At 67.1% G+C, this 54,971-nt stretch carries 57 protein-coding genes and 3 tRNA genes (2 of these 60 running past the window's edge); 32 read left to right on the forward strand and 28 right to left on the reverse strand.

Going from position 1 to position 54,971, the window contains the following annotated elements; all coding sequences use genetic code 11:
* The 3 genes from VLI63_RS07710 to VLI63_RS07720 form a co-directional block, all read left to right on the forward strand.
* A protein-coding gene (locus VLI63_RS07710) for a DUF3566 domain-containing protein (protein ID WP_409156261.1) crosses the window boundary here: on the forward strand, positions 1-338 show its 3' portion. Its footprint begins 70 nt before the window's first position; the window shows 338 of its 408 coding nt (coding positions 71-408); its start codon lies beyond the left edge, outside the window; its stop codon occupies positions 336-338.
* 77 nt (positions 339-415) lie between these two features.
* Positions 416-489 (forward strand) — tRNA-Ile (locus tag VLI63_RS07715).
* Between the two features lie 25 nt (positions 490-514).
* Positions 515-587, forward strand: a tRNA-Ala gene (locus VLI63_RS07720).
* A gap of 214 nt (positions 588-801) precedes the next feature.
* Here the strand turns inward: VLI63_RS07720 and VLI63_RS07725 are convergent.
* Positions 802-1,371, reverse strand: coding sequence for a hypothetical protein (locus VLI63_RS07725; protein WP_409156262.1), 570 nt, complete (start codon positions 1,369-1,371; stop codon positions 802-804).
* A 118-nt stretch (positions 1,372-1,489) separates the two neighbouring features.
* On the opposite strand from VLI63_RS07725, the gene VLI63_RS07730 reads away from it, so the two are divergent.
* Positions 1,490-2,029: a peptidylprolyl isomerase gene (locus tag VLI63_RS07730; RefSeq protein WP_409156263.1), complete on the forward strand. Its 540-nt coding sequence runs from the start codon at positions 1,490-1,492 to the stop codon at positions 2,027-2,029.
* 34 nt (positions 2,030-2,063) lie between these two features.
* Positions 2,064-2,918: a rhomboid family intramembrane serine protease gene (locus VLI63_RS07735; RefSeq protein WP_409156264.1), complete on the forward strand. Its 855-nt coding sequence runs from the start codon at positions 2,064-2,066 to the stop codon at positions 2,916-2,918.
* A 77-nt stretch (positions 2,919-2,995) separates the two neighbouring features.
* Here the strand turns inward: VLI63_RS07735 and VLI63_RS07740 are convergent, their stop codons facing one another.
* Positions 2,996-3,241: a cell division protein CrgA gene (locus VLI63_RS07740; RefSeq protein ID WP_409156265.1), complete on the reverse strand. Its 246-nt coding sequence runs from the start codon at positions 3,239-3,241 to the stop codon at positions 2,996-2,998.
* A gap of 87 nt (positions 3,242-3,328) precedes the next feature.
* Here VLI63_RS07740 and VLI63_RS07745 point away from each other — a divergent pair, with 87 nt between their 5' ends.
* The 3 genes from VLI63_RS07745 to VLI63_RS07755 are packed head-to-tail and all read left to right on the forward strand — an operon-like array spanning position 3,329 to position 4,900.
* On the forward strand, positions 3,329-4,099 hold the full coding sequence (locus tag VLI63_RS07745) for a class E sortase (RefSeq protein WP_409156266.1): 771 nt from the start codon (positions 3,329-3,331) through the stop codon (positions 4,097-4,099).
* A gap of 7 nt (positions 4,100-4,106) precedes the next feature.
* Positions 4,107-4,265: a hypothetical protein gene (locus VLI63_RS07750; RefSeq protein WP_409156267.1), complete on the forward strand. Its 159-nt coding sequence runs from the start codon at positions 4,107-4,109 to the stop codon at positions 4,263-4,265.
* Positions 4,262-4,900, forward strand: a complete 639-nt coding sequence (locus VLI63_RS07755) for an anthranilate synthase component II (protein ID WP_409156268.1) — start codon at positions 4,262-4,264, stop codon at positions 4,898-4,900. Before VLI63_RS07750 ends, VLI63_RS07755 begins: the two co-directional genes overlap by 4 nt.
* 20 nt (positions 4,901-4,920) lie before the next feature.
* On the opposite strand, the gene pknB is transcribed toward VLI63_RS07755, so the two are convergent.
* From pknB to VLI63_RS07790, 7 genes are all read right to left on the reverse strand, one after another.
* On the reverse strand, positions 4,921-6,606 hold the full coding sequence (gene pknB, locus VLI63_RS07760; RefSeq protein WP_409156269.1) for a Stk1 family PASTA domain-containing Ser/Thr kinase: 1,686 nt from the start codon (positions 6,604-6,606) through the stop codon (positions 4,921-4,923).
* A 70-nt stretch (positions 6,607-6,676) separates the two neighbouring features.
* A complete protein-coding gene (locus VLI63_RS07765) occupies positions 6,677-8,347 on the reverse strand; it encodes a protein kinase domain-containing protein (RefSeq protein ID WP_409156270.1) in 1,671 nt (556 codons plus the stop codon).
* Entirely contained in the window at positions 8,344-9,780 is a 1,437-nt protein-coding gene (locus VLI63_RS07770) for a peptidoglycan D,D-transpeptidase FtsI family protein (RefSeq protein WP_409156271.1), read from the reverse strand. Before VLI63_RS07770 ends, VLI63_RS07765 begins: the two co-directional genes overlap by 4 nt.
* Positions 9,780-11,177 (reverse strand): FtsW/RodA/SpoVE family cell cycle protein, encoded by a 1,398-nt coding sequence (locus VLI63_RS07775; RefSeq protein ID WP_409156599.1) that lies wholly within the window; start codon positions 11,175-11,177, stop codon positions 9,780-9,782. Before VLI63_RS07775 ends, VLI63_RS07770 begins: the two co-directional genes overlap by 1 nt.
* 42 nt (positions 11,178-11,219) lie before the next feature.
* Positions 11,220-12,464, reverse strand: coding sequence for a Stp1/IreP family PP2C-type Ser/Thr phosphatase (locus VLI63_RS07780; protein WP_409156272.1), 1,245 nt, complete (start codon positions 12,462-12,464; stop codon positions 11,220-11,222).
* 4 nt (positions 12,465-12,468) lie between these two features.
* Positions 12,469-13,047 (reverse strand): FHA domain-containing protein, encoded by a 579-nt coding sequence (locus VLI63_RS07785; RefSeq protein WP_409156273.1) that lies wholly within the window; start codon positions 13,045-13,047, stop codon positions 12,469-12,471.
* The gene (locus VLI63_RS07790; protein WP_409156274.1) at positions 13,044-13,769 is read right to left on the reverse strand and encodes an FhaA domain-containing protein; all 726 of its coding nucleotides are present in this window, start codon (positions 13,767-13,769) and stop codon (positions 13,044-13,046) included. Before VLI63_RS07790 ends, VLI63_RS07785 begins: the two co-directional genes overlap by 4 nt.
* Positions 13,770-13,886: 117 nt before the next feature.
* On the opposite strand from VLI63_RS07790, the gene VLI63_RS07795 reads away from it, so the two are divergent.
* A tRNA-Leu gene (locus VLI63_RS07795) sits at positions 13,887-13,970 on the forward strand.
* 117 nt (positions 13,971-14,087) lie between these two features.
* On the opposite strand, the gene VLI63_RS07800 is transcribed toward VLI63_RS07795, so the two are convergent.
* A complete protein-coding gene (locus tag VLI63_RS07800) occupies positions 14,088-15,191 on the reverse strand; it encodes a YihY/virulence factor BrkB family protein (RefSeq protein WP_409156275.1) in 1,104 nt (367 codons plus the stop codon).
* Positions 15,192-15,334: 143 nt separating this feature from the next.
* Between VLI63_RS07800 and VLI63_RS07805 the strand changes: the two genes are divergently transcribed.
* On the forward strand, positions 15,335-16,165 hold the full coding sequence (locus VLI63_RS07805; protein ID WP_409156276.1) for a hypothetical protein: 831 nt from the start codon (positions 15,335-15,337) through the stop codon (positions 16,163-16,165).
* Between the two features lie 3 nt (positions 16,166-16,168).
* On the opposite strand, the gene VLI63_RS07810 is transcribed toward VLI63_RS07805, so the two are convergent.
* Complete coding sequence (locus VLI63_RS07810; protein WP_409156277.1) at positions 16,169-17,200, reverse strand: aldo/keto reductase; 1,032 nt, start codon at positions 17,198-17,200, stop codon at positions 16,169-16,171.
* Positions 17,201-17,337: 137 nt separating this feature from the next.
* On the opposite strand from VLI63_RS07810, the gene VLI63_RS07815 reads away from it, so the two are divergent.
* The 6 genes from VLI63_RS07815 (at position 17,338) to VLI63_RS07840 (ending at position 21,988) form a co-directional block, all read left to right on the forward strand.
* The gene (locus VLI63_RS07815) at positions 17,338-18,708 is read left to right on the forward strand and encodes an NAD-dependent succinate-semialdehyde dehydrogenase (RefSeq protein ID WP_409156278.1); all 1,371 of its coding nucleotides are present in this window, start codon (positions 17,338-17,340) and stop codon (positions 18,706-18,708) included.
* A gap of 117 nt (positions 18,709-18,825) precedes the next feature.
* Positions 18,826-19,263 carry a hypothetical protein gene (locus VLI63_RS07820; protein ID WP_409156279.1) on the forward strand — a complete coding sequence of 146 codons (438 nt, stop codon included), beginning with the start codon at positions 18,826-18,828 and terminating at the stop codon, positions 19,261-19,263.
* Between the two features lie 291 nt (positions 19,264-19,554).
* The gene (locus tag VLI63_RS07825) at positions 19,555-20,382 is read left to right on the forward strand and encodes an SDR family NAD(P)-dependent oxidoreductase (protein ID WP_409156280.1); all 828 of its coding nucleotides are present in this window, start codon (positions 19,555-19,557) and stop codon (positions 20,380-20,382) included.
* Between the two features lie 88 nt (positions 20,383-20,470).
* Positions 20,471-20,806 carry a hypothetical protein gene (locus tag VLI63_RS07830; protein WP_409156281.1) on the forward strand — a complete coding sequence of 112 codons (336 nt, stop codon included), beginning with the start codon at positions 20,471-20,473 and terminating at the stop codon, positions 20,804-20,806.
* Positions 20,807-20,907: 101 nt separating this feature from the next.
* Positions 20,908-21,342, forward strand: a complete 435-nt coding sequence (locus tag VLI63_RS07835) for a VOC family protein (protein ID WP_409156282.1) — start codon at positions 20,908-20,910, stop codon at positions 21,340-21,342.
* Between the two features lie 4 nt (positions 21,343-21,346).
* Positions 21,347-21,988 carry a winged helix-turn-helix transcriptional regulator gene (locus VLI63_RS07840; protein WP_409156283.1) on the forward strand — a complete coding sequence of 214 codons (642 nt, stop codon included), beginning with the start codon at positions 21,347-21,349 and terminating at the stop codon, positions 21,986-21,988.
* Positions 21,989-22,011: 23 nt separating this feature from the next.
* Here VLI63_RS07840 and VLI63_RS07845 read toward each other — a convergent pair whose 3' ends face one another.
* The 3 genes from VLI63_RS07845 to VLI63_RS07855 form a co-directional block, all read right to left on the reverse strand.
* Positions 22,012-22,857, reverse strand: a complete 846-nt coding sequence (locus VLI63_RS07845; RefSeq protein ID WP_409156284.1) for a sigma-70 family RNA polymerase sigma factor — start codon at positions 22,855-22,857, stop codon at positions 22,012-22,014.
* Positions 22,858-22,902: 45 nt separating this feature from the next.
* A complete protein-coding gene (locus VLI63_RS07850; RefSeq protein ID WP_409156285.1) occupies positions 22,903-23,139 on the reverse strand; it encodes a hypothetical protein in 237 nt (78 codons plus the stop codon).
* Between the two features lie 104 nt (positions 23,140-23,243).
* Complete coding sequence (locus tag VLI63_RS07855; protein WP_409156286.1) at positions 23,244-23,660, reverse strand: DUF5684 domain-containing protein; 417 nt, start codon at positions 23,658-23,660, stop codon at positions 23,244-23,246.
* Between the two features lie 178 nt (positions 23,661-23,838).
* Here VLI63_RS07855 and VLI63_RS07860 point away from each other — a divergent pair, with 178 nt between their 5' ends.
* Positions 23,839-25,317, forward strand: a complete 1,479-nt coding sequence (locus VLI63_RS07860) for an MGDG synthase family glycosyltransferase (protein WP_409156287.1) — start codon at positions 23,839-23,841, stop codon at positions 25,315-25,317.
* Positions 25,318-25,339: 22 nt separating this feature from the next.
* Here VLI63_RS07860 and VLI63_RS07865 read toward each other — a convergent pair whose 3' ends face one another.
* On the reverse strand, positions 25,340-27,517 hold the full coding sequence (locus tag VLI63_RS07865; RefSeq protein ID WP_409156288.1) for a beta-glucosidase: 2,178 nt from the start codon (positions 27,515-27,517) through the stop codon (positions 25,340-25,342).
* Between the two features lie 279 nt (positions 27,518-27,796).
* A complete protein-coding gene (locus VLI63_RS07870; RefSeq protein WP_409156289.1) occupies positions 27,797-28,237 on the reverse strand; it encodes a VOC family protein in 441 nt (146 codons plus the stop codon).
* Positions 28,238-28,356: 119 nt separating this feature from the next.
* Between VLI63_RS07870 and VLI63_RS07875 the strand changes: the two genes are divergently transcribed.
* Positions 28,357-28,704 carry an ArsR/SmtB family transcription factor gene (locus VLI63_RS07875; RefSeq protein ID WP_409156290.1) on the forward strand — a complete coding sequence of 116 codons (348 nt, stop codon included), beginning with the start codon at positions 28,357-28,359 and terminating at the stop codon, positions 28,702-28,704.
* Entirely contained in the window at positions 28,701-28,994 is a 294-nt protein-coding gene (locus VLI63_RS07880) for an SRPBCC domain-containing protein (protein ID WP_409156291.1), read from the forward strand. The genes VLI63_RS07875 and VLI63_RS07880 overlap by 4 nt, the downstream gene beginning before the upstream one ends.
* A gap of 205 nt (positions 28,995-29,199) precedes the next feature.
* Here the strand turns inward: VLI63_RS07880 and VLI63_RS07885 are convergent, their stop codons facing one another.
* The 3 genes from VLI63_RS07885 to VLI63_RS07895 are packed head-to-tail and all read right to left on the reverse strand — an operon-like array spanning position 29,200 to position 33,214.
* A complete protein-coding gene (locus tag VLI63_RS07885) occupies positions 29,200-30,384 on the reverse strand; it encodes an acyl-CoA dehydrogenase family protein (RefSeq protein WP_409156292.1) in 1,185 nt (394 codons plus the stop codon).
* Positions 30,381-31,865 (reverse strand): aldehyde dehydrogenase family protein, encoded by a 1,485-nt coding sequence (locus VLI63_RS07890; protein WP_409156293.1) that lies wholly within the window; start codon positions 31,863-31,865, stop codon positions 30,381-30,383. Before VLI63_RS07890 ends, VLI63_RS07885 begins: the two co-directional genes overlap by 4 nt.
* The gene (locus tag VLI63_RS07895; protein ID WP_409156294.1) at positions 31,862-33,214 is read right to left on the reverse strand and encodes an aminotransferase class III-fold pyridoxal phosphate-dependent enzyme; all 1,353 of its coding nucleotides are present in this window, start codon (positions 33,212-33,214) and stop codon (positions 31,862-31,864) included. The genes VLI63_RS07890 and VLI63_RS07895 overlap by 4 nt, the downstream gene beginning before the upstream one ends.
* Before the next feature lie 100 nt (positions 33,215-33,314).
* Between VLI63_RS07895 and VLI63_RS07900 the strand changes: the two genes are divergently transcribed.
* Positions 33,315-34,778, forward strand: a complete 1,464-nt coding sequence (locus VLI63_RS07900) for a PucR family transcriptional regulator (RefSeq protein ID WP_409156295.1) — start codon at positions 33,315-33,317, stop codon at positions 34,776-34,778.
* Here VLI63_RS07900 and VLI63_RS07905 read toward each other — a convergent pair.
* Entirely contained in the window at positions 34,759-35,922 is a 1,164-nt protein-coding gene (locus VLI63_RS07905; RefSeq protein ID WP_409156296.1) for a CaiB/BaiF CoA transferase family protein, read from the reverse strand. The genes VLI63_RS07900 and VLI63_RS07905 overlap by 20 nt on opposite strands.
* A 187-nt stretch (positions 35,923-36,109) precedes the next feature.
* On the opposite strand from VLI63_RS07905, the gene VLI63_RS07910 reads away from it, so the two are divergent.
* Positions 36,110-36,304, forward strand: coding sequence for a hypothetical protein (locus VLI63_RS07910; RefSeq protein WP_409156297.1), 195 nt, complete (start codon positions 36,110-36,112; stop codon positions 36,302-36,304).
* A 32-nt stretch (positions 36,305-36,336) separates the two neighbouring features.
* On the opposite strand, the gene VLI63_RS07915 is transcribed toward VLI63_RS07910, so the two are convergent.
* The 3 genes from VLI63_RS07915 to VLI63_RS07925 form a co-directional block, all read right to left on the reverse strand.
* On the reverse strand, positions 36,337-36,711 hold the full coding sequence (locus VLI63_RS07915; RefSeq protein WP_409156298.1) for a hypothetical protein: 375 nt from the start codon (positions 36,709-36,711) through the stop codon (positions 36,337-36,339).
* Positions 36,712-36,745: 34 nt separating this feature from the next.
* The gene (locus tag VLI63_RS07920; RefSeq protein WP_409156299.1) at positions 36,746-39,004 is read right to left on the reverse strand and encodes a transglycosylase domain-containing protein; all 2,259 of its coding nucleotides are present in this window, start codon (positions 39,002-39,004) and stop codon (positions 36,746-36,748) included.
* Positions 39,005-39,071: 67 nt separating this feature from the next.
* Positions 39,072-39,980, reverse strand: a complete 909-nt coding sequence (locus VLI63_RS07925; RefSeq protein WP_409156300.1) for an EamA family transporter — start codon at positions 39,978-39,980, stop codon at positions 39,072-39,074.
* 94 nt (positions 39,981-40,074) lie between these two features.
* Here VLI63_RS07925 and VLI63_RS07930 point away from each other — a divergent pair, with 94 nt between their 5' ends.
* Genes VLI63_RS07930 through VLI63_RS07940 form a run of 3 tightly spaced genes read left to right on the forward strand, consistent with a single transcriptional unit; the run spans position 40,075 to position 42,700 of the window.
* Entirely contained in the window at positions 40,075-41,142 is a 1,068-nt protein-coding gene (locus VLI63_RS07930) for a type III polyketide synthase (protein WP_409156301.1), read from the forward strand.
* A complete protein-coding gene (locus tag VLI63_RS07935) occupies positions 41,139-41,660 on the forward strand; it encodes an isoprenylcysteine carboxyl methyltransferase family protein (protein ID WP_409156302.1) in 522 nt (173 codons plus the stop codon). Before VLI63_RS07930 ends, VLI63_RS07935 begins: the two co-directional genes overlap by 4 nt.
* Positions 41,657-42,700 (forward strand): NAD(P)/FAD-dependent oxidoreductase, encoded by a 1,044-nt coding sequence (locus VLI63_RS07940; protein WP_409156303.1) that lies wholly within the window; start codon positions 41,657-41,659, stop codon positions 42,698-42,700. Before VLI63_RS07935 ends, VLI63_RS07940 begins: the two co-directional genes overlap by 4 nt.
* A 139-nt stretch (positions 42,701-42,839) precedes the next feature.
* Here VLI63_RS07940 and VLI63_RS07945 read toward each other — a convergent pair whose 3' ends face one another.
* Entirely contained in the window at positions 42,840-43,655 is an 816-nt protein-coding gene (locus VLI63_RS07945; protein WP_354573570.1) for a DeoR/GlpR family DNA-binding transcription regulator, read from the reverse strand.
* 113 nt (positions 43,656-43,768) lie between these two features.
* Between VLI63_RS07945 and VLI63_RS07950 the strand changes: the two genes are divergently transcribed.
* Together VLI63_RS07950 and VLI63_RS07955 are read left to right on the forward strand one after the other, a co-directional pair.
* Entirely contained in the window at positions 43,769-45,085 is a 1,317-nt protein-coding gene (locus tag VLI63_RS07950; protein WP_409156304.1) for an alpha-glucosidase/alpha-galactosidase, read from the forward strand.
* The gene (locus tag VLI63_RS07955; protein WP_409156305.1) at positions 45,082-45,927 is read left to right on the forward strand and encodes a class II fructose-bisphosphate aldolase; all 846 of its coding nucleotides are present in this window, start codon (positions 45,082-45,084) and stop codon (positions 45,925-45,927) included. Before VLI63_RS07950 ends, VLI63_RS07955 begins: the two co-directional genes overlap by 4 nt.
* A gap of 38 nt (positions 45,928-45,965) precedes the next feature.
* On the opposite strand, the gene VLI63_RS07960 is transcribed toward VLI63_RS07955, so the two are convergent.
* The 4 genes from VLI63_RS07960 to VLI63_RS07975 form a co-directional block, all read right to left on the reverse strand.
* Positions 45,966-46,445: a hypothetical protein gene (locus tag VLI63_RS07960; RefSeq protein ID WP_409156306.1), complete on the reverse strand. Its 480-nt coding sequence runs from the start codon at positions 46,443-46,445 to the stop codon at positions 45,966-45,968.
* 64 nt (positions 46,446-46,509) lie between these two features.
* Positions 46,510-47,721, reverse strand: a complete 1,212-nt coding sequence (locus VLI63_RS07965) for an RNA polymerase sigma factor (protein WP_409156307.1) — start codon at positions 47,719-47,721, stop codon at positions 46,510-46,512.
* Positions 47,703-48,080: a YciI family protein gene (locus VLI63_RS07970; RefSeq protein WP_409156308.1), complete on the reverse strand. Its 378-nt coding sequence runs from the start codon at positions 48,078-48,080 to the stop codon at positions 47,703-47,705. Before VLI63_RS07970 ends, VLI63_RS07965 begins: the two co-directional genes overlap by 19 nt.
* Positions 48,081-48,175: 95 nt before the next feature.
* Positions 48,176-49,243 carry an amidohydrolase family protein gene (locus VLI63_RS07975; protein ID WP_409156309.1) on the reverse strand — a complete coding sequence of 356 codons (1,068 nt, stop codon included), beginning with the start codon at positions 49,241-49,243 and terminating at the stop codon, positions 48,176-48,178.
* A gap of 154 nt (positions 49,244-49,397) precedes the next feature.
* On the opposite strand from VLI63_RS07975, the gene VLI63_RS07980 reads away from it, so the two are divergent.
* The 6 genes in view from VLI63_RS07980 to VLI63_RS08005 are tightly spaced (at most 46 nt apart) and all read left to right on the forward strand, a layout consistent with a single transcriptional unit that may run on beyond the window.
* On the forward strand, positions 49,398-50,270 hold the full coding sequence (locus VLI63_RS07980; RefSeq protein WP_409156310.1) for an SIS domain-containing protein: 873 nt from the start codon (positions 49,398-49,400) through the stop codon (positions 50,268-50,270).
* Between the two features lie 46 nt (positions 50,271-50,316).
* Complete coding sequence (locus VLI63_RS07985) at positions 50,317-51,651, forward strand: extracellular solute-binding protein (protein WP_409156311.1); 1,335 nt, start codon at positions 50,317-50,319, stop codon at positions 51,649-51,651.
* The gene (locus VLI63_RS07990) at positions 51,651-52,616 is read left to right on the forward strand and encodes a carbohydrate ABC transporter permease (RefSeq protein WP_409156312.1); all 966 of its coding nucleotides are present in this window, start codon (positions 51,651-51,653) and stop codon (positions 52,614-52,616) included. Before VLI63_RS07985 ends, VLI63_RS07990 begins: the two co-directional genes overlap by 1 nt.
* Positions 52,616-53,470: a carbohydrate ABC transporter permease gene (locus VLI63_RS07995; RefSeq protein WP_409156313.1), complete on the forward strand. Its 855-nt coding sequence runs from the start codon at positions 52,616-52,618 to the stop codon at positions 53,468-53,470. The genes VLI63_RS07990 and VLI63_RS07995 overlap by 1 nt, the downstream gene beginning before the upstream one ends.
* Positions 53,467-54,420: a carbohydrate kinase family protein gene (locus VLI63_RS08000; protein ID WP_409156315.1), complete on the forward strand. Its 954-nt coding sequence runs from the start codon at positions 53,467-53,469 to the stop codon at positions 54,418-54,420. The genes VLI63_RS07995 and VLI63_RS08000 overlap by 4 nt, the downstream gene beginning before the upstream one ends.
* Positions 54,417-54,971: the 5' portion of a 1-phosphofructokinase family hexose kinase gene (locus VLI63_RS08005; RefSeq protein WP_409156316.1), read on the forward strand. It continues 366 nt past the right edge of the window; the window shows 555 of its 921 coding nt (coding positions 1-555); its start codon is at positions 54,417-54,419; its stop codon lies off the right edge, out of view. Before VLI63_RS08000 ends, VLI63_RS08005 begins: the two co-directional genes overlap by 4 nt.

The raw sequence follows: 54,971 nt of genomic DNA on the forward strand, positions 1-54,971 counted from the left end.
AGCTCGTGTACGTCGACTTCTGGTCGGCCGTGAAGCTGTCGTTCCTGATCGCGATCACCCTCGGGATCATCCTGATCGTGGCGAGCATGCTCGTGTGGGTCGTGCTCGACGGCACGGGGATCTTCGGCAAGCTCGACAGCGTGCTGCAGGACATCCTCAACGAGCCGACCTTCAGCGTTACGGCGAGTTTCTCGCTCGCGCAGGTCGGTCTGTTCGCCGTCGTCGTCGCCCTTCTCAACACTGTTGTCGGCACTGCTCTCGGGGCGATAACGGCGATGCTGTACAACTTCAGCGTGCGCATCACCGGCGGACTGCTGGTCGGTTTCACCAACAACTAGCGGGGTTCGGCGCTCGATTCGTTGAAACTCGACAGGTGCGATACTCTCGTATCTGCCCTCGAGTGAATCGAGGCAATGGGGATATAGCTCAGGCGGTTAGAGCGCTTCGCTGATAACGAAGAGGTCCCAGGTTCAAGTCCTGGTATCCCCACTCGGAATCCGTTCATCGGATTTCCGGGGCTTTAGCTCAATTGGTAGAGCGCCGCCTTTGCAAGGCGGAGGTCAGGAGTTCGATTCTCCTAAGCTCCACAGCAGTACTCCACCCCCGGTTCTTCGTGCCCGGGGGTTTCGTGCCTCCCTGAAGAGTCGTGGTGGCGCATTCGCTGCGACGAGAAACGCAGCAACGGGTGTCACCGGAGGGGCCGATGAGCCTCTCGAGTGACACCCGTTATGAAGAGTCCTGCACGTGCGACGTTCAGCGTGTTCGTGACCGATTCACGCGGGTGCCGCGGTGGGCCTGCGCTTACGCGCGCGCCGATGCGGGCGCGATGGGGTCATCCGCCTCTTCGTCGCTGACCCAGAGCTCGTCGTCGGCGCGAAGGGTCTGCCAGGCCGCGTAAGCGACCCCGGCAGCGGCGACGACCGCGAGGGCGATGAGGATGTAGCGACCCGGGCCCGGCTGGGGCTTGGGCTGCACGACACCGACCTTGGCGCCGAGCTGGTTTCCAGCGTTGCGAATGTTGCTGAGCGCTTCACGCACGCGGGGATCCTTGGACACCTCGAGCACGGCGAGGGCCGAGGCGAGAGCGGAGGAGACTGCAGGGAGCACATCGCGCTGCACCTTGTCTCTTGCGGTGTCGGCTACGGCACGGCCAGAGGCCACTCCGAGGTCGACGACCGGGCGCACGCGGTGGTCGTAGGTATCGCGCACCCGGGGGGCGACTTCTTCGCGCCCGGCGTTGGCCGCCTGGCGACCGGCCTCACGAACGACGTGGGAGGCGTGCTCAAGGACATCCTTCTGGTCATCCCAGAGATCGGATGCAGCGGACCGGAGTCGCTTCAATTCTTTCGCGCGCTTACGTGACAGTGCCAAGGGGACCTCCAGAAGTCGGACGGAGAATTCTCCCATCTTTGCACGCACGCCTGCGCAGACAAACCCGGTTGACTGGACGAACCCTGAACGCTACGCATTGCTGTGGGAGAATATAGGCATGTCTACGCACACCCACACCGCAACTTTCCACACCACCGAAGGTGACATCACCGTCAACCTGTTCGGTAACCACGCTCCCAAGACTGTGAAGAACTTCGTCGGTCTCGCCGCGGGCGACATCGAGTGGACCCACCCGGGCACCGGAAAGGTGTCGAAGGACAAGCTCTACGACGGCGTGGTCTTCCACCGCATCATCGACGATTTCATGATCCAGGGCGGCGACCCGCTCGGCCAGGGCACCGGCGGACCGGGCTACAACTTCGATGACGAGATCCACCCGGAGCTCACCTTCACCAAGCCCTACCTCCTCGCCATGGCCAACGCCGGCAGCCGCGGCGGCAAGGGCACCAACGGCTCGCAGTTCTTCATCACGACGGTTCCCACCACCTGGCTTCAGGGAAAGCACACGATCTTCGGCGAGGTCGCTGACGAGGCATCCCGCGACGTCGTCAAGAAGATCGAGGCCGTGAAGAAGGACCGCAACGATCGTCCCCTCGAAGACATCGTGATCAAGTCGGTCACGATCGACGAGGTCTGATGCACCGATCCGGTCGACTCCTCGTGAACGCACAGTGAGCGAGGAGTCGGCCAACGCCGACGATTTCTGCTACCGGCATCCGGATCGCCAGAGTTTCATCCTCTGCCAGCGCTGTGGGCGCACGATCTGCGCCGAATGCCAGACGCCCGCTGCCGTCGGCGTGCATTGCCCCGAGTGCATGCGCGAATCCCGGCAGAGCGCCCCGCGCACCAAGCCGGCCGTCGTCACCTCTGTGCGTCGCATGGCTCAGCCGGGGGCTCCGCTCGTGACCTACGTGATCATGGCACTCTGCGTGATCGTGTTCGCGGCAGAGGCGCTCACCGGCCAGCTCGTCGGGCGGGGCAGCCCGATCGTGAGCGCACTGCTCTACTACCCCCCGTACACGTCGATCGAGCCGTGGCGGATGCTGACCTCCCTGTTCGTGCACGGATCGATCATCCACATCCTCTTCAACATGTACTCGCTGTTCGTGCTCGGACCAGAGCTCGAACGCCTGGTGGGGCGATGGCGCTTCCTCGCGCTGTTCCTGTTGAGCGGATTCGGCGGCTCGGTCGCGGTGCTGCTCAGCAGTCCGGGCTCGGCGGTCATCGGGGCATCCGGCGCCATCTTCGGCCTGTTCGGTGCCTACTTCGTGATCGCCCGCCACCTCGGTGGCAACAGCCGACAGCTCATCATCGTGATCGTGATCAACCTGGTGATCGGTTTCATCGTGCCGGGGATCGCCTGGCAGGCGCACGTGGGAGGCCTGCTCGTCGGAGCACTCGTGGCGTTCGTGCTCGTGCGCACTCGGGAGCGCAGCCGGCGAGGCATCCAATTGGTGTCTCTCGCCGGGGTCTTCGTGGTGTTGATCGGGGCGACCTTCGCCGGCGCCCAGCTCATCGGCGCGTGAGCCCGGAGTTATCCACAGGCTTTTCCACACTGGGGATAATTACACGCGTGTAATTGCCCCTGTGAGGGGGCGCGAGGTCAGCGCCAGCGAGTGGTCATCAGGAACCCTACGAAGAGGATTCCGAACCCGATGAGGATGTTCCACTGGTCGAACTGCGGAACGGGCAGAGTGCCCTGGCTCACGTAGAAGACGATGATCCAGGCGAGGCCGACCAGCATGAGGCCGAACATGATCGGCTTGAACCAGACCGGGTTCGGAGCGTCGTCCCCCGAACGATTCGTTTCGGGAGCAACGGCCTTGGTGCGCGGAGTGGATCTTGCCATGCCGGAATTCTAGCCTGAAAGCCCCCGAAGGCCCGAGGCGAGGCTCCCCCGTCCGGGCATTCGCACCGAACACTTAGAATCGAGACCATGAGCGAGCACCGGCAAAGGCAGGCGGATACTCTCGCGCCGAAGCGCCGGAACCGGGTCAGCGCGATCGGAATCCTCGGTGAGTTGTTCATCACCGCCGGGGTGCTGGTCTTCCTTTTCCTCGGCTGGCAGCTGTGGCTCAACGACCTCATCGTCGGTGCAGACCAGAACAAGGTGGGTGCCGCTCTCGCCCAGGGGTGGGATGCCGCGGCGCCCACCCACGAGCACGGCACCACGCCCGGTACCGACTTCGGCGAGCCACTGGTGGCCATCGCGCCTGGCGACGCCGTGAAGTTCGCGGTCATGTACGTGCCACGGTTCGGCGCGGACTACGCGCGATCCATCTCCGAAGGTGTCGAGACCGCGAAGGTGCTGGACAAGAACGGAATCGGCCACTACCCGGGCACGCAGATGCCCGGCCAGGTGGGCAACTTCGCCGTGGCGGCGCACCGCACCACCCACGGGGCGCCGTTCAAGCCCCTCGCGAGCCTGCAGGTGGGCGACAAGATCTACGTGCAGACGCAGGACGGCTATTACACCTACGAGTTCCGCGGGCTCGAATACGTGCGGCCCACCGGTGTCGGCGTGCTCGATCCGGTGCCGCAGTTCGCCGGTGTGGCCCCGACCGATCGCATCCTCACGATGACGAGCTGCAATCCCATGTTCTCGGCGGCCGAGCGGATCATCGCCTACGCCTCCCTCGAGTCCTGGCAGCCGACCTCCGCCGGGGTCCCTTCCGCGATCAGCGCGGCCGTCACGGCGAACAGTTAGGACGGCCATGTACGGAGCTCTCTGGCGACTGATGCCCGGCCCCCTGTGGCTGCGCGTGATTCTGATTGTGCTTTTCTTCGCGGCGGTACTCGCCGTATTGGTTCTGTTCGTGTTCCCGTGGCTCAACACCTTCGTGAACGTGAACGATGTGACGGTGGGAACATGACACGCATCCTGGTGATCGACAACTACGACAGTTTCGTCTACACGCTGAACGGCTATCTGCTGCAGTTGGGGGCGACGACGGATGTCGTGCGAAACGACTCTTTCCCGGCGGCGGACGCCGCGGCGCGCATCGCCGAGTACGACGGCGTGCTGCTCTCTCCGGGGCCGGGCACGCCCGCGGCGGCGGGGGTGTCCATCCCCATCGTGACGGCCGCCCTGTCGTCGGGCCTTCCGCTGCTCGGGGTGTGCCTCGGGCACCAGGCCATCGCGGAGGCGCTCGGCGCGACGGTGACCCACGCCGAGGAGCTCATGCACGGGAAGACCTCGCTGATCACCCATGACGACAGTGACTTCTACCGGGGCGTGCCCCAGCCCTTCCGGGCGACCCGATACCACTCGCTGGCAGTCGTGGACTCCACGGTGCCCGACGAGCTCGTCGTGACCTCGCGAACCGAGGGCGGCGTGATCATGGGCGCCCGGCATGAATCCGCGCCGATCTTCGGCGTGCAGTTCCATCCCGAGTCGGTGCTCACCGAGGGTGGCTACGCGATGATCGCCAACTGGTTGGCCGTCGCCGGTCTCGAGACGGCGCCTGAGGCGGCTCGAGGACTGACACCGCTGGTCAACCTCGGCTGATCATTCGGACCGCTGCTGGCTTAACCGCTGCAGTAGGTGAGGGTGATCGTCGAGCGTTGCGGCTGGTCGCCGGTGAGGGACTGCGCCTTCACCTTGCTCCCGGTGCAGGTGTCTTGGACCGCGATGATGGTGAGTTGAAGCACACCGAGCTGCGTGTTCGCATCGCCGATGTCCGCCCCGACCACGGAGGGGATCGTCACGAGGCCGGTGGAGATGAAGAGATTGACGACGTCGCCCTCGCGGGCGGGGCTGCTTGCCGCCGGGTCGCTGCGGATGACAGTGCCGGAGGTGATCGTCGCAGAGTTCTCGGGGGTGTTGGTACCCATCGCGAGCTTCCTGGCCTCGAGCGCGGCCTTCGCCGCCTCGACGGTGAGGTTGCTGAGGCTCGGAATGGAGGTGGGCGTCTTGCCCGATGACACCGTGACCAGCACGGTGCCGTCCTTGGAGACCTTCTGGCCCGCGTTCGGATCGGTGCTGATGATGTGGCCGCTCTCGACGGTGGGACTCGACTGGTCGAGCTTGGTCGTCTTGAGCCCCGCCTCTTTCAGCTTCGCGGCGCCCTGGTCGTAGAGCTGGCCCTTGACATCCGGCACCTTCACCGAGAGGTTGTCCCCGATGGTGGCGGGCGGAAGGTTCACGACCCAGAACACGATTGCGATGAGGATGACCGCGAGTACCGTGATGCCCACCCAGATCCAGGCGACGGGAGGCCGGTTCTGGGTGCGGGCACCACGCTCGTCGTTGGGCGCGGCCAGCTGTCGAAGTGCGGCCTCTGAGCCGGCTGTCGTCGAGGGGTTCACTCCGAAGAGGGTGGAGTTGAAGTCACCGACCGGTGGTTTGCGGGGCGGGATACCGCCGGCGCTCGCATCCTCGAGATCCTGGCGGAACTCCGCGGCGGTCTGGAAGCGCTGGAACTTGTCTTTCGCGAGGGCATGGAGCACCACGGAATCGAGAGACGGAGACACCCGCGGGTTGATGGTGCTCGGCGCGACGGCGGCCTCGCTGATGTGCTGGTAGGCGACGGCGGCGGCGCGGTCCCCGCGGAACGGTGGCCGACCGGTGAGGAGTTCGAAGAGCACCACACCGGTGGAGTAGAGATCGGTGCGGGCATCCACGGTCTCCCCGCGGGCCTGCTCCGGAGAGAAGTACTGCGCGGTACCGAGCACGGCGCTGGTGTCGGCGACGGTCGCGGAGTTGTCGGAGACGGCACGGGCGATGCCGAAGTCCATCACCTTGACCTGGCCGTTCTGGGTGACCATGACGTTGCCGGGCTTGATGTCTCGGTGCACGAGCAGTGCGCGATGGCTGTACTCGAGGGCGGTGAGGATGCCGGAGACGATGCGCACTGCCTCTTTGGGCTCGAGCGGGCCATCGGCCACGATGTCTTTGAGCAGGCGCCCGTCGACGAACTCCATGACGATGTAGGGCACCTGGGTCTCGAGGCCGTTCGGTTCGCGAACGGTCTCCTCGCCGGCATCGAAGACGCGCACGATCGTGGGATGCGCCATGCGGGCGGCCTTCTGCGCCTCTTCGCGGAAGAGCACGCGGAATCGCGGATCCGTCGCCAAGGCCGGTTTGAGCAGCTTGATGGCGACTCGTCGGCCGAGCCGGATATCCGTGCCGACGTGTACATCCGACATCCCACCCCGGCCAATGAGCGCACCGACCTCATAGCGGCCGGCGAGTAGCCGAGTGCCTTCAGTCACGAATGATCTCCTGGGGATGCGGGGGGCAGGACCTTGCCAGTGTAATGCGTCGCGGTTTAGCGCCCGGTGGTCACGGGGTGGTGGAGGGCGGAGCGACGGACGTCTTGGTCAGTGTGGGGGAGGAGGGCGAGGTTCCGCCGGAACAATTGGCCACGTAGGTCATCGTGTTGTTCGTGCCGAGGGTCGGCGCGAGGTCCCAGGTGAGGGTGGTCACTGTGGCCCCGACCGGGTTGGCGGGGGTGTAGGTGGAGGGGGCGCTTGCCGTGAACGTGAAATTGAGGAGCGTGGAGCCCTCGGGGCATCCGACGTAGGACGGGATGGTGACCGTCACCGTATTGTCGGGGTTGACCGTGCCTGCCGTGAGCGCGCCCGGCTGGGAGGGCGTGGCCGCGATGTCTCCGTAGAACCGCACGGTGATGGTGTCGTTCTTGCGCACATTTCCGGTGGGGTTCACGAAGTAGGCGGTGCCGACCTTGGAGGCGTCCGGTGCCGGGCTCGCATCCGGAACCATGTTCGCGGCAAGTCCGAGCGCGTCGAGCTGCGCTTGCACGTCCGCGAGCTTCTCCCCGATGAACATGGTCGGACCGATATTGCGGATGTCACTCGTGGGTGTCGGTGACGGGCTCGACGACACAGACGGTTTGGTGGCGGGCGGCGACTTGGACGGCGCCGGTGACGGATTGCCCAGCAGCGTGATCAGCGCCCCGATGAGCACGATGAGCAGGATCGCCACGAGCGCGACGAGAGGCCAGGTCCAGGGGCTGCGGGTCTTGGTGGGCACCGGTGTGGTCGGGGGTCCCGATTCCACGGAGTTGGCCGTGGTGAGCAGCCGTGTCGCCTGGGTCGCCGGGTTCTCGCGCAGGAGGGCGGGAAGCGTGCCAGCCCCGAGGATTCCGGGCACCGCGGATGCTGCACCAGCGACATCCCCGCGGCGAAGCGCCTGGGCGGCGCGAGCCAGATGAGCGGCGGATGCCGGACGATCGGCCGGGTTCTTGGCGATGCAGGCATAGACGAGATTGCGCACGGGCTCGGACACGGTGACCGGAAGTTCCGGCGGGGCCTCGTTGATCTGGGCCATGGCGATGGCGACCTGAGACTCGCCGGTGAAGGGACGCTTTCCGGCGAGGGCCTCGTAGGCCACGATGCCGAGCGAGTAGATGTCGGTGGTCGGCGAGGCCGGGTGGCCGCTCGCCTGCTCCGGCGACAGGTACTGCACGGTGCCCATCACCTGGCCGGTGGCGGTGAGCGGCACCTGGTCGGCGATGCGGGCGATGCCGAAGTCCGTGATCTTGACGCGGCCATCCGGGGTGATCAGCAGGTTTCCGGGCTTGATGTCGCGGTGCACGAGGCCGGCCGAGTGGGCGGCGTGCAGCGCGGATGCCGTCTGGGCAACGATGTCGAGCACGCGGTCGGTGGAGAGCACGCGCTCGCGTTCGAGGATGGTGGACAGGGCTTCGCCCGGCACCAGTTCCATCACGAGGTAGGCGCTGCCCTCCTCCTCGCCGTAGTCGAAGACATTGGCGATGCCCTCGTGGTTGACCAGGGCGGCGTGCCGGGCCTCGGCGCGGAAGCGCTCGAGGAAGCCGGGATCACCGAGGTATTCGTCCTTGAGGATCTTGATGGCGACAGTGCGCCCGATCACGAGGTCCGTCGCCTGCCAGACCTCGCCCATGCCGCCGATGGCGACCCGGCTGGAGAGTTGGTACCGTCCTCCGAAAGTGAGGCCACTCGTGGGTCTCATTTGCCAAGCACCGCCTCTATTACCTTTTTCGCGATTGGGGCCGCGACCGCATTGCCGAAGCTCGTTCCGTTCTCCACGACGACAGCCACAGCAACTTTCGGGTTGTCTGCGGGCGCGAAGCCGGTGAACCAGAGGGTGTATGGCTTGCCGTCGCCGTTTTGCGCTGTACCGGTTTTGCCTGCCACATCGACTCCACTAATTCTTGCATTACTGGCAGCCCCGTTGCTCACGTTGTTGATCATCAGCTGCGTCATGGTGGCACTGGTGGCCGGGGTGATCGGCTGGCTGAAGACCTTCTGCTGGAAGCGCTGGATCGGGGTGAGATCCGGTGCCGTGATCTCCTTGATCAGGGTCGGCTGCATGAGCGAACCGCCGTTCGCGATGGCGGCCGAGGTCATGGCCACCTGCAGCGGGGTGACCCGGTCCTCGTACTGTCCGAACGACGAGAGCTGCACCTGGGCGGTGTCGCCCACGTTGTAGATGCTCGGCGTGACGGCCATGGGAATCGAGAGCTTCTGGCCGAACCCGAATGCCGTGGCATATTTCTTCAACTCGTCGCCGCCGAGGGCCGCGCCGAGCTGGGCCATCGGGATGTTGCAGCTGAGACGAAGCGCATCGGCGATCGAGACGGTCGCGCCTCCACCGCAGCTGCCGCCCTCGGCATTGTTGATGTTCGTCGAGGTGCCGGTGAGGGTGAAGGTGCTGGGGTTCGGAAAGGTGTCTTCTGGCTTGTATTTGCCGCTGTCGATCGCCGCGGAGGTCGTGATCAGCTTGAACACGGATCCGGGGTAATACAGGTCGCCGGCGATCGCCCGGTTGATGAGCGGTTTCGTGGGGTCTGCGAGCAGGGCCTTGTAGGCGCTGATCACATCGGTGGAATTATGGGAGGCCAGCACGTTCGGGTCGTAAGCGGCCTTCGAGACCATGGCCAGGATGGCCCCGGTGCGCGGATCGAGCGCGACCACGGAGCCGGAGTTGGTGCCGAGGGCATCCCAGGCGGCCTGCTGGATCTTGGGATCGATGGTCAGGGAGACAGAAGCACCCTTGGGGGTCTGGCCCGTGAGGATCGAATTGACCTTGTTGAGGAACTGGTCGTTCGCGGTGCCGCTGAGGTAATTGTTCAGGGCGCCCTCGACGCCGGTATTGCCCTGGTTGAGGGTGAAGTATCCGGTGGCGGCGGAATAGAGCTGCGGATTGCTGTAGACGCGCTGGAACTTGTATTTGTCGGCGACCGGCTTGGATTCGGCGATCGCCTGGCCATCGACGAGGATCGGGCCCCGCTCGGCCGAATAGCTGTCATTGAGGGTGCGCACATTGCGGGTGTCCGCGTTGAGCGAGTCCACCTGGAACACGGTGATGATCGTGGTCGAGGTGAACAACGCGAGGAACATGAGCATCACCGCGATGGTCACGCGTTTGAGCTGCCGATTCATCACTCCACCACCAATTGCGGTTGATTGCGCACGCTGTCGGAAAGCCTCAACAGCAGTGCGGCGATGATCCAGTTGGCCACGAGCGATGATCCGCCCGCCGCGAGGAACGGGGTGGTGAGGCCGGTGAGCGGAATCACCCGGGTCACTCCCCCGAGGACGATGAACACCTGGAGCGCGATGACGAAGGAGAGGCCGACGCCGAGCAGGCGACCGAAATCATCCTGTCCGGCAAAACCGATGCGGAATCCTCGGGACACGAAGAGCAGGTAGAGGGCGAGGATGGCGAACAGGCCCGCCAGTCCGAGCTCCTCACCGAGGCTCGCGATGATGTAGTCGCTCTCGGCGAGAGGCACGATTCCGGGGCTGCCCTGCCCCCAGCCGGTGCCGATCAGGCCGCCGTGGGCGAGACCGAAGATGCCCTGCACGAGCTGGTAGCTTCCGCCCGGCGCATCGTAGATCTTCGGGTTGAAGGCATCCAGCCAGGAACTGAATCGACCGCCGACATAACCGAGCAGCTGGCTGGCGATCAGGGCGCCTCCGACGAACAGCACGAGACCGAGGATGACCCAGCTGAGGCGTCCCGTCGCAACATAGATCATCACGAGGAACAGGCCGAAGAACAGCAGCGCGGTGCCGAGGTCGCGCTGGAAGACCAACACGGCCATCGCGGCGAGCCAGATCACGAGGATCGGGCCGAGGTCGCGCACCCGCGGAAAGCGCATTCCGAGAAACTTGCGTCCGACGAGGGACAGGCTGTCGCGCGCGGTCACGAGGTAGCCGGCGAAGAAGATGGCCAGGGCGATCTTGGCGAGCTCTCCGGGCTGGAAGTTGAAGCTGCCGAAGCGGATCCAGAGCCGGGCGCCGTTGATCGTCTGGCCGATCCCCGGCAGCATGGGCATCAGCAGCAGCACGATCCCGACGAACATGGCGATGTAGCGGTAGCGCTGCAGCACCCGGTGATTGCGGATGATGATCAGCACGGCCAGCGCCAGCAGCATCGCCAGTGCCGTCCAGGCGATCTGGCGCACGCCGGCAGCCTCCCAGCCCGACTGGTTCTTGCCGATGTCCAGCCGGTAGATCTCCGCTATGCCTAGGCCGTTGAGAAGGGTGATCACGGGGAGGATGAAAGGATCCGCCTGCGCCGCGACGAATCGCAGCGCCACGTGGATGACGAGGGTGATCACGCCGAGTCCCGCCGCCAGTGCGAGAACCGGGCCCTGCACCGCGCCGAGGGTGCCGAGCTCGACCAGGGCGATCGACGATCCGACGACGGCGAACGCGAAGAGCAGGAGGGCGAGTTCGAGGTTGCGGAGCTTCGCCGGAACGCGCAACTTCAGGCGGATCGTGTTGGTGAAGGTCGACAGCGCTCCGGTATCCGTCGCTGCGGGCGCGGGCATCCCGATCTGGGCGGTGCCCTCGGTGCTGGTCATGACAGTGCTCTACTTGCTGGCATTTGTCAGTCGTTTGATGATCGCCTTCGCGTCGGCGAGATCGGAGGCGCTGATGGTGTCGACGACCGTCTTGCGGGTGTAGCTCGGCAGGTCTTCGAGCCGCACGCTGGTCTCGGAGTAGATGCTGTGCAGGGTGATCGGCCCGAGATCCTGCTGGATGCCGCGGTAGATGGCCACGGTCTGGCCGTCGGCGCCCACGTAGTACAGCGACTGCGACCAGCGATAGCCGACGAAGAGAGCACTGGCGAGCAGAGCGACGATCACGATGATTCCCACGAGCCAGGTGATGCGCCGACGGCGGGCGCGGCGACGGTCCTCCAGGATCAGCTCGTCGAGATACTCATCGGATTCCGGTTCGAAGTGACTGTCTTCGTGCGCCTGCGTCGACTTGAGCGGATGCAGCAGCAGGGTGGGCAGACGAAGCGGGCGACGGCCCGACTCGCCCTCGAAGGTGAGGGGGGAGGCGGCGGATCCGACGATCATGACCGGTGACGACGCGGATTCGCCGGTCTCGTCGATGTCGACGATCACGACCGTGACGTTGTCGGGCGCGCCCTGGTCGAGGCTCTCCTTCACCAGACGGTCTGCGGCATCCCGCACCACGGCCTGGGTCGTGAGTGTGTGCTCGATCTTGTCGTCGGAGACGTAACTCGAGAGGCCGTCGGAGCAGAGCATCCAGCGGTCCCCGGGGAGCACATCGAACACCGTGGTGTCGATTTCGGGGGTGGCATCCACATCGCCGAGCACGCGCATGAGCACGGACCGGCGGGGGTGAACGGCCGCCTCTTCCGGCGTGATGCGCCCGCTGTCGACGAGACGCTGAACGAAGGTGTGGTCGGCGGTTATCTGTTTGAGCGTTCCATCCCGCAGGAGGTAGATGCGGGAGTCGCCGATGTGAGCGATGGCCACCTGCGAGCCTGATCGCAGGATGGCGCTCACCGTCGTGCCCATGCCGGTGAGTTCCGGATGCTCGAACACGGTCTCGGCGAGCATGGTATTCGCCGCGCTGAGTGCCGACTGCAGGGCGAACTCCGCATCGGCGGCCGAGGCATACTGCCGGTCGGCCTCCATCACGCGTTTGAGCGCGATCGCCGAAGCGACGTCACCGCCGGCGTGGCCCCCCATACCGTCGGCGACGACGAAGAGCTGCGTGCCCGCATAGCCGGAGTCCTGGTTGTTCGCCCGGATCTTTCCGACGTGCGAAACGGCCGTGCTCTTGCCCGATGTGGCCATTCACCTACCGCCGAAGTTCGAAACTGGTCGTACCGATCCGAACCGGAGTATTGAGCGGTACCGGTGTGGGAAGTGTGACCCGAGTGCCGTTGAGGAACGTGCCGTTGGTCGAGTCTAGGTCCTGGATCACCCAGTCCTCGCTCCACAGCATGAGGCGCGCGTGGTGCGTGGACGTGTAATCGTCGCGGATGACGAGACCGCTCTCGCTTGATCGGCCGATGGTCAGAGGCTCCTTGGGCAGGCTGAGTTCGAGGCCCTCCTTCGGCCCGGAGGTGATGACCAGCCGGGTCGCGACGAGAGACGAGTTGCCCTTGCCTGGCTGCACGTCGAACGCTTCGGTGGCGTCGGAGGCGTCGGAGGCGGTGCCGGCGCTCCAGGCGGGAGCGGGCGCCACCGGCGGCGCGACGGCGGAGGCGACGAAGGGCTGGCTTGCGACGGCAGCTCCGGATGCGACATCCGCGGGCAACCGGCGCACCCGCTGTCCGAACAGGTCGGTGCGCAACGCGTAGACGACGGCGAAAACGAAGGCCCAGAGGATGATCAAGAACCCGAATCGCAGAAGAAGAAGGGTGAGTTCACTCATCGCCGACCGCCGACACCGTCGTCGCCGGCACGGAGATCGGAGAACTGGTCAGCCGACGCTGATTGGGCGAGCACCCGGAACACGATACGGGTTCTTCCGATGTTGATGACGGAATCGGGGGCGAGTGGCGCTTTGTGCACCGGCGCGTCGTTGAGTTGTGAGCCGTTGGTGGATCCGAGGTCGTTGACCTCGGCGCGGGTGCCATCCCAGAGGATCTCGACGTGCTTGCGCGAGATGCCGGTGTCATCCACGGTGATGTCGGCGTCATGGCCACGCCCGATGATCGTGCGGCTCTTCACGATGGGGTAGCGCTTGCCCGCGACATCCAGCACCGGCGTCCAGGCGACGGTGCCCTTGACGCTCACCGAGTCGATGCCGAGCACGCCCTGCGTCAGGGTGCTGTCTTCGGCGAGCGTGATGCTGATGCCGCCGGAGAACTGGTAGTGCTGGGCCGCGGCGTGCTGTTGGACGAGTCGACTGAGTTCGTCTACGAGCGTGGGGCCGATGGCGGTCATCTTGGCGTAGTCGGCGCTGGAGAGGCGAACCGTGAACCGATTGGGCACCAGGATGCGGTCACGCGCGACGACCGCGGCCTTGGTGTCGAGCTCGCGGCGAAGCGCGGAGGTGATCTCGATCGGTTGCAGGCCGGACTTGAAGGTCTTGGCAAACGCCCCGTTGACGGCGCGCTCCAAACCCTTCTCGAAGCTGTCCAGCAGGCCCAACGTTCTCCCTCATCACTGTGCGAGCATGTAGGTCGATGTTAGCCGCACGGCCTGTGCCGCGCCTTCCACCGCCCGGCTCATCCGGCTCGCGCCCGCTGTGGTAATGTCGCTAAGTCTGCGCGAGTGGCGAAATTGGCAGACGCGCACGGTTCAGGTCCGTGTGCCCGTGAGGGCATGGGGGTTCAAGTCCCCCCTCGCGCACAACAGGGCGAAAGGCCATCGGATATCCGGTGGCCTTTCGTCGTTCCGCCGAGTGGTTCGCCGGGTGGTTCGCCGTCCGCTTCGCGATCGCGGCTACGTCGAACCCGGAAGGGTAGCTCAGCCGCGGTGCCGGATCCACTCCAGCACGGAGCGGACTGCAGTGCGGAGGCGATAGGTCAGGGTGTCGGTGCGGTGTGGAAGAGGCTCTCCGTCTCGCAGCAGTGCCCCGAGCTGTTCGTCGACCTTCGCCGTGCGTTGGGCGAGGTCGCTCGCTGTCGTGTCTCGCGTCGGGAGCTGGAGTTGCCCTTCGGCGCGGATGCCGGCCTGGAGCTCCCGCCCACGCTCGAGTTCGGTATTGAACTCGGCTCCGAACAGAAGCGCGACATTGACGAGGAACAGCCAGACGAAGAAGATGATGACGCCGGCAAGAGCGCCGAAGGTGCGGTTGTAGCTGGCGAAGTTCGCAAGGTAGAACGCAAAGCCTCCCGATGCGGCGCCGAGCAGGCTGATGGCGAGAATTGCGCCCGGGCTCAGCCAGCGGAATCGTGGCTGGTGGATGTTCGGCGTCGTCGCGTAGAGCACCGTCACGATCGTGATGACCGCTGCGACGAGCACCGGCCATTTCGCAATGTCCCACACGGTGACAGCGGTGTTACCCACGCCGAGCGCGCCCCCGAGAGCGCGCAGAATCGGTCCCGATGCTGCCACGATGATCGCGATGATCAAGATCAGGATGACGAGGAATACGGTGACGGCGAGTTGGGCTGGCTTGCGCTTCCAATAGGGGCGCCCCTCGGGCACCTCGTAGATCCGGTTCATCGCCCGGCTGAAGGCACTCACATAGGCGGAGGCGGACCACAGCGACGCGATCACGCCGGCAATCAGGGCGAAGCTCGCCGTGGAGGTGGTGGCGATGTCGGTGAGAGGCGTGCGCAGCACATCGACGACGGGACCCGGCGCAACCTGGTTGAGCAGGAACAGCAGGCGATCGACAGTGCCCGGTCCGTCTCCGAAGACCCCGATCAGGGACACGGTCGCCAGAGCTGCGGGGAACACCGAGAGTACAGAGAAGAACGTAAGTCCCGCGGCCGCATCGATGCCGCCATCCTGCACGAATTCGTGGAGGGTGCGACGCGCCAGGTACGCCCAGGTCTGCTTTCGGAGCTGGGTGGGCCACGATGCTTTAACCGCATCATCCGGGGGCGGCGGATTTGTGGTCATGACTCACGCTATCCCGCGTGAGCGTCAACAGGCACTTCGGGTGTTCCCGCGGTCTCCACGACGGGCGCCGGGCGCGGCGCGAGCAGCAATTTCGGCGTCCTGTAGGTTTCCAGCATGCGCGGTGACATCCAGTGAGGGTTTCCGTGGCCGCTCGCGCTGCGATCGTGTTCGCCGCAGCACTCCTTCTGCTCCTCAGCGGATGCTCGGCCGCACCAGCGCCGAAGCTCTCGGTCGCGCTGTTCCAGAACCGCGCCGACTATGCGACCCGCAGCCTGCAGGTCGAGATCACCAATCGCGGAGACGCGGATGTGGTCATCACTGCCGCCACCTTCACCTCCGCCTTCTTCGAGGGCTCCGGCACTGCCCGACACCTGCCTTACACCCTGGTCGCCGGCACGACCACGGACTTTCCGGCCACCGTTCCGCCTGCGGTCTGCGAGGGCCCGGACACCAAGCCGACCGCCACGATCCACGTCACCCCCAAGGGCAGTGCCCCACTCGTCGTCACGAGCACACCGAAGGTGCCGTTCAACTCGCTCGGCGCGCTGCACGCCCAGGACTGCGGCCAGCAGGCCTTCGAGAAGGTGGCGAGCATCACCCCGGCACCGCACCTGCGGTTCGAGACGCGGGATGGCACGGAGCTCGCACTCCTCGACGTCACCATCACCCCGACGGGGGCCGCCGGCACTGTGACGCTCGTGTCCACCACCGGCACCACGCTACTGATCCCGACGGAGGGTGAGGTGCGTGCGCTCGGGATCACCTTCAGTGCGGCGAGCGCCCCGACGGTCCTCACCCTCGACTTCGTGCCGTCCCGGTGTGGAACCCACGTGATCTCCGAAGACAAGATCGGCACTCTCATCCCCTTCCACGCCGTCGCGGGCGATTTCGAGGACGCCTACTTCCGGGTCGCGGTCTCCCCCGTGGTCAAGGCGGAGTTCTACGACTGGGTGGGGCGCTACTGCGGGCAGTAGCCCTCAGCGCCCACCCTCGAGATTGCGATTGCGCTGGGCCACCCCGGCTACGCCATAGGGATAGTCGTCGGCACGGGGTGCGCTCGCCGCGGTGAGGCTGTCGAGTTGCTCGGGAGAGAGCTTCAGGTCGACGGCGCCCATGTTGTCGGTGAGTTGGGCGACAGTGCGCGCCCCGAGGATCACCGAGGTCACCGAGGGGTGGGCTGCGAGCCAGGCGAGCGCGACCTGCGAGGAGCTCGCGCCGTGGGCATCCGCAACCGACTTCAGTGTGTCGATGATCGTCCAGGTCTGCTCGCGCGCGTTGCGCTGCTTCCAGGCCTCCATGCCGCGCTCGGGATTCTCCCCGAGGCGCGTTGCGCCGGTGGGCGCCTGGTCGCGCACGTACTTGCCGCTCAGCCAGCCGCCGCCGAGGGGCGACCACGGCAGCAGTCCGATGCCCGCGTCGAGGGCCGCCGGCACTACCTCGTGCTCGATGTCACGCACCAGGAGGCTGTATTGCGGCTGCAGGGTGACGGGTGGCGCCCAACCATGGGCCTTCGCCACGTGCACGGCCTTGGTCAGCTGCCAGCCGAGGTAGTTGGAGAAGCCGTAGTAGGCGATCTTGCCCTGCCCGATCGCATCGTTCAGAAATCCGAGGGTCTCCTCGATCGGGGTGAAGGCGTCCCACGCGTGCATCTGGTACAGGTCGATCTGTTCCACCCCGAGGCGGCGCAGGGATGCGTCGAGCGCGCGCCCGAGGTGGCGACGGCTGAGACCCAGGTCGTTGGGGCCGGTACCCATCGGGAAGCGTCCCTTGGTCGCGATCACGACCTGCTCACGCTCGGTGGGGTGTGAGGCGAGCCAGGAGCCGATGATCTCTTCCGAGGCGCCGGAGCTGTAGACATCCGCGGTGTCGATGAAGGTGCCGCCGGACTCGAGGAAGGAGTCGAGAATGAGGTGGGATGTTGCCTCGTCGGCCTCCGCGCCGAAGGTCATGGTTCCGAGGGCCTGCGCTGACACGACAGTGCCGCTGTTTCCGAGTGTGCGAAATTCCATACTTTCGACGGTAGTCCCGATCTGGCGGGGCGCTACCCCGTCTGCAGAGCTCCGCCCGATCCCGTAGATTTCTTCTTAGGTTTCGTTAGCCCGATGTGGTGCACGGGCCGGCCGCGAACACAGATCGAGGAGCACTCATGAGCGAGTACGTCGTCACCAATCCCGCCACCGGAGCACGGGGAGCCGTCTTCCCGCCGGCGACCGATGCCGAGTTGGATGCCGCCCTCGGTTCCGCCGACACCGCGCACCGCACCTGGTCACGCACGAGCACCCTCGCCGAGCGCACGGCCCTCGTGCAGAGGGTCGCCGAACTGCACGTCGAGCGTCGGGAGGCGCTCGCCGAGATCATCGTGCGCGAGATGGGCAAGCCGCTCGACCAGGCCCTCGGCGAGGTCGATTTCAGCGGAGCGATCTACTCCTACTACGCCGAGAACGGCGAGAAGTTCCTTGCCGACGAGCAGATCGACCTTCTCGACGGTGAGGGCAGCGCGTTCGTGCGCCGGTCATCCCTCGGCGCGCTTCTCGGCATCATGCCGTGGAACTTCCCCTACTACCAGGTGGCCCGCTTCGCCGGTCCGAACCTGGTGCTCGGCAACACCATCCTGTTGAAGCATGCGGGGCAGTGCCCGGAGTCGGCGGCCGCCATCGAGCAGATCTTCCACGACGCCGGGTTCCCCGAGGGCGCTTACGTCAACATCTACGCGTCCAATGAGCAGATCGCCGAGCTGATCGCGGATCCGCGCCTCGTCGGGGTCTCTCTCACCGGTTCGGAGCGCGCCGGCGCGGCTGTCGCCGAGGTGGCGGGCCGCAACCTGAAGAAGGTCGTTCTCGAGCTCGGTGGGTCGGACCCGTTCATCCTGCTCAGCACCGACGACATGGATGCCACGGTCGATGCCGCCGTCTCCGGCCGCATCGACAACAACGGCCAGGCCTGCAACGCGGCCAAACGATTCGTCGTACTCGACGACCTGTATGAGGACTTCCTCGCCCGCTTCACCGCGAAGCTCACCCATCCGACTCCGTCCGACCCGATGGCGGATGGCACGGTGCTCGGTCCGCTGTCGTCAGCGCTCGCCGCAGACCGCCTCGACGAGCAGGTAGACCGGGCGATCGCCCAGGGCGCGACCGTCGTCGCTCGTGGCGACCGCAGCGGCACCTACTTCCCGTCGGTGGTGCTCACCGGGGTCACAGCGCAGATGGATGCCCACCACGAGGAGTTCTTCGGCCCTGTCGCCATCGTCTACAGCGTGCCGGATGAGGCCGCGGCTGTCGCTCTGGCGAATGACACCCCGTTCGGGCTCGGTTCTTACCTGTTCTCAACGGACTCCGAGCAGGTGCTGCGTGTCGCCGACCAGATCGAGGCCGGCATGGTCTTCGTCAACGGCGTGGGGCTCGACAGCCCGGAACTGCCCTTCGGAGGCATCAAGCGCAGCGGGTTCGGCCGCGAGCTCGGGCGCTTCGGCATCGAAGAGTTCGTGAACCGGAAGATGATCCGCATCCTCAAGTAGCGCCCGGCCTCTTCTGGTTGCGACTGCGGGGTGGGCTGCCCCGGCTGGCAGCTCACCGGCGGTCTCGTTTGTCGACTATGCCTGGTGGTCACGGATCTATCGGCCTAGGGTGAGCACATGAGTGGTACTCGTGTGAGCGACGCGGAGAACGAGGCATCCCGCGCGGCTCTGCTGGCCGCGGCGGACAATGCCAGGCTCCGGCGGCGCATGGCCGCACGGCTCACCCTCCTGATGGGTTTGGTTCTCGTCGCCGGTTCGCTGTTGCTCTGGCCGCGGGGCCTGTTCGGGCTCGGGAACACCGAGCCAGAGCTTTCCGTCACCCTGATCGTGTCCGGATCGGTGCTCCTGCTTCTTGGCATCGTCGTGATCGCGTGGTCCGTTCGCAGGCTCTCGCGGCTGCGGAACAACTACAACTCGACCGGTAAACCAGACTCGGGATTCGTGTTCCAGCCCGATATCGGTCTTCCCCAGATCGGGCAGGGGCATGGTGGCCCGATGGATGCCAGCGCGGCGCTCTTCGCCAATCCACACAAGGTCAATAACGGCCGTCGCTAGGCAGTGGAGACAGTCGGCCGGAGAATCGTTCGCACCCGGATGCTCGAGGAGAGTTCGCGTAACGTGGTGCGGGTGGCCGACCTGACGGTAAGGGCACGAGGGGTTGTCCCGGAGACGGGTTCGAGAAGGTCAGGAAGTAGACCTCCCCGTGACGCCACACTCTTCGCCGCGAGACGAGCCATCCGGGAATTCTGCCCGCTGTCTCCCGTTGTCTTGGAGAGGCCTCGCGAGGGCGATCGGGAAGCTCCGATCGCCGTGATGCGCGGGGAACCGAAGGAAAGAAGCCTGATCATGGATCGTGCCAACCTGGACCTCACCGACCGCAACGGAATCATCACCGGCGCGGGCCAAGGGATCGGACGCGCTCTCGCGCTCGAATTCGGTCGGCGCGGGGGCCATCTCCTTCTCGTCGGCAGGCAGGAGCAGACGCTCTCCGAAACGGCGCGGATGGTCGCCGCCGAGGGCGGAACCGCCGACATCCTGGTCGAAGACCTCACCCGGGATGGTGCCGTGGAGCGCGTCGCGGCTGCGGTCGCATCGTGGAGCGTCGTCGATCTGCTCGTCAACAATGCGGGGAATGTGCGTGCCGGCAGGCTCGAACTCACCAGTAACGCGGACGTTCATTCGATGATCGACCTGAACCTCACCACTCCGATTCTTCTGACAAAGGCATTGCTCCCCGCACTTCGACGCTCCGCCGCGGACCGCGGCAGCATCCTGCTCAATATCGCCAGTGGCATTGCGCTCGTCGGCATGCCGTTCTACTCCGTCTATGCGGCCACCAAGTCCGGAATCGCGCAGTTCGGCGAATCGCTTCGGCGGGAGGTGTTCGGCAGCGGCGTGCACGTCGCCACCGTCTATCCCGGCGCAACCGACACGGCGATGATGACCTCGCAGAGCGCCGGAGCAGAACTCGGCTGGGAGCGTCGCTCCCTCGAGGACGTCATCACCGATGTCATCGCGGCACTGGAGGCCGGCGAGCACGAGATCAACACCGCGCCCGAGAGTCGCCGCGCGGTGCAGCAACTCAACATCACCGACCCCCTGGCCGTGGATGCCTCGATCGCCCCGAACCTCGAGGCGCTCGAGCTCGCCGTGCGAGACCACCGCAGCATCTGAGCTCCGCTGTAGCGAGGCAGCCCACCCGCGTCAAGGCATACCCGAAATTGCGTTTCGGGATGATGATGAATTGGTGACGCACGAACTGATGACACCCGAAAGTACTCTCAAACGCATCATGTGGACGGGCACCGCGTGGTTCGCTGTCGCGGTCGGCGCGTCGGCCGTGACTCTGGGCTTGCTGCTGGGCAGCGGATGGCGCCCCGCGGTGCTGGCCAAAGGCCTGGCCGTGTTGTGGTGGGTCGGAGCCGGGGTGGTCGCTCTGTCCATCGGCCTGATCGGGTGGTCTGGATGCCCGGTGCTGGAGGTCGATGTGCCGACCGCCGACCGGAACAAGAGCCGCACCATGCAACTGGGAACCATGATGTTCATCGTCGGCGGGACGGCGGCGATGCTCGCCGTGCTGCTCGGTCCCGCTCGGTAGGCGGGGGCGGAAACCGTCGCCGGGGATGGCCATTGACAGGACACTTGTTTTTTGCAAGTGTTACCTCACCCCGCAGTCGGGACCCAGCGAAGGAGATCACGATGCCCACGATGTTCGTCAACCTGCCGGTGACCGACCTGGAGCGCGCGAAGGCGTTCTACACGGCGATCGGATTCACCATCAACCCGCTCTTCACCGATCACAACGCGGCCTGCGTCGTCGTCGAGGAGGACCACAGCTACTTCATGATCCACGTGCGCGAGTACTTCCAGACCTTCACCGACCTGACGATCGGGGATCCGGCGGTGAGCCCCACGGCATCCGTCGCGATCTTCCTCGATAGCCGGGAGGCGGTCGATACGGCCGTCACCGACGGACTCGCTGCGGGCGGATCGGAACCCCGCCCGGCCTCGGACTACGGCTTCATGTACCAGCGGGGTGTCAACGATCCCGATGGGAATTCCATCGACTTCGGGTGGATGGATCCGGTCGCCGCCGCACAGGGCCCCGAGGCCGCCCTCGGCCAGCAGGGCTGAGGGCATGGCCGCACGTGACTACGGGCAATACGGCGGAATCACCCAAGCGTTGGAGCTCGTGGGTGAACGCTGGGCTCTGCTCATCGTTCGCGACCTGCTTGTCGGGCCGCGCCGGTATGGCGAGCTCGCTGCGGGGCTGCCGCGCATCCCGAGCAACATCCTCGCGGCGCGACTCAAGGAGCTGCAGGCGGCGGGCATCCTGCGCCGGGTGCCCCACTCCCGTGTCATCGTCTACGAGCTGACTGCGTACGGCCGGGAGCTCGAGCCGGTCGTGCTCGCACTCGGCGCCTGGGGGTTCAAGACCCTGGGTGATCCGCGGGAGGAGCAGATCATCACCCCCGATTCGATGACAATGGATCTGCGCACCGCCTTCCGCCCAGAGGTGGCGGCGAGCCTGCCGTCGACTGCCTATTCGGCGCGACTCGGTGCTGCGGAGTTGCTCATCCGGGTGCACGGATCCGCCCTCGACGTGAGCCGCGGGGACGGGGTAGCCGACCTCGCCTTCTCCGCCGGATCGGACATCCGTCGGCTCATCTCCGGCGAGCTGAGCCCGCATCGCGCGATCCAGACTGGTGTGGTCGAGGTGCTGCGCGGCCGAGGCGAGCTCCTCGACCGCTTTGCGACCACGTTCCATCTGGCCGCCTGAGCCTGAGGGTCGCCGCCTGCCGGTCACACTCGCTGCTGGCCTGTGCGACGCTGCACCCGGGCCAGGAGCGCCGGGTCCGCTCGGAAGTCGATGCGCGTGACCTGCCCCTTATCGATGCTGAAGTCGAAGACGACCTTCGGTTCGCCGAGATGGATCCAGGCCGCCGCCGCGCGCTCCGCGACATAGACGGGAAAGGCGGCCTTCGCCGCGCCATTGAAGAACGTCGCGACCCGTTCTCTCCCCTCGATGTGTTCGGGGGTTCCCAGGGCAATCGCTGCGGGATCGCCGCGCACGATGACATCCGGAGCGAGGAGCTCGAGCAAGCGGGCGAATTCGCCGTTCCGGGCCGCGGCCAGGAAGGCGTCCACCACCTGCCAGTCGGCGTGCCCGTCCGGTTGCTCCAACGGGGTCGTCGACAGCGACAGCTTGCTGCGCGCCCGGGATGCCAGCTTGCGGGAGGCCGCCGGAGTCTGCCCCAGGATCTCCGCGATCGTGGCGAAGGGGAACCCGAAGTTGTCGTGAAGCACGAAGGCGACGCGCTCGGGGGGAGTCAGCCGATCGAGAAGCACCTGCAGCGCAACTCCGACGGTTTCGGCGAGAGCCATCTCCTCGGACGCGTCGGGTGTGGTCTCGGCGGCCTCGACCAGCGCTAGGGGCAGGGGGATGCGGGCGCGCAGTCGATCCAGACACAGGCGGGTCGTCACCGTCGTCAACCACCCCGCGAGGTTGTCGATGTCGCCCTCGGCCGCATTCATCCGCAGCCACGCGGTCTGCACGACATCCTCGGCTTCGTGGGGGTCACCGAGCACCCGCCCGGCGACCCTCAGCAACCGGGGTCGATGCCGCTCGAATTCGTCGGTCTGGTCCACGATGGTCCCCATCCTCATCGGTCTGCGGCAGGGTCGAGGCTCAACCTAGTCCTCTGGCAGGGCGGCGAACGCTTTCTTGGTTCCGGAATACCAGTCCATCGACTGCTTCGGATGCTTCCATCGATTCTTCATGGCCTCGCGCGCCTGCTCGTGGGTGGCGTCCCCGTCCTTCATCGCCTGCTTGAGGTGGCGGTCCTGGTCTTTGATCACCTGGTCGGCGGTCTCTGCGCTCAGCTGATGATCACACGGGCCGCCCAGCTGTCGACAGGTCATGGTTTTCATCGGTGTTGTTCCCATTCGCTCGATTGCACGGGGTTGCGGAGTGCAGCCCCTATCTAGATGACGATTCGCGAGGGAGAAGTGTGACCGACGCTCCCGCTCTCCGACTAAACGGGCTGGGCAGTCTGATTGCCGATTTTGCCGAGGAATCCGGATCGGCCGTAGCCGATGATGAAGTACCCGAGCGGTGACAGCAGCCACAACAGGAGCACGCTGAACGCCGTGCTCCTGCCGAATGCGCGACCGCAGCCGATGGCCACGACACAGCCGATGACGATGTTCACGAAGGGGATGACATACAGGAGAGTCAGGGCGCCATGAAGGCCCGCGATCTTGACCAGGAGATAGACGCTCACCACGGGAATCAATGCAGACCATCCCGCGAGACCCGCCTTTGTGAAGACCGGCCAGAGCGCGACCGCCGTGAGCACGGAGAGGCCCAGGCTGATCAGGAGGGAAGCGCCGATGTAGTTGCCGGCGTTCTGGGCTGAGGTCAGCTCGCCGATTGCCCGGAGATCAAACATGAAGTCCTCTCGATTGTGAGTGCTTTCCCGGTAGCTTAGTCGCGGACACAAGGGGCGGATCATGGAGCCGGCCCACAGAAAGGGACCCGCGACGAGACGCCGGGTCTCATCATCATCGGCGTTCCGTTACCCAGCGACCGGTCGATCCTGCGCGGGTGCGGCGAGCTACCATCACTTCATGCGCAGTACGTCGGCCGGGGGCTCCACCACAGTGGGAGGAGAGCGCGTGCTGATTCTCTCGGCCGGGGTGGGATCGGGGCACAACAGCGCGGCGGCGGCGCTGCAACAGGCCTGCCTCTGGCGTGACGATGTGGCCGAAGTGCACGTGCTCGACGTGCTGCAGGAGAGCAGCGTGCTGTACCGCGACCTGCTGGGAAAGGGCTATTTCGTTCTCGTGGAGAACCTGCCGTGGCTGGTCGAGTGGGCGTACGACATCAGCGATCCGCCGTTCCGTCGGCGCGGCCCGATCGACCCCTGGACCCGAGCGAACGCACTTCCGGTGGTCGCTGCCATCAAGAAGTTCCGACCGACCGCGATCGTCAGCACCCATTTCCTGCCGGCCCAGTTGCTCGCGTCGTTACTACTCCGCGGCACGATCGACGCGAAGACCGCCATCGTCACGACGGACTACGACTTCCAGGGCCTCTGGCTTACGAGTGCCTTCCACGCGCTCTTCGTCGCGAGGGAGGAGGGGAGGGTACAGCTCACCTCGCTCGGCTTGCCTCCCGACCGCGTCGCCGTCACCGGCATCCCGATCGGGGCTCAACCGCAACCGGTGCCGGCACGCGACCCTGAGGCACCGCCGATGCTGCTGATCTCCGCTGGCGCGGCCGGTGGCGACTACGCCGTCGCGGTGGTACGGCAGACACTGCACATCCGTTCCCCGTTCACGGCCACGATCGTGTGTGGACGAAACGATGCGCTGCGGCAGCGCGTCGAGCAACTCGTCGCTCCAGCCGGCGACCGCTACCGCGTGCTCGGATACACGGCGGAGATGCCGCAGCTGTTGAGCCGCGCCGACCTGTTCGTGGGCAAACCGGGCGGGCTGTCGGCCTCGGAGTGCATGGCCGCCGGGCTTCCCATGGTGCTCGTGAACCCCATCCCGGGGCAGGAGGTGCGCAACGGGGACTACCTGATGGAGCAGGGGGCAGCGGTGCGCTGCAATTCCACCGCCACCATCGGCTGGAAGATCGATGAGCTGCTGCGAGAGCCGGGGCGGCTCGAGCGGATGCAGGAGGCGGCGAGGCGGATCGGTCGCCCCGACGCGGCCACGGACGTGCTGAGCGGTCTGCTCTCCGGGCCATCCCGTCCGTTGATCGTGACGCGCGCCGCGCAGAAGACGATCCTCGCCGCGAGCGAGCAGCGTCAGATCGCCAGCGACCTGAGGGGACCGAGCTCCCTGGTGCGCCTGATCGACCGCGCCACCGACAGCACGGTCTCGCTGATGCAGGCCGAGGAACTCGTCGACCTGGAAAAGCGGTACGCCGACGCCGATGGAAACCTGGTTCTTCGGCGCGACGACACGCGAGTGTCGTTCCGATGGGAGGCTCGGCGTCTGCTCCGCAGCGTGCTGCGCCGCGATGATTCGCTCCCGGTGCGCGTGGAAGGGCTCGCGGCAGATCCTTCTGCCCGTGTCGATGGCGCGCCGGTCGGTTGACACCGGCAGCGCGCCCCCGTGGTCATCCGGTCTCGGCGGTGTCCCGGTCGGCGGCTCGGTGCAGCTGACGTGCGCCCTCCCAGCCGCCGGGGCTGTGCTGGGCCGCGAGAACGACCCAATCGCCCGGGCTGGCCGACCACCGGTGAGTCTCCGGATCGCGTTGCAGCGTCGGTCCGGCATCCAGCTCGACACTCACGGTCGTCTCCGCACCAGGCTGCAGCGTGACCTTCCGGAAGCCCAGAAGCTGAGCCACCGGCCTGCGAAGCGAGACGTCCGCCGCATAGACCTGCACGACGGTCGAACCGGCGCGGCCGCCGGTATTCGTGACGAGTACCCGCGCGGTTCCGCCCGTATCGTCGAAGCTGAAGTCGAGAAGCCGGTGCTCGATCGTCGTATAACCCAAGCCGAACCCGAAGGAGAAAGCGGCGGCGTGACCCTCCTCGTCGAGCAGGCGCTGGCCCCATCGGTCGTCGTATACGACGGACTTCGCCGCGCTGTCCCAGGCGGGGAGGTGGGCGAGATCCGTCGGAACGACGAACGGTAGGCGCCCCCCGGGCTCCACGGCACCGGTCAGCACGCTCGCGAGGGCGTGTCCGCCCTCCATCCCGCCGTACCAGGCGAGGAGGAGAGCAGGCACGCGATCGTGCCATTCCTCGGTGAGGATCGCACTTCCGCCGATCAGCACCACGACGGTGCGAGGGTTCGCGGCCACGACCGCGTGGATGAGGCGAATGTCGGCCGGTCGAAGGTCGAGCGAGCTGCGGTCGCCCCCTCGTACGAAGTGCGATGCCAGGTGGGCCAGTCCGATGAGAAGCCGACGGAGCGGACCGGAGCCGAAAGCCCGGCCGAGCACGCCCACATCCACTCCGCCGGTGACAACAGACTCGCCCTCGTCGTGCTGGTCAAGGCCGACGACGAGGATCACCGTCTCCGCAGACGCGGCAACGGCCGCGGCTGTTCGAGCGTTCTTGCCGGAGTCGGTGGTGATCCGCACCCCCGGAAGCGCCTGCCGGAGGCCCTGCAGTGGGGAGACCGTTGTGGGGGGGCGAACGCGGGACGAGCCATGATCGCCGAGGTTCGCCCGTGCGGCCAGTCGGCCGATCACTGCAAGATTCCGCATGCCGGGATCCAGGGGCAGCAGTGGTGCCGTATCCGCCGCCTCGTTTTTGAGCAGCACGATCGACTCCGCGGCGACTCGATAGGCGAGGTCCCGGTGGGCCGGTGAGGCGATGAGGGCGGCGCTGGGCTCCGTCATCTCGCGGGTCGCGGCATGCAGCACAGTGGTGCGCAGGATGCGGCGCGCGGACTGCTGGACTGTCGCGCGGGCCAGGGCTCCCGACCGCAGCGCTGCCGGCAGGGCACGGGCGCGCAGCAGTCGCAATGGCATCTCCACGTCCATCCCCGCTTCCAGGCTGGCGACCGCATCATGGGTGCCGAACACCCAGTCGCTCGTCACGAACCCCGGGAAGCCCCACTCGTGTCGCAGCACATCGGTGAGCAGGGCACCGTTGACGTCCATGTATTCGCCCCGCACCCGGTTGTAGGCACTCATCACGGAGTCGGCTCCGGCATCCAGCACCGCCTTGAAGTGCGGCAGGTACACCTCGTGCAGGGCGTGGTCGTCGACCGACACGTCGACCTCGAAGCGCTCGTTCTCCATCGAGTTGAGCGCGAAGTGCTTCACGCACGCCATCACGTTCACGCGGAGGCCCCGGGTCATCGCGGATCCCATCCGGCCCGTGAGCACCGGATCTTCTCCGTAGCACTCCTGCGCTCGGCCCCACGCGGGGTGGCGGAGAAGGTTGACGCACACGGAGGCGGCATAGTTCGCGCCCCGTGCCCTGGTCTCCAGGCCGATCGCGAGGCCGACTCGCTCCTCCAGCTCCGGATCCCAGGTCGCGGCCCGCGCCATCGTCACGGGGAAGGCCGTGGAGGCGCCGATGACAACACCGCGGGCGCCGTCACTGAAACGGATGCCCGGGATGCCGAGCCGCGGGACGGCACCGGCGACGAACGGTCGCCGGCCGAGCAGCACCGGGATGAGCGGCAACAGGCGCCGAGGGGAGTCCCCGTCGAGCAGCCCGAGCACTTCTCTCACCGTCATCCGGTCGATCAGCTCATCCGCGGCGTCATCCGGGTCGAGCTCGCCCGCCCGCACCGCACGGACCGCATCACCGTAGGCGTTGCGCTCAGCCCTCATCGCGCGCGTCGATCGAGGGCCGGCGCTTCACTGCTTCTGCGATGTTGCCGCCCCACGCCCCGTGACCATCCCATGACTCGATTCTTCACCCTGCGGCTGCGCGACAAAGACACCGCGACCAAGACACCGCCACAATGACACCGCCACAAAGACACTGGGACGACGACACCGCGAGAACGACCGCGCGAGAACGAACGCGCGACAGTGAAGGTGCGACTGCGACCGCGCGACCACGACACCGCAACCGCGCGCCTTGCCGGGCACGCGACCGTGCATTCGCTAATCGAGACAGAACTCGTTGCCCTCGGGGTCGTGCATCGTGATGAACCCGGTTTCCCCCGTCGCGCCATCCGGCTCGACCCGATAGGCGCGAGTCGCACCGAGTGTTGCGAGGCGATCGGCTTCGATCTCCAGGGCGTTCATGCGTTCATCGCCCTCGAGCCCCGGCGCCGCTCGAACATCGAGGTGTACGCGATTCTTCGCGGTCTTCCCCTCGGGAACGCGTTGGAAGAACACCCGGGGATGGGATCCTTCAGCAGGAACTATCGCCGAGCGCGAGTTCCATTGGTCGCGGGGAACGCCGAATGCGGTGAGGGCCGCGTCCCACGACTCGAACCCGGGCGGCGGCGGTTGCAACTCATACCCGAGCGCTTCGGCCCAGAAGAGCGCCAGCGCACCGGGATCAGCGCAATCGAAGGTGATCTGCACTTCCTTCGTCATCACCCCAGCCTGCCAGAGGGCCCCGACAATCGTCTCGCGAGGGTGCCCGCTTCCGCTCTCTCGAGCCATCAGGCTCGCTTTCCCTTGACATTCAATCGTTTGGTTGAATAATTGACACTGTGACCCCTACAGTGACTCAGACTTTCGCCGCCATCGGTGATCCGATCAGATCGACGATCGTCGACCGGTTGGCGAGCTCGGATGCGACGGTCGGCGAGCTCGTCGCGCTCTTCGAGATCTCCTTCCAGGCCGTCTCGCAGCATCTCGATGTGCTCGAACGCGCCGGCTTGCTCACGCGTCGGCGAGAGGGACGCACACGGAGGGTCCAATTGGTTCTCGAGCCGCTCGAGGAGGCGCTCACGTGGATGGAATCACGACGAGACCGCCTCGAGCAGCGCTATGCGCGCCTCGATGACCTTCTCGACACACTCAGCGATTCGACCGATACCCCAGAGGAGAGACCATGAACACGCACGACATCCGCCAGCCGGGACTCACCGCCCACACCCGAATTGGCGAGCAGAGCATCTTTCACCGTCGGGAGTTCGCGGCATCGGCCGAGAAGGTGCAGCGTGCCCACACCGAGGCGGATCTGTTCTCCCAGTGGATGGGGCCTCACGGCACGACAGTGCGCATCGAGCGTTTCGATGCGACCTCGGGGGGTTCGTTCCGCTACGTCGTGGAGTCCGCAACGGGCAGTTGGGCATTTCGAGGCTCGTACCATCTGGTCACTCTGGGTCTCATCGTGCACACCTGAGAGTATGAGGACGAGCCCGGCGCCACCCTCGAGACGCTGCGCTTCGTCGCGCTGGGACCCGATTCCAGCGCACTGGAGGTGACCTCCACCTACACGTCGAAAGAAGCGTGCGACGCGATGCTCGCGTCCGGAATGGATTCCGGAATGGACGAGGACTTCGAACGCCTGGATGCCGTGCTGGGGCACGCCCTGGCCTGAGGCGCAATCAGCGGAACGCGGGGATCCCGGTGATGTGGTTGCCGATGACGAGGGTGTGGACTTCGTCCGTGCCCTCGTAGGTGCGCACGCTCTCGAGGTTGTTGGCATGGCGCAGCGGCGAGTAGTCGAGGGTGATGCCGTTGCCGCCGAGCATGGCACGGGCATCCCGGGCGATCTGGATGGCCTCGCGGCAGTTGTTGAGCTTGCCGATCGAGATCTGGTGCGGCTGCAGCTTTCCGGCATCCTTCAGGCGACCGAGCTGAAGCGCCAGCAGGGTTCCCTTGTTGATCTCGAGGGCCATGTTCACGAGTTTCTCCTGCGTGAGCTGGTAGCCCGCGAGCGGCTTGCCGAACTGCAGACGCTGCGCGGAGTAGTCGAGGGCGGCCAGGTAGCTGTCGCGGGCGGCGCCCATCGCCCCCCAGATGATGCCGTACCGGGCCTCGTTGAGGCACTCGAAGGGACCGCGCAGACCCTTCGCCTTCGGCAGCATGGCCGAGGCGGGAAGGCGCACCTCCGCAAGCTCGATCTCGCACTGGATGGAGGCGCGCATAGACAGTTTCTGGGGGATGACGGTCGCGGTGAACCCGGCCGTGCCGGTGGGCACGAGGAAGCCCCGGATGCCGTCATCCGTCATCGCCCAGATCACGGCGATATCGGCGATCGAGGCGAGCCCGATCCAGCGTTTGGTGCCGTTGATCACCCAGTCGTCCCCGTCGCGCCGGGCGAACGTCGTCATGCTGCCGGGGTCTGAGCCGGCCGTGGGTTCGGTGAGCCCGAAGCATCCGATGGCCGTGCCCGCTGCCATGCGCGGCAGCCATTCCTGCTTCTGCTCCTCAGAGCCGTGCTTGTGGATCGCTGTCATCGCGAGCGACCCTTGAACGCTCACGAAGGTGCGCAGGCCAGAGTCGCCGGCCTCGAGTTCGAGGGCTGCGATGCCGTACTCCACCGCGGAACGGCCCGGGCAGCCGTAGCCGCTGAGATGCATGCCCAGCAGGCCAAGCTCCGCGAGGCGAGGGATGATGCTGGTCGGAAACTCCGCTGCGTCGTACCAGCCGGCGATGTGCGGCTTGATCTCCGCGTCGACGAAGGCTCGCACTGTGCTGCGCAACTCGAGTTCCGAGTCGCTGAGCAGCGAGTCGACGTCGATGAGGTCGGAGGTCTCGGGCACGGGGGTTCCTTCGGTCGGGGTCATTCGCACGGTACCAGTCGCCCATTCAGGCGACGGGGCAGGTTCCAGGGATTCTGCGGCTGCAGCATGAGCGGAAGCTGGATGGATGTCGCGTTCTGCAGGCTCACCGGGCGCACGAACCGGGCGAGGCCGGCGGCGCCGACGCTCGTGGCATCCGGGCGCGAGGTGGCGGGCCAGGGGCCGCCGTGCTGTTGCGACCAGGTCGTGGCCACTCCGGTTGGCCAGGCGTTGACGGCGACGCGCCCCACCCGCTGGGCGAGCTGCGCGATGGCCGCTACGGCATCCTCATCTCCTTCGGCGCCGCTGAACACCGAGCCGGCGAGCGATGGCTGGAGGCGATCGAGGGCGGCGAGGGCGTTGGCCACAGTGCCGTATTCGGCGACGACGGCGACCGGGCCGAAGCACTCGTCGAGCATTCGGGAGCCGGGCGCGAGTTCGTCGAGGGATGCCGAGATCACGCGCGGAGCGACCTCGTAACCGGCGGGCTGCGGTTCGGGAGCGGTGTGGGGGTCTAGCTCGGCGAGACCGCTGCGGTAGGCAGCGGCGATGCCGGCGGTGAGGAGGGGCGCCGAGGCGACTCGCGCGACGGACGCGGCGATCGAGTCGACGAAGCCGTGACCGGCCGGCACGAGAATGAGGCCGGGCTTGGTGCAGAACTGTCCGGCTCCCAGCGTGAAGGAGTCGACGAAGCCCCGGGCGATCACGTCGCGGTCGGTGGCTGCCGCGGGAGTGACGAACACCGGGTTGACTGTGCCCATTTCCGCGAAGACGGGGATGCCGCGGCGCGTGCCGCGCTCGACGAGCGCCATGCCCGCCTGCTGGCTGCCGGTGAACGCCACCGCGCGAATGAGGGGAGAGTCGACGAGCTGAAGGCCGGAGTCGAAGCCGACCACGACGTCGAAGGTGCCCTCAGGAGCGCCGGCGGCGGCCAGCGCATCCCGCACCACCTGGGCGAGACGCACGCTGAGCCGCGGATGAGCGGGGTGCGCCTTCACCACCACCGGGCAGCCCGCCGCCAGGGCGCTCGCCACATCGTGTCCGAAGATGCCGAAACCGAAGGGGAAGTTGCTTGCGCCGAAGACGCCGACCACCCCGACGGGGAAGTTTCCGCGCACGATCGAGGATTCGCCATCGAGGTCGTCGCGGCTCACGGCGAGGTAGCTTCCCTCGCGGGCCACCGCGCCGTAGAACCGGGCGCTCGCGGCCATGCGTGCCAGTTCGCCCTCGAGGCGGGCGAGCCCGAGCCCGGTCTCGGACCGGGCGAGATCGACGAGTTCAGCGGAGGCCGCGAGCACAGCGGCGGCGGCGGCGGCGAGCCAGCCCTCGCGGATCGCCGGACTGAGGGTCGCCAGCACGGGGGCCGCCCCGTTCGCGCGGCGCAGGATGCGGGAGACGTCGTCCGCTGTCGAGTGCGGTACCGCGCCGGTGCGCTCGCCGGTGTGGGGGTCGAAGCTGGCGTCCTCCGCAGTCGCCGTCAGCGTCATGCCGCGGCGCCCTGCTCCTCGATGGCGGCAGTGAGCACCTGCAGGCCGTCCTCGAGCAGTTCGGTGCCGATGACCAGAGGGGGGAGCAGGCGGATGACGTTGCCGAAGGTGCCGCAGACCAGCACGAGCACACCCGCAGCATGACAGGCGGCGGCGACTGCCTTGGCGACATCCGGGCGGGGCGCGAGGGTGCCGGGATCGGCGAATTCCACCGCGAGCATCGCACCACGGCCCCGCACTTCGGCCACGACGGGCACGGAGTCGAGAAGTGGTTCGAGGTGGGAACGCGAGATGCTTTCGATGGCAGCCGCGTTGGCGAGAAGCGATCCGTCCGCGAAGGCCTCGAAGACCCCGAGCGCGGCAGCGCAGGCGAGCGGGTTGCCGGCGTAGGTGCCGCCGAGGCCACCGCTGGGCACCGCGTTCAAGAGTTCCGTTCGACCCGTCACGGCCGAGAGCGGAAGGCCGCCGCCGAGAGCCTTCGCGGTGATGATCAGGTCGGCGACGACGCCCTCGCTCTCACTGGCGAAGAGGGTGCCGGTGCGGCCCATGCCGGCCTGGATCTCGTCCATGACGAAGACGATGCCGTGGGCATCCGCGATCGCCCGCAACCCGGCCAGGAAGCCCTCGGCCGGAACGAGGAAGCCGCCCTCGCCCTGGATCGGTTCGATGACCATGGCTGCGAAGGTCTCTGGTCCGTTTTCGGCGAGTATCGCCTCGACGGCGGCGAGCGCTTCGGCTGCGGCATTTTCGGCACCGCTCGGCCAGCGCAGGGGTGCGGCATTCGGGGCGCGGAAGATCTGCTCGGGAAAGGGCCCGAAGCCCTGTTTGTACGGCTTCTCCTTTGCCGTCATCGCCATGGTGAGAAGGGAGCGACCGTGGTACGCCTCGTCGAAGACCAGCACGTTCGGGCGTCCCGTGAAGGTCCGCGCGATCTTGATGGCGTTCTCCACAGCCTCCGCGCCGGTGGAGAACAGGGCGGTGCGCTTGTCGAAGGTGCCGGGCGTGTGGGCATTCAGCCAGCGACAGACCTCGGTGAATCCCTCGTACTCGGTGACCATGAAACAGGTGTGGGTGAAGCGATCGAGTTGCGCGGCGACGTGCGCCTGCACGAAGGCGTTCGTCGCGCCGACACTCGTGACCGCGATCCCCGAGGCGAAGTCGATGATGCGGTTGCCGTCGACATCCTGCAGGATGCCGCCCTCGGCGCGGTCGATGAAGACCGACAGGGCGGCGCCGAACGCGCTCGTCACCTGGCTGTCGCGGTGCTCCTGCAACTCCCGGGATCGCGGCCCGGGAATCGAGTGAGCGATGTGACGGGACTGGAGCACGGGGGCGAGAGGAGTGGCCATGGGGCCACGATATTCCTGTCGCGAGTACTCGTCATTGGATGAATTGACTAATTTTCGAAGTGATTTAGATAGACTGGCCAGGAGTCCGGGGAGTTCACAGATGGTCACACTGGAGCAGTTGTGCGAGCGGCTCGGCGGCGACCTCCGACCCGCCGCCCCCGGGCCGATCGGACGCCAGCAGCTCACCGGCGTGCACATCTCGGAGCTGGCCGATCCCACTCCCTATCTCGAGGGCGGTGAGCTGCTGCTCACCACGGGGATCCCGCTTCACGGCGGTCCCCAGGCGATTCGCGACTACGTGCAGCGCCTCGCCGCAAAGGGTATCGCCGCTCTCGCTCTCGGCCTGGGAGCGGGAACCGACCGGGTCGATCCCGAGCTCGTCGCCGCCTGCGCAGAGGCATCCTTCGACCTGCTGCTGGTGCCGGAGGCGGTGCCGTTCCTGCACATCTCTCGCGGATTCTGGCAGCTGGTGGGCAGGTCTGAGCAGGCGGACCTTGCCTCGCGCCTGGGGCTGCAGACGGCCCTGGCGCGGGCGGCCACCCGGGACGATGCCGTCGAAGCCATCGTCACAGTGCTCGCCAGGGGGCTGGGGGGTTGGGCGGCCTATCTGCCGGCCGACGGCGATGCCGAGACGATCTGGCCCGCGACCGCCGCCGAGGTCATGCCGCAACTGCGCGTGGAATCCGCCCGCTTCGATCTCGTCGGTACCTATTCGGCCGCCACCTTTCCGGTGAACGGCACGGATGTCGTCGAGCACTCGATCACCGTCGGTCCGCGCACCGTCGGCTTCCTCGCCGTCGGGGCGGGACGGGGCCTGCGCAAAGCCGACCGTCAGCTGATCCTCACGTCGTGCATGCTGCTCTCCCTCACCGCCCAGCGCGCGCAGGAGTCGTCCCGCGTAGGCGTGGCGCTCGGCCGAAGCGTCGCCGCGCTCATCCTTGGCGGCCACGTGGATGCGGCGCGACTCGTCGCCGAACAGGTCGGGCTCTCACCGATCGGTGAATTCGCGAGGCTGCTCGCGGTGCGGTCAACGGTGCCGCTGGACGCTCGGGAGCTCGACGCGACGATCGAGTCACTCGGCCTGCCGGAGTCCCCGCTGCGCGCGGAGGTCGGCGGACTGGCGATCGTCATTCTTCCGGAGGGGCCGGATCACGTGGCCGGACCGGTCGCGGCCGGTGTCGCCGGTGTCGCCGCCTCGCTCAGCCCGTCACTGCCGCTCAGCTCTGTCGGCGTCGGAGTCACCGCGGTGCTGTCCGCCTGCCGGGCTGCGGCTTTCGGGACGCTGGTCGGTGCGGTCGGCTCCCCCGAGACACAGGGCGATGCCTGGGTGGAGCTGCTCGCACGGCATCCACGGGGTGATCTGAGCAGCACGGTGCGGAGTTATCTCGCCCACCGCGGGCAGTGGGAGGCTGCGGCACGCGAGCTCGGCATCCACCGCAACTCCGTGCGTCACCGGATCGCGGTGGCGACGGAACTGCTCGGGGTGGATCTCGCCGATCCGGACGTCGCCGCCACCCTGTGGATCGCCCTTCGTCGTGAGGCGCTCAGCCCACTGGGGCGGTGAGCCAATCGCGAACCGCGGCATCCTGCTCGCCCAGGAGCGGAGGGGCGGCAGTGCGGTGGGCGAGTGGCGGGGTCCAGGTGATCGGGTGCCGCACCTGCGTCGCCACGGTGGCCCCGGATGCGTCGACGACCTCGATGGTCGGATCGAGCCCCAGGGATGACGCGAGCTCGAGACCGTCTGCGATCGTGCCGACGCGCCCCGCCGGCACTCCCACCTCGGTCAGACGGCGCTGCCACTCCGCGGCTCCCTGCGCGTGAAGACGCTCTTCGAGCAGCGGCACCAGCGCTGCGCGATTCGCGACCCGCAGTGCGTTCGTGAGAAAGCGCGGATCCTCGGCCAGCGACGCCGCGCCGAGCACCTCGGCGAGGCGGCGGAACTGGCCGTCGTTGCCGCAGGCGACGGCGATCGGGCCATCCCCGCAGTCGAGAGTCTCGTAGGGAGCGATGGAGGGATGCGTGTTGCCGAGGCGCACCGGGATCACTCCCGCGCCGAGATAGGCCTGGGCCTGGTTGGCCAGTGACCCCTGCAGGCTCGACAGCAGGTTCAGTTCGAGGAGCGCGCCGAGACCGGTCGACTGGCGGCGAAACAGCGCCGCGAGGATGCCCGCGACGGCATCCTTCGCCGTCAGCACGTCGACGAGGGCGACGCCGGCCTTCATCGCTTCGCCATCCGTCTCCCCGGTGATGCTCATGAGGCCACCGAGTGCCTGCACCACGAAGTCGTAGCCGAGCAGGTCACGCCCGCCGGTGCTGCCGAAGCCCGTGATCGAGGCGTACACGAGACCGGGATTCGGTTGCCGCACCGTGTCGTAGTCGAGGCCGAGCCTCTGCATTCCGCCGGGCTTGAAGTTCTCGACCACGACGTCGGCGCGGGCGATCAACTCGCGGGCGAGCTCGAGGTCCCGAGAATCGGTGAGGTCGAGACAGACCGACTCCTTGTTGCGATTGACGCTCTCGAAGTAGGTGGAGCCGGTGGCGGAGAACGGGGGTCCCCACGACCGGGTGTCATCGCCGACATCCGGTCGCTCCACCTTGATGACCCGGGCACCGAGATCGGCGAGGGTCATCGTGGCGAGCGGCCCGGCGAGAACGCGCGAGAAGTCGGCGACGAGGATTCCAGCGAGGGGCGCCTCGGGTGTTGGCATGGTTGAGACCCTAGCGGGGAGTGCCACTTTCCGGCATGCTGGCCGCATGCACCACACACGGACCACGACTGCCCTGGTCCTCGCGGGGGTGCTGTTGGTGTCGGCCGGGATTTCTGGTTGCGCACAAACAACGGCAACGGTCGTCGTCGAGATGAGGCCTGATTCGACGTCCGATCCCGCTGTGCCAGTGACTGTGACCATTCGGGATGCCTCGAAGAAGGTCGTGGCTCAGCAGAGCATGCATTTCGGCGAGAGTGCGTCGTTTCCGGGAATCCGGTTCGGTTGGGTGAAGATCACGGCGGAGGGCATCTGCGGCGTGGGAACGCGCCTCACGCAGACCGGCGTGCGTGCGGTCTTCGAACCGCATCGCTGCTCGATCTGAGCGCGGCTGCGGTCAGGGCGCTCCTTCCGGCGTCACGCTTCTCTTGCCGCGCGGCCGTAGAGCACCAGGGCCCAGACGCCGAGCAGCAGGAAGACGATCGCGGGAATTGCGGTGGCCCAGTTGAGTGTGATCAGCACGAAGACCCCCAGCACCAGTGCGACCACGATGCTCAGCGTGCCGAGCGTGAGCCAACGGTCTGCCCGATTGGTGAAGGGGTGCAGGGTCTCGATCGGATCCACCGGGGCGCGCTGCCACACGACGATGAGGAAGGTGGCGAGCGGCCCGATGGACAGCGACACCAGGAACCAGGTGAGCCTCGACCGATTCTTCTGTTCTGCGAGGCCGGCATTCACGAGGGAGAGGACGACCCATCCGCCGCCGTTGACAGTCCATGAGCTTTGGTCCATGACGCGACCCTAGCGCCTGGCTTCCGGCCGCGCGTCAGGGCTTGCGGTTGCCCCCGCCGCCATTGCCATTGCCGTTTCCCGCACCGAATCCGTTGCCGTTGCCGTTCCCATTGCCCGTCGTCGGCGCGGGCGACGGAACGGGCGTCGGCGTCGGCGGGCGGTAGGTATAGCTGCGCAGCAGTGTGCCTGTCGGTTCCGTGAACGCACCGCCCTTGCCGTACACGGCACTCGCATTGAGCGCCGCCAGAATCGGCTTCATCACATAGGTGCGCAGATTGGATGCCAGGATGCCGCCGATCGAGATGCGCCGCATGTTCTGGTCGCCCTCGATGTTGCCGATCCACACCGCGGTCGTCGTCTGGGTGCTGGAGGCGACCATGTAGCTGTGCAGCGCCTCGGCGGTTCCGGTCTTGCCGAAGAGCGGTGTGCCATCGCGGGGATTCGCGATCGAACCGGTGCCCCCGGACTGCAACGGACCCTGCAGGTCGTAGGCCGCAGCGGCGGCCACCTCGGGGGTGAGCACCTGGCTGCAGCTCTGCGTCTGGCCCGGCAGCTCCGTGCCATCCGGTCCAATGATCTTGTCGACGGCGATCGGCTGGCAGAGCTTGCCGCCGCTGGCCACTGTCGCGTAGGCGTTGGCCATCGTGAGCGGCGACGGGGTGTTGGTGCCGAGGATGGATGCCGGGGCATGCGAGAGATCGGAATTGTCGGCGTTGTGCACGCCCATCGACTCGGCAACATCGCGGATGTCGCAGAGGTCGAGCTTCGATGCCATGTTCATGAATGCCGCATTGACCGAGCCCTTTGTGGCACTCAGCACGCTCATCTGGCCCTGGCTCACTCCGCTGTCGTTCTTGGGGGTGTAGCTATCGGCCAGGGGGTAGTAGCCGCCATCACAGGACGCGGGAAACGACTTGGACCGGGCGGGATAGGTCTGGATGTTGGCGTTGACCGTGTCCTGGATGCCGTGCCCGTTCTGCAGCCAGTCGATGAGGGTGAAGAGCTTCCACGTGGATCCGACGGGGAAGCCGGATGACCCGCCGTACTCCTTGTCGGTGTTGAAGTTGATCGCGGTGGTCAGGTTCGGGTCGCCCAGACCGGTGTCGTCGAATCCCTTGTTCTGCGCCATGATCAGAATTCGGCCGGTGCCCACCTGCACCGTTGAGACCGCGCTTCCCATTTTGAAACGCGTCTCGCTCGCGGGGGTGCGCTGGGCGAGATCCGTTTCGGCGTTCTGCTGTTGATCGAGGTCGATGGTGGTGTAGACGGCGTTTCCGCCGCGGCGCCAGGCTTCGCGTCGGTCGTCGGCGGATTCCCCGAGGCCGGGGAGGTTCTTCACGTTCTTGATCACGTAGTCACAGAACGCCTTGGCGGCCGAGGCGTAGGTGCATCCGTTCTTGGGCGGACTGATCTTCACCGTCGTCGCATCCACCGGGGTCGCGATCGCCTCGGCGTATTGCGCCTGGGTGATCATCTTCTCGCTGAGCATCGTGCCGAGGATCGCATCACGGCGGGACTTGTTGCGCTCCCAGTTCGCTTGCGAGCCCGGGTTGCGCAGGGGTGGCTGCTGCACGACGGCGATGAGGCTGGCGGCCTGCGCGAGAGTGAGGTTCGCTGCCGTCGTGGAGTAGTACTGCTCTGCCGCCGCCTCGATGCCGTAGGTGTTGCCGCCGAACCCGGCGATGTTGAGGTAGGCGAGCAGGATCTCGTGCTTCGTGTAGTTCTTCTCGAGTCCGATGGCGAGCTTGGCTTCTTTGAGCTTGCGATCGAGCGTGTTCGCCTGAGCCTTCGCCTTCGCGGCTTCGAGCTTCTTGGGGTCGGTGTAGGTGGCGACCGCGTCCTGGATCGCCAGCTGCTTCACGAGCTGCTGCTCGATGCTCGATGCGCCCTGCAGGTCTTTGCCGGTGAGGTTGTTGACCGCGGCCCGTGCGATCCCCGCGAGGTCGACGCCGCCATGCGAGTAGAACCGCACGTCTTCGGCCGCGACCAGGGCGTCCTTCGCGAACGGAGACACCGCATCCCACGCCACTTCCTGGCGATTCTGGTCGTAGACCTGGGCGAAGGGAACCTGTTCCCCCCCGCGGAGACCATAGAGGATGTTGCGCTGGGACTGGTTGCCGATCTTGATGTAGTCCGGCAGGTTCTCGAACAGGCCGACAGCGTTGTTCGTGACCTGGCTCGTCACGACGATCGCGGGTGCGGTGAGCGCGACGACGAGCACGGCGGCAAGCGCGCTGAAACCCAGGAGTCCGAGGATCGAGCGCAACAGGCCGGTGGGCTTCGGTTCAGACACGATCGCCCTCTCGATTCTGCGGTCGGGGGGACTTCAAGTTTACCCCGGCATCCTGAACGAAAGCCGGTTAGCTGAGCGGTTCTCCGATATTGGCGTCGGGGAGCCCGCCGCGAGCCGCCCGCGACGCGGAGAGCACCGCGCCGATGCTCGCAGTAATGACGAGACCGATCGCGAGGAAGGCCACCCCGGTGAAGGTCTGGCCGAGGATCAGGAAGCCCGCGGTCGTCGCGATAGCGGGGGAGAGGCTCATCAGGATGGAGAAGGTCGCCGACGGCAGACGGCGGAGTGCCACGAGTTCGAGTGTGTACGGGATGGTCGAGGACAGCAGCGCCACGGCCGCTCCGAGCAGCAGGATGCCGGGCTGGAAGATCACCGGCCCAGCGGTTGCGATGCCGAACGGCACCGTGACGATGGCGCCGACGGTCATCGCGATGGCGAGTCCGTCGAGGCGGGGGAACCGCGCTCCCGTGCGGGCGGAGAGCAGGATGTAGGCCGCCCACATGGCCGCCGCGCCGAACGCGAAGGCGACGCCCACCGGATCCAGGTCGCCGAAGCTGCCCCGGCTGAGGATCACGACGCCGGCGAACGCGAGCACCGCCCACAGCCAGCTCGAGGCCCGGCGGCTCATCACCACCGAGAGAACGAGCGGTCCGAGCACTTCGATGGTGATGGTGGCACCGAGCGGTACCCGGGCGAGTGCCTCGTAGAAGAGGGCGTTCATCAGGGCGAGCGCGAGGCCGAAGGCGATGACTGTGAGCCAGTGGTTCCGACCGTGACCACGCAGTCGCGGTCGCGCGATGGCGAGCAGCACGATCGCCGAGAACGCGAGCCGCAGCGAGACCATCCCGATCGCGCCCACCGAGGGGAAGAGCAGCACGGCGAATGAGGCCCCGACCTCCTGGCAGATGAGTCCGATCGCCACGAGTCCCACGGCGCCGAACGGGCGCGCGGCGGGACGGGCGGCGGCGGTGGTCATGCTCCAACGGTAGGGCCGATCAGCGACTTCGGTTCACTGTCAAGCCCTTTCCGGCCACAGCCGAACTGGCACCCAACAGTGTTAGCGTCACCAAATGGCCCGAATAGTCGCCGTCGCCCCCGCGCTGCCGGGCAACGTGTACGCGCAGTCCGAGATCACGGACACGATCGCGCCGATGGTGACATCGGATCCGAAGAAGCAGGCCGTCCTTCGCCGGCTCCATGCCGGCAGCCACGTCGATACGCGCCACCTGGTGATGCCGATCGAGCGCTACCGGGACAGCAGCACTTTCACTCAGACCAACGACATGTTCATCGAGGTCGCGGCCGATCTGGCCGAAGAGGCGTTGCGGAATGCCCTCGCGACGGCGGGAATCGATGCCGCCGACGTCGATTACCTCATGTTCACCTCCGTCACCGGCATCTCCGCGCCCTCGATCGACGCGATCCTCGTTGCCCGTCTCGGCCTTCGCTCCGACCTCAAGCGAGTGCCGATGTACGGGCTCGGCTGCGTGGCCGGGGCGGCCGGCATCGCGCGCGTCACCGACTACCTGGCCGGGCATCCGGAGGGTGTCGCGGTGCTCGTCGCCGTCGAACTCTGTTCGCTCACCTTCCAGCGCGACGACGACTCCACTGCCAACCTCGTGGCGACCGGGCTGTTCGGAGACGGAGCAGCAGCGGTGGTGATGGTCGGCGACGAGCGCGCGAAGCGGATGCCCGTGACCGGGCCCGACGTGGTGGACACCCGAAGCGCGCTCTACCCCGACACCGAGTCCGTGATCGGATTCACCGCGAGTGAGACCGGCTTCCGCATCATCCTCACCGCCCAGGTGTCCGACGTGATCGAGGCGAATTTCGGCCGGGACGTCACCGGTTTTCTCGGTGACAACGACCTCGACATCGAAGACATCGAGACCTGGGTGGCGCATCCCGGCGGACCCCGCGTGCTCGAGCAGTTCCAGTCGTCGCTCGGCCTGCCGGATGGGGTGTTCGACAACAGCTGGCGGTCGCTGGCTGCGGTCGGTAACCTCTCTTCCGTCTCCGTGCTGCACGTCCTGGCCGAGGAGCTCGCCGGCGACCACCGTCCCGGATCCCACGGGGCGCTGTTCGCCCTCGGTCCGGGAGTCAGCGCCGAGCTGGTGCTGTTGCGGTGGCCGGCATGATCTGGTTCACCGTCCTGATTCTCGCCACCGGCGCCGAACGCATCGTCGAGGTCGTGCTCTCCAACCGGCATGCGGCCTGGGCCTTCGAGCGCGGCGGCCGTGAATACGGCCAGCGGCACTACCCCTACATGGTCGTGCTGCACACGGGCATGCTGCTCGCCTGTCTCGCCGAGGCGTTCTTCGCCGATCGTCCCTTCCTGCCGTGGCTCGGCTGGCCGATGCTGGCCATTGCGCTTGCCTGCCAGGGCCTGCGCTACTGGTGCATCGGCACGCTCGGACGGCAGTGGAACGCCCGGGTCATCGTGGTGCCGGGGCTCGGGCGGGTCACCGGCGGACCGTACAGATTCCTCACCCACCCCAACTACGTGGTCGTGATCGCCGAGGGGATCGCGCTGCCGCTCGTGCACACCGCGTGGGTGACCGCGCTGGTATTCACCGTGCTGAATGCGATCCTGCTCTTCGGATTCCGCATCCCCACAGAAGAGCGGGCACTCACGGCACTGGACGCGGTGGCATGACCGTGGATGCGGACGTGCTCGTGGTGGGCGGCGGGCCGGTGGGGCTCGCGACCGCGATCGAGGCACGTCTGCGCGGGCTCACCGTGACTCTCGTCGAACCGCGCGGAGGCGCGATCGACAAGGCCTGTGGAGAGGGGCTGATGCCCGGGGCCCTGCCCGCGCTCGCGCGACTGGGCGTCGATCCGCCGGGGTTCGCTCTGCGGGGTGTGAGCTATCGCAGCGCCACCTCCCGTGGTGCGGAGCGGCGGGTGGATCATCTCTTCTCCTCCGGCGAAGGACGCGGCGTGCGTCGCACCGCCCTGCACGATGCCCTCACCGAGCGGGCGAGATCCCTCGGGGTGGTCGTGGTGGCAGGCAAAGTGGATGCCCTCGAGCAGGACGCGCACTCGGTGACCGCCGCCGGCATCCGAGCCCGCTATCTCGTGGCGGCGGACGGCCTGCACTCCACGGTGCGACGGCTCACCGGGCTCGAGCGCCCGGTCGCCGCCCGCGGTCGGCGCTACGGCGTGCGCCGGCACTACCATGCGGAGCCACAGTCCGACCTGATCGAGGTGTACTGGACGCCGACCGTCGAGGCCTACGTCACGCCGGTGGGCGGCGGAGTGGTGGGGATCGCGATGCTCGGTCGCAAGGGCATCGACTTCGATGCCGCCCTGGCCGGCATCCGCCCGCTCGCCGCTCTCGTCGCGGGTGCCGAACCGGCGACCGAGCTTCGCGGCGCCGGGCCATTCCGGCAGAGCACGACCCGGAGGTCCCACGGCCGAGTGCTCCTCGTGGGTGATGCTTCCGGCTACGTCGACGCGATCACCGGAGAGGGCATCCGGGTGGGACTCGCCCAGGCCGAGGTCGCGATCGCGAGCATCGCCCGCGATGATCCGAAGGGCTACGAGCGGGACTGGATGCGGCGCACCCGGGACTTCCGCATGCTCACCGCCGGGTTGGTGGCAGCCGCGAACTCTCCGGTGCGGGGCGCAATCGTTCCCGCCGCAGCCGCCCTCCCGCGCGTCTTCGGCGCGGTGGTGGATCGGCTCGCGCGGTAGCAATCGGTGCGGGCGCGTCGACGGGAAACCGGGCGTTCACGGACCATGGGGGCCGGCGCGCCGACCCGGAATGACCGCATTCGCCCGAAATGGCGTGGCAGCCACGCCGGTGGGCCCGGGCAGCAGCGGGCGGACGTGCTCAGCCGACGTCGACCACGTGGATGGTGACCCCGGCCGCAGCGATGCGCTCCAATTCATCCGGGTCCGCGGTCGAATCGGTGACGAGCTCGTGGATCTGCTCCAGCGCAGCCACCTTGGCCAGGGTGACGCGGCCCACTTTCGAGCCGTCGGCGACGACGAGCACCCGCTCGGCGTGCAGCACCATGGCGAGGTTGGTCTTCGCCTCGGTCTCGTCGTGGGTGGTGGCGCCGGCGATCGCGCTGATGCCGTCGGTGCCGAGAATCGCCGTGCCGACGTTGATCGCGTTGAACGTGTTCTCCGCGAGCGAGCCGACGAGTTCGAAGGAATTGGACCGGATGAGACCCCCGGTCATCAGTACCTTGAGATTCGGGCGGGAGGCGAACTCCATCGCCGTGGTGAGGGAGTTCGTCACGATGGTGAGCTCTGAGCGGTTGGCCAAGGCCTTCGCGACCTCGGCCGTGGTGGATCCCCCGCTCAGGGCGATGGCGTAGCGACCGCTCGGGATGAGCTGAGCGGCCTTGCGCGCGATGAGCTGTTTGGCCTGGCGGAACTGCGAATCCTTCAAGCGAACCGGAAGCTCGGACTGGCTGGCGACCGCGCGGGCACCGCCGTGGGTGCGCGAGAGCAGACCCTGCGCTTCGAGGTCGGCGAGGTCCCGACGGATGGTGGCGGCCGAGGCGTGCAGCGCATCCGAGAACTCGGCGAGGGACACGCTCGATCGCTGGGCGAGCAGCTCCAGGATCGACACCATTCGCTGGGAGCGCTTGGACGACGCCGCGCGAGGCACGAGGAATCCCGCGGCGGTGATCGTCATCGTCGACTCCTTCGTTTGCGTACTTGGACAAGTCAATCAGTAATTCTGCACAGTTTGACCAAAATAAGGGGCTGACCTTGCGCGATTTGATCATACAAGTCGATGATCGCTCTATGACAACGGTTACCTTCATCGGGGCGGGGAGCGTGGTGTTCACCCGCCAGCTCGTGGCCGATCTTCTCGGCTTCGTCGAACTCCGCGACATCTCGATCGTGCTTCACGATGTGGATGCCACCCGTCTGGCGGTGGCAGAGGGCACGGCGCGCCAGGTGAACGAGCGGCTCGGAGCATCGGCGACAATCACGAGCACGCTGGACCGGCGGGCGGCGCTCGAGGGTGCCGACTTCGTGATCAACACCATCCAGGTCGGGGGCATCGACGCGACCCGCAAGGACCTCGAGATCCCTGCGCGCTACGGGCTCAACCAGACCATCGGGGACACCACCGGGGTCGGCGGGGTCTTCCGCGCCCTCCGCACCTCCCCGGTGCTCAGCGACCTCACGGCGGACATCCGCCGCTACTGCCCGGACGCCTGGCTGCTCAATTACACCAACCCGATGGCGATGAACATCTGGTGGGCCTCCGTGGTCGCTCCCGAGGTCAAGGCCGTTGGCCTCTGCCACAGCGTCTACTGGACCGTTCACGACCTCGGCGAACTGATCGGCGTTCCCATCGAAGAGACGCACTACCGCGCGGCCGGCGTCAATCACCAGGCCTGGCTGCTCGAATGGACCAGGGATGGCGAGGACCTCTATCCGCTGTTGCGAGAGAAGATCCGGTCGGATGATGAACTCGACCGGCGCGTGCGCGTCGAGATCTTCCGGCGGCTCGGCTTCTATCCCACCGAGACGAGCGAGCACTCCTCGGAATACCTTACCTGGTTCCTGCGCTCGCCGCAGCAGATCGAGCGCTACCGCCTGCAGCCGCTGGAATACATCGGCATCAGCGAGGAGAACGTCGCCGAGTTCGAACAGGCACAGCGTTCCCTCGCCGACGGCACGCCCCTCGTGCTGGAGCAGAACGCGGCGGAGTACGCGCCGCAGGTGATCCACTCGATGGTCACGGGCACGTCGAGGGTGATCCATGCGAACGTCGTCAACACCGGACTCATCGACAACCTGCCGCAGGGCTCCGTTGTCGAGGTGCCGGCGACCGTGGATGCCTCCGGGCTCAGCCCCCACGCGATCGGAAGCCTGCCGGTGCAATGCGCGGCGCTCAACCGCCCCTACCTGTCGGTGGCCGAGCTCACGATCGAGGCAATGCGCACCGGCGACCCGATGCTCGTGCGTCAGGCCGTGCTGATGGACCCGAACGCCAATTCGACACTGACTCCCGAGCAGATCTGGGAGCTGTGCAACGATCTCGTGACCGCCCACGGCGAGCTGTTGCCCGAACCGCTCCGGGAGCTCATCCCGGCGGATGACCTGTGACCCTCAGCACGACGAGGGCGCTCGTCGACGCAGCGGTCGCGCGCGGAGGCGCGGTGCCGAGCTTCAATGTGATCTCGCTCGAGCACGCGGAGGCGATCGTCGCCGGGGCCGACCTGGCCGGCGTCGGGGTGCTGCTGCAGTTGAGCGAGAACGCGGTGAAATACCACGGCGGCATGCGGCCGCTCCTGGCCGCGTGCCGGGAGCTCGCGACCTCCGCGCGGTCGCCCATCGGCATCCACCTCGATCACTTCGAGGCGGCATCGCTCATCGACGAGGCGATCGCGCTCGGTCCGGGCTTCGGCCTCGGATCCCTCATGGTCGACGCGTCGACCGAGCCCTACGAGCGCAATGTGGCCCTCACGGCATCCGCCGCCTCGCGCGGTCGGGCCGCGGGTCTCTGGATCGAGGCGGAGCTCGGGAAGGTCGGCGGCAAGGACGGCGCCCACGCGCCGGGCGTGCGCACGGATCCGTCGGAGGCGGCGGCATTCGTGGATGCTACGGGCGTCGACGGCCTCGCCGTGGCGGTCGGCAGCTCCCACGCCATGACCGAGCAGACCGCGGCGCTCGACCTCGGCCTCGTCGGGCTGCTCGCGTCGAGCGTGACGGTGCCGCTGGTGCTGCACGGATCGTCCGGTGTGCCGGATGCCGTGCTGCGGGAGGCGGTCGCCGCCGGCATCCGCAAGGTGAATGTCGGCACCGGGTTGAACGTCGTGTTCACCGCCGAGGTGCGCGCCGTTCTCGATGCCGCGCCCGCGCTGACCGACCCGCGACGCTACCTCGCACCCGCCCGCGACCGGGTGAGCGAACTCGTGGCGCACCTGTGTGGGGTCATCGCCGGATAGTCACCGCGGGCTGTCGCGCGTGTCAGCTCGTGTTTGCGTCAGTGCACGTTCGGGGCGCCCGCGGCATCGGGATCGACCGCGAATTCCCCTGGCAGCAACGAGTAGGTGCGGGCGTGCGCGATCCGCGCCTGCGATGCCATGTAGCGCAGCAGCGGCAGCGGTGCGGTCACCGTGGTCAGCTCGGTGAGCACGGTGTGTCCGTCCACCCGCTCTGCGCGGGTAGTGGTGACGAGGGAGCACCCGGGCGCGGCCTGCACGGTACCGACCATCGAGGTGGCCGAGCTGCGGAGCATCCGCGCCGGAAACCGGATCGAGTAGCGGAACGGACCGAGCCGTGGTCGCTCGTGTACTCGCCACTGGGTCCAGGGGCCCTTATCGTCGATGCCGGTCTCCACCACGTCCGCGGACACGAAGAAGGGATGCAGGCCACGGTGACGGGTGAGATCCAGGAGGAAGTCGATGACGGCAGGCGGCTCGGCGGCGATCGTCGTCGTCAGCTCGAACGTCTGGGTGGCCACGAGATCATTATGGCGGCCCGGAAGGCCGAGGGGGTCGACGTCGGCGACTCCGTCGAGATCACCCTCACGACAGTGAGCTGACTCCCGATGCTCCGGCCGCGCCGCGGCCCATGAGGTAGGCCCGCACCTCCGGCTCCGTCGTGAGGCTCAGTGCCTTGGAGAGGGCCGCGGCGGCCTCATCCGCTCTCCCGAGTTGCGCGAGCAGATGCCCGCGCACGGCCCAGTAGGGCTGGAACGCCGGCACGCCGAGGGCGTCGAGCATGGCGAGCCCGACGAGCGGACCCTCGGCGCGAGCGGTGACCGCGGCCAGGGACACGCTCGCCCCCAGGGTCGGCGCAATGGCCACAAGGGCCGTGTACAGACTCCGAAGCGCTGGCCAGTCCGTCCCGCCGGTCGACGCCCGCGCACAGTGCACCGACTGGATCGCGGCCTCGAGTTGGAAGCGGCCGATCCGTCCGTACGCGTGAGCCCTCTGCAGAAGCGCCTCCCCCCGCGCGATGAGGGCGGTGTCCCAGAGGGCGGTGTCCTGCTCGTCCAGCGGCACGAGCATCCCCTCGCTGATGCGCGCGGGCGCCCGGGCGATCGAGAGCGAGAGGAGAGCGGCGAGACCGAGGGTCTCCGGTTCGGGCAGCAGCGCCGCGAGGAGGGTGGCGAGCGAGAGTGCCTCCGGCGCCAGCGAGTCGCGCATCGTCGTGCCCGAGACGAGCTGCCAGTCGATCGCGTACGCACCGTAGACGGCCTCGAGCACAGCCGGGAGTCGGGTCGGCATGTCGTCTCGCCCCGGAATGACGAAGGGGATTCGGGCATCCCGGATCCGCCGCTTCGCCCGCACCAGGCGCTGGGCCATCGTCGCCGGGGGGATCGCGTAGGCGGCCGCGATCATGGATGCCTCGAACCCGAGCACCACCTGCAGCATGAGCGGCGTGCGCACCGCCGGGTCGATCGCCGGGTGTGCGCACACGAACATCAGCTCGAGCCGCTTGTCCGGGATGCGGTCGGGGTCGTGGTCCGCGGCCGCGGTCGCCCCCGGCGTCGGGTGGTGTCTCTTGAGGGCGTCGAGCCAGCGGTTTTTCGCCACCGTCACGAGCCAGCCCTGCGGGTTGTCGGGGATGCCGGAATCCGGCCAGGTGCGCAGCGCCCGCTCGAAAGCGTCGGCGAGGGCATCCTCGGCGGCCGGGATGTCCCCGGTGCGGGCGGCGAGCACGGCGAGAAGTCGCCCGTAGGACGACCGCGCCACCTCCTCCGCCAGCCGGGCGGTCAGGCCGCCGGGTTCCACTGCCCGTTCGCGAAGTAGACCGCGGTCGGGCGCACCTCGATGGTGCCCCACTGCGCGGCCGGGCACTTCTCGGCCCAGGCGAGGGCGGCATCCAGGTCGGGCACATCGATCAGGAACACGCCGCCGAGCTGTTCCTTCGTGTCGGCGAACGGGCCGTCCTGCACCTGAAGGCTGCCGCTCCGCAGCGTCACCGTTGTGGATGCTGCGACCGGTTGCAGCACGTCGGCCCCGAGCAGAACACCCGCCGCATCCAGCGACTTGGCGTAGCGGTCGAAGGCGGCCCTGGCCTCGGCCATCGCCTCCTCGGGAACCTCGGCACCGCCGGCCTCTGAATAGTTGAGCAGGAGTGAATATCGCATCGTGGATCCTTCCTCGTAAGTGATGCTGTCATGAAGATGACGACCCGCGACAGCGTCGATCGACAGCATCCGGCGAGAAAGTTGCGTCCCCGTCGTTACAACCCGAGCACCCGCCGGGCGTTGTCGCGATAGATCGCCTCGAGCTGCGCCGGGGGGAGGTGGAGGGCGGAGACCGTCCACCGGCCCTGCGGCGGGATCGGCGACTCGGGCGCGTACTCGAAGGACTCGTCATCCGACTCGAGGAACCGGAAGTGCAGCTCGTACTGCTCGCCGGTGATGGGATAGATGTCGGTGCCGAAGAGCACCCGGTCGGGGAAGCGCTCGATCAACTCCCGGAAGCGGCGAGGCTGGCGTCCGAGTTCCGCCAGCCGCCCCGCGATGTCGATTGCGAAGTTGGGGGCCGCGGCCAGCAGCGACTCGACGCGATCGAGGTCTTCGGCCGCGCATCCGCCGTGCGCGCCGATGTAGCGCGTGCCGGGCGTCGCGATCACGAGGGTGGCGAGCGCGTCGAGCAGGCGGTCGAAGGTGGGATGCCGGCTCGTGTCGCCGAACCACCAGTCCTTCTCCTGCATCAGCTCGTCGAGGCGCTCGTTGTGTTCGTCGAGCGGTTCGAAGAAGGCCTTGGGGTCGGCAACATGGATGAGCACCGGAAGCCCGAGTTCGCCCGCGTGGGCGAGGATGCGCACCACGCGCTCGTCATCCGGCAGCACGAGGTCGCCGGAGGAATCGCGCACGGTGAGGCCGAGGTTCTTCCAGACCTTGAGCCCGCGCGCGCCGCGTTCCGCGCTGTCGTCGAGGGACTCCCGCAGCATCCGCTCGCCGTCCGAGCCGGCGAGGAGCGTCCAGTCGAGCTGGCAGAACGTGAGGAAGCGGTCCGGGTGCGCCCGGTCATAGCGCTCGAGGTTGGCGTCGAGCTCGTCGGCCCACATCCCGTCGAGATTCACGATCGTCGCCACGTTGTGGTCGTCCATCACGGTGAGCAGCGCACCGACGTCGCCGATCATCCATTCGCCGTCACTCAGCCAGCGCCCCAGGTGATTGTGGATGTCGATGGCGGGAACACGGGCGCGCGGCACCGCCGTCACCCGGGCGGACAGCTGGGATCGCGGCGTCCACGCCCGGAGCGGCAGGTCGGCGAGTGCAGTCCAGTCGGGAGTCTCCATGGCCACATTGTGCCAAGCCCCGTGCCCGACCACCGTGCGCTGAGGTCAAGCGCTCAGCCAAAGTGAGCGACTGAGTGATTTTTCTTGTCATATGAACACTTCTGGTCACACCATGGGAGGAATCAGCCGACGACAGCAGAAAACAGGGCAACACATGAGCATCACCACCGAAGAGATCGAGAGCCAGCCGGCCGTCTGGGCCCAGGCCCTGCTCGAGCAGGACCGCTCGGTATTCGGGCTCCCCGGCGAGCGGGTGCTGTTCCTCGGGTGCGGCACCTCCGCCTTCGTCGCGGAATCCCTTGCCTCGCTGCGTGAACGCGCCGGTCTCGGTGAGACCGATACCGCCTATGCCTCGGAGTGGAAGCCCGGTCGTCACTACGACCGCGTAGTGGCGATAACCCGCTCGGGCAACACCAGCGAAGTGCTCGCCGCCCTGGCGTCGGTCGATCCCGGCACACTCCGCAGCGCCATCACCGGAGTGCGGGACGAGGCCGTGCACGATCTCGTCGACAACTCTTTGGTGCTCGACTTCGCCGACGAGAAATCCGTCGTGCAGACCCGATTCCCCACCTCGACGCTCGTCCTCGCCCGCCAGGCCTACGGCTACGACGTCGACGGGCTCCCGGATGCCGCGGCGGCCACCCTCGCCGCCCCGTTCCCGTACGACGTTTCCCAATTCGACCACTTCGTGTACCTCGGATCCGGCTGGACCTACGGGCTCGCGCAGGAGGCCGCGCTCAAGGTGCGCGAGGCGGCGCAGGCATGGTCGGAGTCGTACCCACTGCTCGACTACCGCCACGGACCGATCGCGGTCGCGCATCCGGGATCGCTGGTCTGGATCTTCGGAGAGGTGCAGCCCGACCTCATCGCCGACATCGCAGCGACCGGGGCGACGGTGCACGCCGACGATCTCGACCCGCTCGTGCAACTGATGCAGGCCCAGCGCCTGGCCGTCGCGCTCGCCGAGAGTCGTGGCCTCAACCCCGACACCCCGCGCCATCTCAGCCGGTCCGTCATCCTCAGCTAGCAAGCTTCGCACCCGCCCGTCGAACACTTTTGAATGGAGACCATCGATGCTCACCAAATTCACCAGATCCACGTCCGGCGGCGTGCGCGCGGTTGCGAGCGGCCTCGCCGTCATCGCGACCGTCGCCCTCCTGGCCGGCTGCGCCGGGGGCTCGACCGGCTCGGCAACGCTCGACAAGAAGGCGAACGTCTCGCTCACGATGTGGACGGGCCAGGATGCCGGTGCGGAGAAGCTGATCGAGAAGCTGGCCGCCAAGTTCGAGAAGCTGCACCCGAATGTGTCGCTGACGGTCTCGCCCGGGGCATCCTCCACTGAGGACCTGTTGCAGAAGCTCTCCGCGAGCTTCGCCGGCGGCAATTACCCCGACCTCTCCTACGCTTTCGGATCCTGGTCCAGCCAGCTCGAGTCTTCTGGCCGCACCCTCGACATCACGAAGAAGGTCGCCGACCCGACCGTCAAGTGGTCCGAGTTCTCGGAGGCGGCCCAGCAGACCGCGCGGCCGACCGGCGTCAAGACCATCGGATTCCCGGCGGTCGTCGACAACATCTCGCTGCTCTACAACAAGACGGTGTTCGATAACGCCGGCGTCGCCTACCCCACGGACAACTGGACCTGGGACGACTTCCGCGCGGCCGCGAAGAAGATCTCCGACCCGGCGAAGAAGGTCTACGGCTACGGCTATTCCGTGTCGGGCAGTGAAGACACCACCTGGCAGCTCTGGCCGCACCTGTGGCAGAACGGCGGCTCGATCCTGTCCGAAGACGGCTCCAAGTCGGCGTTCGACAGCGAGGCAGGCAGGAAATCGCTGACTCTCCTGCGCGACATGGCCGTGGACGACAAGAGCGTCTACCTCGACCAGACGGACACGAAGTACGGCCAGCTCTTCACCAGCAACGCGATCGGAATGATCACTTCCGGCCCCTGGCAGCTCTACGACCTCGGAGTCGCGGGAACCAAGTACGGCGTGACCGTGCTCCCGGGCACCGACGGAAAGCACACCACGGTCTCGGGCCCGGATATCTGGGCACTGTTCGACCACAAGGACGCCAATCGCGCCTACTGGTCGTACGAGTGGACCAAGTTCCTCACCGACCCGGCCCAGGATGAACTGTTCAACGTGGCCATCGGCAACCTGCCTCTGCGCTCGAGTGAAGTGGACAGCCCCGCCTTCAAGAAGAAGGTCGAAGAGAACCCCGGCCTCGAGGTGATGGCCGCCAACTCGGTGAATGCCACCGTCGCCCGCCCCACCGTCGCCGGATATGTCGGACTCTCCGCGGCATTCGGCGACGCGGTGTCGCAGGTGCTGCAGGGCAAGGGCACCGTCGACGGTGCCCTCAAGACGGCCGCGGCGAAGGCAGACAAAGCGCTGAAGGACAAGTGATGACTCGGGTCGCGGTCGAGCCGGAGGTGCAGGCGGAGCGTCGGCGCGCCCCGGCCCCGGCCCCGGCGCAGCGGAGCGCGGCCAAGCGCCGACGCCGACTGCGGGAGGGCCTCGAGGGCTGGGGTTTCGTGGTGCCGGCGCTGGTGATCGTGCTCGGACTGTCGATCTTCCCCGCGATCTGGGCGTTCTTCCTCTCGCTGCAGAAGTGGAACGGGTTCAGTCCGGCCGAGAACGTCGGCCTCGGCAACTACCAGCAGATGGTCACCGACAGCGAATTGCACGATGCTTTCTTCCACACGCTGCTCTACGTGCTGCTGTTCGTTCCCACGTCGATCGGCCTCGGCCTGTTCCTCGCGGTCGCCCTGAACCGTCGCATCCGCTTCATCGGCCTCTATCGAACCGCGATCTTCGTGCCGTTCGTCGCCTCGGCCGCCGTCACGGGCATCCTCACCACCTATCTGTTCAACCCGCAATTCGGCCTGGTCAACAACGTCCTGCGGGTGCTCGGCCTCCCGCAACAGGGCTGGCTGGAGGATCCGTCACAGGCGATGGTCGTGATCACGATCATGTCGCTCTGGGGCCAGGCGGCGTTCACGACGGTGATCTATCTCGCCGCCCTTCAGGACACTCCGGCGGAGCTCCTCGAGGCGGCCCGGATCGACGGAGCCAATAAGTGGGAGGCGTTCTGGGCGGTGGTGTGGCCTCAGCTCATGCCGGTGACGATCTTCGCCACGATCTGGCAGCTGATCGGCGCCATCCAGCTGTTCGACCTCGTCTACACGACCACCAGGGGCGGGCCACTCAACGCCACCCAGACCATCGTCTACTACCTCTGGCAGACGGCCTTCCAGAAGCTCCAGTTCGGCTACGGGTCGGCCGTGGCCTACGGGCTCTTCGCGCTCACGCTGATCATCACCATCGGTGTCGTCGTCTACTCCCGCCGATCCAAGACCGAGGGCTTCTGATGACCGCGATCCAGACCCGGATGCCACCGCGCACCCGTCGACGACGTCGCTTCAGCGGCTGGCACCTGTTCCTCGCGCCGGTCGCGGTGTTGTTCGCGATCCCCTTCGTGCAGATGTTCCTCACCTCGGTGAGTCCCACCGCAGAGATCAACAGGTTCCCCCCGCGATTCTTCCCCTCCACGATCACCTTCGACGGCTATGCCAAGCTGTTCGACCAGTCGCAGATCTTCCTCTGGCTCGGCAACACGGTGATCGTCTCCGCGTCTGCGATCGTCTCCCACCTCATCCTGTGTTCCCTCGCGGGCTACGGATTCGCCCGCCTCAAGTTCCCCGGGCGCAATGTCGGCTTCCTGGCGGTGCTCGCGACGATCATGATCCCGACCCAGCTGCTCATGATCCCGACCTACATCGTGTTCTCCCGGATCGGGCTGATCGACACCCTCGGTGCCGCCATCGTGCCGTGGCTCGCGTCCGCCTTCGGCATCTTCCTGATGCGCCAGTTCTTCCTCTCCCTCCCCGCCGAGCTCGAGGAGGCCGCGCTGATCGACGGGTGCACCCGGCTTCAGGTGTTCTTCCGCATCATCCTTCCGCTCGCACGCCCGGCGCTCGCGACCCTCGCGATCTTCACGCTGTTGAGTTCGTGGAACGACCTGGTCTGGCCATTGATCGCGATCAACGACGCCCACGCGTTCACGCTGCAGCTCGGACTGGCGAACTTCCAGGGAACCCGCCGCACCGACTGGTCGCTGCTGATGGCGGGCAATGTCATCGCCACGCTGCCGCTCATCCTGTTCTTCCTCTTCGCCCAGAAGCAGTTTGTTGCGACGATGACCTTCACCGGCCTGAAAGGATGAGGGCGACGACCGAGGAGGCCGGAATGCGTGTTCTCGTGGTGGGTGACGCCAACGTCGACCTCGTGCTGCGCGGCGACGTGGTCCCACGCTTCGGCCAGGCCGAGCAGTTGCTGGACTCCGCCGATCTCACCCTGGGCAGTTCGGCCGGGATCGTGGCGCACGGCCTCGCCCGTCTCGGGGTGCCGACTGCCCTCGCGGCCATCGTCGGCGACGACGAATTCGGTCGGCTGACCCGACGCTGGCTCGTCGACGCGGGGGTGGATGTCTCGCCGGTCGGCGTGCACCCGAAGCTGCCCACCGGACTCTCGGTGATCCTCTCCGCCCCGACCGACCGGTCGATCCTCACATTGCTCGGTTCCATTCCGACCCTCACCGGGCGTGCGGTGCTGGAGGCGGCATCCGGCGCTTCTCACGTGCACTTCGCCTCGTACTTTTTGCTTCCGGATCTCGCAGCGGAACTGCCGGCGGTGCTCGGTACCCTCCGCTCACAGGGGATCACCATGAGTCTCGATACCAACTGGGATCCGGCCGAGGAGTGGGCGGGCCTTGCCGCTGTCCTGCCGCTCATCGACATCCTGCTGCCCAACCTCGAGGAGTTGCGCGCCATCTCCGGCGCGATCGGGGTGACCGGCGACTCCGACGAAGACCTGGCCCGCGGGCTCGCCGCGCTCGGGCCGCGCGTGGTCGCGAAGGCGGGCCGGGAGGGCGGATGGTCCGTGGCCGCCGATTCCCCGGTGGTGCGGTCTCCCGGTCTGGTGCTCGACGCGGTGGACACCACCGGCGCTGGCGACAGCTTCGACGCGGGGTACCTCGCGGCCGTGGCATCCGGAGTCGCCTCGGAGGTCGAACGGCTGCGCTGGGCGACAGTGGCGGGGTCGCTCTCCACGCGAGCCGCGGGAGGCACGCCGGCGCAGGCGACCATGCCCGAGCTCGCCGCGCACCTCGAATGATCACGTTCGTCGCCCTCAGTCCCTCGGTTGACGTCACCTATCTCGTCGACGAGTTCACGGAGGGCGGCACCTTCCGGCCGACGACAGTGCTGCGGGTCGCGGGCGGCAAGGCGCTGAACGCGGCGCGGGCGGCTCGGGTGGCGGGGGCATCCGTGCGGGCGGTCGCGATCTTGGGGGGCACGAGCGGGGACTTCATCGGGCAGCAGCTGGCGGTGGCAGGGGTGCCGCTCGAGGCTGTTGATGCCGTGGCGGAGACCCGCACCTGCGTGTCGATCGCCTCGGCGGCGAGCGGGCTGCTGACCGAGCTGTACGAGCATCCGTCCGCCATCAGCACGGTCGAGCTCGCCGAGCTCCGGCGACTGCTCGGCCACTCCGCGGAGGCCGGCTGGTGGGCGATCTCCGGCGGCATGCCGTCGTCGTTTCCGGTCGGTGAGCTCGCGGGTCTCGTACGCCTCGGCCACTCGCTCGGGCAGCGCGTGGCGATCGACACCCATGGCGCGGCCCTCGCCACGGCCCTCGATGCGGGCCCCGATCTCGTGAAGGTGAACCGG

It is taken from the genome of Lacisediminihabitans sp. H27-G8, assembly GCF_046156175.1.
In the GTDB taxonomy this organism is placed as follows: domain Bacteria; phylum Actinomycetota; class Actinomycetes; order Actinomycetales; family Microbacteriaceae; genus Lacisediminihabitans.

Coding starts and splice junctions, on each gene's coding strand:
- VLI63_RS07730 (WP_409156263.1), top strand. CDS start 1,490: ATGTCTACGCACACCCACACCGCAACTTTCCACACCACCGAAGGTGAC.
- VLI63_RS07740 (WP_409156265.1), bottom strand. CDS start 3,241: ATGGCAAGATCCACTCCGCGCACCAAGGCCGTTGCTCCCGAAACGAAT.
- VLI63_RS07745 (WP_409156266.1), top strand. CDS start 3,329: ATGAGCGAGCACCGGCAAAGGCAGGCGGATACTCTCGCGCCGAAGCGC.
- VLI63_RS07750 (WP_409156267.1), top strand. CDS start 4,107: ATGTACGGAGCTCTCTGGCGACTGATGCCCGGCCCCCTGTGGCTGCGC.
- VLI63_RS07755 (WP_409156268.1), top strand. CDS start 4,262: ATGACACGCATCCTGGTGATCGACAACTACGACAGTTTCGTCTACACG.
- VLI63_RS07765 (WP_409156270.1), bottom strand. CDS start 8,347: ATGAGACCCACGAGTGGCCTCACTTTCGGAGGACGGTACCAACTCTCC.
- VLI63_RS07770 (WP_409156271.1), bottom strand. CDS start 9,780: ATGAATCGGCAGCTCAAACGCGTGACCATCGCGGTGATGCTCATGTTC.
- VLI63_RS07775 (WP_409156599.1), bottom strand. CDS start 11,177: ATGCCCGCGCCCGCAGCGACGGATACCGGAGCGCTGTCGACCTTCACC.
- VLI63_RS07780 (WP_409156272.1), bottom strand. CDS start 12,464: ATGGCCACATCGGGCAAGAGCACGGCCGTTTCGCACGTCGGAAAGATC.
- VLI63_RS07785 (WP_409156273.1), bottom strand. CDS start 13,047: ATGAGTGAACTCACCCTTCTTCTTCTGCGATTCGGGTTCTTGATCATC.
- VLI63_RS07800 (WP_409156275.1), bottom strand. CDS start 15,191: ATGACCACAAATCCGCCGCCCCCGGATGATGCGGTTAAAGCATCGTGG.
- VLI63_RS07810 (WP_409156277.1), bottom strand. CDS start 17,200: ATGGAATTTCGCACACTCGGAAACAGCGGCACTGTCGTGTCAGCGCAG.
- VLI63_RS07815 (WP_409156278.1), top strand. CDS start 17,338: ATGAGCGAGTACGTCGTCACCAATCCCGCCACCGGAGCACGGGGAGCC.
- VLI63_RS07820 (WP_409156279.1), top strand. CDS start 18,826: ATGAGTGGTACTCGTGTGAGCGACGCGGAGAACGAGGCATCCCGCGCG.
- VLI63_RS07825 (WP_409156280.1), top strand. CDS start 19,555: ATGGATCGTGCCAACCTGGACCTCACCGACCGCAACGGAATCATCACC.
- VLI63_RS07830 (WP_409156281.1), top strand. CDS start 20,471: ATGACACCCGAAAGTACTCTCAAACGCATCATGTGGACGGGCACCGCG.
- VLI63_RS07835 (WP_409156282.1), top strand. CDS start 20,908: ATGCCCACGATGTTCGTCAACCTGCCGGTGACCGACCTGGAGCGCGCG.
- VLI63_RS07840 (WP_409156283.1), top strand. CDS start 21,347: ATGGCCGCACGTGACTACGGGCAATACGGCGGAATCACCCAAGCGTTG.
- VLI63_RS07850 (WP_409156285.1), bottom strand. CDS start 23,139: ATGAAAACCATGACCTGTCGACAGCTGGGCGGCCCGTGTGATCATCAG.
- VLI63_RS07855 (WP_409156286.1), bottom strand. CDS start 23,660: ATGTTTGATCTCCGGGCAATCGGCGAGCTGACCTCAGCCCAGAACGCC.
- VLI63_RS07860 (WP_409156287.1), top strand. CDS start 23,839: ATGCGCAGTACGTCGGCCGGGGGCTCCACCACAGTGGGAGGAGAGCGC.
- VLI63_RS07865 (WP_409156288.1), bottom strand. CDS start 27,517: ATGAGGGCTGAGCGCAACGCCTACGGTGATGCGGTCCGTGCGGTGCGG.
- VLI63_RS07870 (WP_409156289.1), bottom strand. CDS start 28,237: ATGACGAAGGAAGTGCAGATCACCTTCGATTGCGCTGATCCCGGTGCG.
- VLI63_RS07880 (WP_409156291.1), top strand. CDS start 28,701: ATGAACACGCACGACATCCGCCAGCCGGGACTCACCGCCCACACCCGA.
- VLI63_RS07885 (WP_409156292.1), bottom strand. CDS start 30,384: ATGACCCCGACCGAAGGAACCCCCGTGCCCGAGACCTCCGACCTCATC.
- VLI63_RS07890 (WP_409156293.1), bottom strand. CDS start 31,865: ATGACGCTGACGGCGACTGCGGAGGACGCCAGCTTCGACCCCCACACC.
- VLI63_RS07895 (WP_409156294.1), bottom strand. CDS start 33,214: ATGGCCACTCCTCTCGCCCCCGTGCTCCAGTCCCGTCACATCGCTCAC.
- VLI63_RS07900 (WP_409156295.1), top strand. CDS start 33,315: ATGGTCACACTGGAGCAGTTGTGCGAGCGGCTCGGCGGCGACCTCCGA.
- VLI63_RS07905 (WP_409156296.1), bottom strand. CDS start 35,922: ATGCCAACACCCGAGGCGCCCCTCGCTGGAATCCTCGTCGCCGACTTC.
- VLI63_RS07915 (WP_409156298.1), bottom strand. CDS start 36,711: ATGGACCAAAGCTCATGGACTGTCAACGGCGGCGGATGGGTCGTCCTC.
- VLI63_RS07925 (WP_409156300.1), bottom strand. CDS start 39,980: ATGACCACCGCCGCCGCCCGTCCCGCCGCGCGCCCGTTCGGCGCCGTG.
- VLI63_RS07930 (WP_409156301.1), top strand. CDS start 40,075: ATGGCCCGAATAGTCGCCGTCGCCCCCGCGCTGCCGGGCAACGTGTAC.
- VLI63_RS07935 (WP_409156302.1), top strand. CDS start 41,139: ATGATCTGGTTCACCGTCCTGATTCTCGCCACCGGCGCCGAACGCATC.
- VLI63_RS07940 (WP_409156303.1), top strand. CDS start 41,657: ATGACCGTGGATGCGGACGTGCTCGTGGTGGGCGGCGGGCCGGTGGGG.
- VLI63_RS07945 (WP_354573570.1), bottom strand. CDS start 43,655: ATGACGATCACCGCCGCGGGATTCCTCGTGCCTCGCGCGGCGTCGTCC.
- VLI63_RS07950 (WP_409156304.1), top strand. CDS start 43,769: ATGACAACGGTTACCTTCATCGGGGCGGGGAGCGTGGTGTTCACCCGC.
- VLI63_RS07970 (WP_409156308.1), bottom strand. CDS start 48,080: ATGCGATATTCACTCCTGCTCAACTATTCAGAGGCCGGCGGTGCCGAG.
- VLI63_RS07975 (WP_409156309.1), bottom strand. CDS start 49,243: ATGGAGACTCCCGACTGGACTGCACTCGCCGACCTGCCGCTCCGGGCG.
- VLI63_RS07980 (WP_409156310.1), top strand. CDS start 49,398: ATGAGCATCACCACCGAAGAGATCGAGAGCCAGCCGGCCGTCTGGGCC.
- VLI63_RS07985 (WP_409156311.1), top strand. CDS start 50,317: ATGCTCACCAAATTCACCAGATCCACGTCCGGCGGCGTGCGCGCGGTT.
- VLI63_RS07990 (WP_409156312.1), top strand. CDS start 51,651: ATGACTCGGGTCGCGGTCGAGCCGGAGGTGCAGGCGGAGCGTCGGCGC.
- VLI63_RS07995 (WP_409156313.1), top strand. CDS start 52,616: ATGACCGCGATCCAGACCCGGATGCCACCGCGCACCCGTCGACGACGT.
- VLI63_RS08000 (WP_409156315.1), top strand. CDS start 53,467: ATGAGGGCGACGACCGAGGAGGCCGGAATGCGTGTTCTCGTGGTGGGT.